Annotated in this window: 38 protein-coding genes and 1 tRNA gene (1 of these 39 running past the window's edge); 14 read left to right on the top strand and 25 right to left on the bottom strand. The window is 38.2% G+C overall.

The window, feature by feature from the left end:
* On the bottom strand, positions 1-365 hold the beginning of the coding sequence (locus J1N10_RS17045) for a CotH family protein (protein WP_262327942.1). It extends 685 nt beyond the left edge of the window; the window shows 365 of its 1,050 coding nt (coding positions 1-365); it begins with the start codon at positions 363-365; its stop codon lies off the left edge, out of view.
* Between the two features lie 13 nt (positions 366-378).
* Positions 379-1,158: a polyphosphate polymerase domain-containing protein gene (locus J1N10_RS17040; protein ID WP_262327941.1), complete on the bottom strand. Its 780-nt coding sequence runs from the start codon at positions 1,156-1,158 to the stop codon at positions 379-381.
* Positions 1,159-1,674: 516 nt separating this feature from the next.
* Between J1N10_RS17040 and J1N10_RS17035 the strand changes: the two genes are divergently transcribed.
* Positions 1,675-3,111, top strand: a complete 1,437-nt coding sequence (locus J1N10_RS17035; RefSeq protein WP_262327940.1) for a glycoside hydrolase family 16 protein — start codon at positions 1,675-1,677, stop codon at positions 3,109-3,111.
* A 78-nt stretch (positions 3,112-3,189) separates the two neighbouring features.
* On the opposite strand, the gene J1N10_RS17030 is transcribed toward J1N10_RS17035, so the two are convergent.
* Positions 3,190-4,329 (bottom strand): carboxypeptidase-like regulatory domain-containing protein, encoded by a 1,140-nt coding sequence (locus J1N10_RS17030; RefSeq protein ID WP_262327939.1) that lies wholly within the window; start codon positions 4,327-4,329, stop codon positions 3,190-3,192.
* 302 nt (positions 4,330-4,631) lie between these two features.
* Here J1N10_RS17030 and J1N10_RS17025 point away from each other — a divergent pair, with 302 nt between their 5' ends.
* Positions 4,632-5,351, top strand: a complete 720-nt coding sequence (locus J1N10_RS17025; protein WP_262327938.1) for a hypothetical protein — start codon at positions 4,632-4,634, stop codon at positions 5,349-5,351.
* Positions 5,352-5,407: 56 nt separating this feature from the next.
* Here the strand turns inward: J1N10_RS17025 and J1N10_RS17020 are convergent, their stop codons facing one another.
* Positions 5,408-7,204, bottom strand: coding sequence for an SLC13 family permease (locus J1N10_RS17020; protein ID WP_262327937.1), 1,797 nt, complete (start codon positions 7,202-7,204; stop codon positions 5,408-5,410).
* 121 nt (positions 7,205-7,325) lie between these two features.
* On the opposite strand from J1N10_RS17020, the gene J1N10_RS17015 reads away from it, so the two are divergent.
* The gene (locus tag J1N10_RS17015) at positions 7,326-9,161 is read left to right on the top strand and encodes a peptidase U32 family protein (protein ID WP_262327936.1); all 1,836 of its coding nucleotides are present in this window, start codon (positions 7,326-7,328) and stop codon (positions 9,159-9,161) included.
* A gap of 63 nt (positions 9,162-9,224) precedes the next feature.
* On the opposite strand, the gene J1N10_RS17010 is transcribed toward J1N10_RS17015, so the two are convergent.
* A complete protein-coding gene (locus J1N10_RS17010) occupies positions 9,225-11,270 on the bottom strand; it encodes a TonB-dependent receptor (RefSeq protein WP_262327935.1) in 2,046 nt (681 codons plus the stop codon).
* Between the two features lie 205 nt (positions 11,271-11,475).
* Between J1N10_RS17010 and J1N10_RS17005 the strand changes: the two genes are divergently transcribed.
* The 5 genes from J1N10_RS17005 to J1N10_RS16985 are packed head-to-tail and all read left to right on the top strand — an operon-like array spanning position 11,476 to position 17,616.
* Complete coding sequence (locus J1N10_RS17005) at positions 11,476-12,543, top strand: hypothetical protein (protein ID WP_262327934.1); 1,068 nt, start codon at positions 11,476-11,478, stop codon at positions 12,541-12,543.
* A 4-nt stretch (positions 12,544-12,547) separates the two neighbouring features.
* Positions 12,548-14,326 (top strand): aminopeptidase P family protein, encoded by a 1,779-nt coding sequence (locus J1N10_RS17000; RefSeq protein WP_262327933.1) that lies wholly within the window; start codon positions 12,548-12,550, stop codon positions 14,324-14,326.
* Positions 14,327-14,331: 5 nt separating this feature from the next.
* Positions 14,332-15,234, top strand: coding sequence for a glycosyltransferase family 2 protein (locus J1N10_RS16995; protein ID WP_262327932.1), 903 nt, complete (start codon positions 14,332-14,334; stop codon positions 15,232-15,234).
* Positions 15,231-16,649, top strand: coding sequence for a TlpA family protein disulfide reductase (locus J1N10_RS16990; protein WP_262327931.1), 1,419 nt, complete (start codon positions 15,231-15,233; stop codon positions 16,647-16,649). The genes J1N10_RS16995 and J1N10_RS16990 overlap by 4 nt, the downstream gene beginning before the upstream one ends.
* A gap of 1 nt (position 16,650) precedes the next feature.
* The gene (locus J1N10_RS16985; protein ID WP_262327930.1) at positions 16,651-17,616 is read left to right on the top strand and encodes a DUF4465 domain-containing protein; all 966 of its coding nucleotides are present in this window, start codon (positions 16,651-16,653) and stop codon (positions 17,614-17,616) included.
* Here the strand turns inward: J1N10_RS16985 and J1N10_RS16980 are convergent, their stop codons facing one another.
* From J1N10_RS16980 to pta, 7 genes are all read right to left on the bottom strand, one after another.
* Positions 17,617-19,788: a trypsin-like peptidase domain-containing protein gene (locus J1N10_RS16980; protein ID WP_262327929.1), complete on the bottom strand. Its 2,172-nt coding sequence runs from the start codon at positions 19,786-19,788 to the stop codon at positions 17,617-17,619.
* Positions 19,789-19,841: 53 nt separating this feature from the next.
* A complete protein-coding gene (locus J1N10_RS16975; RefSeq protein ID WP_262327928.1) occupies positions 19,842-21,110 on the bottom strand; it encodes a cation:proton antiporter in 1,269 nt (422 codons plus the stop codon).
* Between the two features lie 84 nt (positions 21,111-21,194).
* The gene (gene buk / locus J1N10_RS16970) at positions 21,195-22,271 is read right to left on the bottom strand and encodes a butyrate kinase (protein WP_262327927.1); all 1,077 of its coding nucleotides are present in this window, start codon (positions 22,269-22,271) and stop codon (positions 21,195-21,197) included.
* A 108-nt stretch (positions 22,272-22,379) separates the two neighbouring features.
* Positions 22,380-23,276: a bifunctional enoyl-CoA hydratase/phosphate acetyltransferase gene (locus J1N10_RS16965; protein WP_262327926.1), complete on the bottom strand. Its 897-nt coding sequence runs from the start codon at positions 23,274-23,276 to the stop codon at positions 22,380-22,382.
* A gap of 113 nt (positions 23,277-23,389) precedes the next feature.
* On the bottom strand, positions 23,390-24,607 hold the full coding sequence (locus J1N10_RS16960) for an acetate kinase (protein WP_262327925.1): 1,218 nt from the start codon (positions 24,605-24,607) through the stop codon (positions 23,390-23,392).
* A gap of 59 nt (positions 24,608-24,666) precedes the next feature.
* Complete coding sequence (locus tag J1N10_RS16955) at positions 24,667-25,650, bottom strand: 3-hydroxyacyl-CoA dehydrogenase family protein (RefSeq protein ID WP_262327924.1); 984 nt, start codon at positions 25,648-25,650, stop codon at positions 24,667-24,669.
* An 83-nt stretch (positions 25,651-25,733) separates the two neighbouring features.
* Positions 25,734-26,738: a phosphate acetyltransferase gene (pta, locus tag J1N10_RS16950; RefSeq protein ID WP_262327923.1), complete on the bottom strand. Its 1,005-nt coding sequence runs from the start codon at positions 26,736-26,738 to the stop codon at positions 25,734-25,736.
* Positions 26,739-27,021: 283 nt separating this feature from the next.
* On the opposite strand from pta, the gene J1N10_RS16945 reads away from it, so the two are divergent.
* Entirely contained in the window at positions 27,022-27,834 is an 813-nt protein-coding gene (locus J1N10_RS16945; RefSeq protein ID WP_262327922.1) for a DUF1338 domain-containing protein, read from the top strand.
* Here the strand turns inward: J1N10_RS16945 and J1N10_RS16940 are convergent.
* The 3 genes from J1N10_RS16940 to J1N10_RS16930 all read right to left on the bottom strand — a co-directional run bounded on the left by J1N10_RS16940 (position 27,831) and on the right by J1N10_RS16930 (position 29,716).
* Positions 27,831-28,460, bottom strand: a complete 630-nt coding sequence (locus J1N10_RS16940; protein ID WP_262327921.1) for an energy transducer TonB — start codon at positions 28,458-28,460, stop codon at positions 27,831-27,833. The two genes, J1N10_RS16945 and J1N10_RS16940, sit on opposite strands and share 4 nt — an antisense overlap.
* Positions 28,461-28,588: 128 nt before the next feature.
* Entirely contained in the window at positions 28,589-28,822 is a 234-nt protein-coding gene (locus J1N10_RS16935; RefSeq protein WP_262327920.1) for a hypothetical protein, read from the bottom strand.
* 93 nt (positions 28,823-28,915) lie between these two features.
* Positions 28,916-29,716 (bottom strand): amidohydrolase, encoded by an 801-nt coding sequence (locus J1N10_RS16930; RefSeq protein WP_262327919.1) that lies wholly within the window; start codon positions 29,714-29,716, stop codon positions 28,916-28,918.
* Positions 29,717-29,892: 176 nt separating this feature from the next.
* On the opposite strand from J1N10_RS16930, the gene J1N10_RS16925 reads away from it, so the two are divergent.
* Positions 29,893-30,798, top strand: coding sequence for a YitT family protein (locus tag J1N10_RS16925; protein ID WP_262327918.1), 906 nt, complete (start codon positions 29,893-29,895; stop codon positions 30,796-30,798).
* A gap of 99 nt (positions 30,799-30,897) precedes the next feature.
* The gene (locus J1N10_RS16920; protein ID WP_262327917.1) at positions 30,898-32,238 is read left to right on the top strand and encodes an outer membrane protein assembly factor; all 1,341 of its coding nucleotides are present in this window, start codon (positions 30,898-30,900) and stop codon (positions 32,236-32,238) included.
* A gap of 150 nt (positions 32,239-32,388) precedes the next feature.
* Here J1N10_RS16920 and J1N10_RS16915 read toward each other — a convergent pair whose 3' ends face one another.
* The 6 genes from J1N10_RS16915 to J1N10_RS16890 all read right to left on the bottom strand — a co-directional run bounded on the left by J1N10_RS16915 (position 32,389) and on the right by J1N10_RS16890 (position 38,730).
* Positions 32,389-33,531, bottom strand: a complete 1,143-nt coding sequence (locus tag J1N10_RS16915) for a DUF819 family protein (protein ID WP_262327916.1) — start codon at positions 33,529-33,531, stop codon at positions 32,389-32,391.
* Between the two features lie 32 nt (positions 33,532-33,563).
* Positions 33,564-34,982, bottom strand: coding sequence for a D-alanyl-D-alanine carboxypeptidase/D-alanyl-D-alanine endopeptidase (gene dacB, locus J1N10_RS16910; protein ID WP_262327915.1), 1,419 nt, complete (start codon positions 34,980-34,982; stop codon positions 33,564-33,566).
* Between the two features lie 25 nt (positions 34,983-35,007).
* On the bottom strand, positions 35,008-36,045 hold the full coding sequence (locus tag J1N10_RS16905; protein WP_262327914.1) for a DUF6340 family protein: 1,038 nt from the start codon (positions 36,043-36,045) through the stop codon (positions 35,008-35,010).
* A gap of 170 nt (positions 36,046-36,215) precedes the next feature.
* Positions 36,216-36,962, bottom strand: a complete 747-nt coding sequence (gene fabG, locus J1N10_RS16900; protein ID WP_262327913.1) for a 3-oxoacyl-[acyl-carrier-protein] reductase — start codon at positions 36,960-36,962, stop codon at positions 36,216-36,218.
* 573 nt (positions 36,963-37,535) lie between these two features.
* Positions 37,536-38,384: a caspase family protein gene (locus J1N10_RS16895; protein ID WP_262327912.1), complete on the bottom strand. Its 849-nt coding sequence runs from the start codon at positions 38,382-38,384 to the stop codon at positions 37,536-37,538.
* Positions 38,385-38,469: 85 nt separating this feature from the next.
* A complete protein-coding gene (locus tag J1N10_RS16890) occupies positions 38,470-38,730 on the bottom strand; it encodes a helix-turn-helix domain-containing protein (RefSeq protein WP_262327911.1) in 261 nt (86 codons plus the stop codon).
* A gap of 319 nt (positions 38,731-39,049) precedes the next feature.
* On the opposite strand from J1N10_RS16890, the gene J1N10_RS16885 reads away from it, so the two are divergent.
* Positions 39,050-40,927 (top strand): methyl-accepting chemotaxis protein, encoded by a 1,878-nt coding sequence (locus J1N10_RS16885; RefSeq protein WP_262327910.1) that lies wholly within the window; start codon positions 39,050-39,052, stop codon positions 40,925-40,927.
* 78 nt (positions 40,928-41,005) lie between these two features.
* Here the strand turns inward: J1N10_RS16885 and sucD are convergent, their stop codons facing one another.
* A complete protein-coding gene (sucD, locus tag J1N10_RS16880) occupies positions 41,006-41,878 on the bottom strand; it encodes a succinate--CoA ligase subunit alpha (RefSeq protein ID WP_262327909.1) in 873 nt (290 codons plus the stop codon).
* A gap of 397 nt (positions 41,879-42,275) precedes the next feature.
* On the opposite strand from sucD, the gene J1N10_RS16875 reads away from it, so the two are divergent.
* Together J1N10_RS16875 and J1N10_RS16870 are read left to right on the top strand one after the other, a co-directional pair.
* Positions 42,276-44,312, top strand: coding sequence for a methyl-accepting chemotaxis protein (locus J1N10_RS16875; protein ID WP_262327908.1), 2,037 nt, complete (start codon positions 42,276-42,278; stop codon positions 44,310-44,312).
* 101 nt (positions 44,313-44,413) lie between these two features.
* Positions 44,414-45,505 (top strand): gamma-glutamyl-gamma-aminobutyrate hydrolase family protein, encoded by a 1,092-nt coding sequence (locus J1N10_RS16870; protein WP_262327907.1) that lies wholly within the window; start codon positions 44,414-44,416, stop codon positions 45,503-45,505.
* 68 nt (positions 45,506-45,573) lie between these two features.
* On the opposite strand, the gene J1N10_RS16865 is transcribed toward J1N10_RS16870, so the two are convergent.
* The 3 genes from J1N10_RS16865 to J1N10_RS16855 all read right to left on the bottom strand — a co-directional run bounded on the left by J1N10_RS16865 (position 45,574) and on the right by J1N10_RS16855 (position 57,671).
* A complete protein-coding gene (locus J1N10_RS16865; protein WP_262327906.1) occupies positions 45,574-46,506 on the bottom strand; it encodes a PorP/SprF family type IX secretion system membrane protein in 933 nt (310 codons plus the stop codon).
* A gap of 18 nt (positions 46,507-46,524) precedes the next feature.
* A complete protein-coding gene (locus tag J1N10_RS16860) occupies positions 46,525-57,315 on the bottom strand; it encodes a Calx-beta domain-containing protein (protein ID WP_262327905.1) in 10,791 nt (3,596 codons plus the stop codon).
* Between the two features lie 282 nt (positions 57,316-57,597).
* A tRNA-Asp gene (locus tag J1N10_RS16855) sits at positions 57,598-57,671 on the bottom strand.

The following is a 57,671-nucleotide window of genomic DNA, read 5'->3' as shown; positions in this document are numbered from 1 at the left end:
TGGCCTTCAAAAACCGTATTCAGCACTTCCCGGGTTTTAAATTTAAATCTCAATGGTGGAAAATCACAATTCTCAGACTTTAACCTGAAGTTTCCCCGGGTTTTAATTTTTACCGGTATCTGTAACTCATCCCCATCATCAACCATAAAAATAGTTGCCGGATGATACTCATTGTTTGTGCGATCCCTGTCTTCTCTAATACTGGTAAAATCCGCCTTTATTGTTAACTCAATAATTTCGTCATTCTCAAAAAAACTGATGGCAGTTTGCTTGACACGCTCTTTTGTTGCTGCATCTAATTCGTAAGAATTAGCAAAAAGAACGTTTGAAAATAAGAAGCTTAAAAATAATAATGACAGTCTCATCCCTGATAACAATTTAAACAACCATTGCTAGTTGTGAATGTTCTTGAGCAATTAATTTTTCAACTTTCCTCAATCGTGGTTTAAAACGATTGTATTTTACTTCATTATTAAGAGCAATTGTTCCCAAACAATACTTACTGATTGACATTGGTAAAACACCTTTTGATTTCAATGTACGGGCAAATGAAGAGTAAACATTTTCTTTATCGCGTTTAATCTCAATTATTGCACAATTACCTAATGAATAATTACATTGTTTCTCATTGGTAAAACGAATATTCAAATCAATAGTAATTCGCTCGCAAGCCTTTTTATTAATTAATGTAATACGTGTAAAATCTGTTGATAACTTAGGTTCTAAACCACTGGCCTGATAAGGCGTGCAATCATGCACTAAACATTCTAAGCCTTTGGCGATAGGATAAGTAAACTGATCAATTCTTAATCGCTGCTTAACGGTGCGACTTTTAATTTTCTCTTTTACCTCAATAAATTTATCACCTGTTTCTTTATACTGACGGTAACGAACTTTGTAACGATGATTTTTACCATTGTGATGTTCTTTGTACATCGATAGTTCATCGGTATCGAAATATATGGTGTTATAGGACAAATCTACTTTCCCGTTAACAGCCAACACCTCGTAGTCGTTGATATGTTTTGACAGAGCTTTGACTAATACAGCCGGAGACACAATATATTTTGTGTCTAACCTATTTAATAGCTTAACCCTACTCATCTCCTCTAAAGATGTCGTATCGAAAAAACTAACTAACTGTAATAAATCATTCATGGTTCGTAATTAAAACTGTTATATGCTTAACAAGTCATCTCAATTTCGCTGCAAAAAACACACTTTAGATTTTTAAGATATATGACCGAAATCATGTTTTTTATAAGCAGATAAAAATTAACACTATTTTAATGTTATAGAACACAAAATATATCCTATATATCTATGTTACTGATATTTAAAAACACTTACAATTTTCTACAAACAAGACTAAAAATTGTTAATAATCTTAAATAATCCAGCAAATATCATTCATCATGTGTGAATCTGTAACAAAATTCTCATCGTTATAAGTGTTACACATGAAATGATTATTCAACTATCAAACCAAAAAACATTACATCCTCATTTTCTGAACCTTAGTACTTTACCCAACAAATACAAACCGTTCATATCCGTACAATATCATGCTATTTACGAACACCTATTACTTTCTGTAAAAAATATTGAATAAACAGTAAACTTTATTGAATGAAACGCGTATGATACCTACTAAACGCCCAAAACTTAAAATTAATGGCACTTTTTTCTTCAAAATATCCAAAAACGGCTAAATATGAAGCCAGCATTAAACAGCTACATGCCGACTTTGATCGTTTTAATGCCTACATCGAATCGGATGAGTTAAAACGTATTAAAGAACTAGAGCTTCTTATTAATTCAACTGAATTTAAAAAGAAAGTTGACAAGCTAAAAAACGAACGTTTTAAAGATACTGCAGAACACAGGCAATTAGATAAATATAATACCCGCAAAAAATCGAGTGAATTCAAGAGGTATTTTAAATACCAGGCATCTGGAATGCCTGAGAAGATAAATTCAATTAAAGAATCGGCGAAACTAACCGAACTAACCGATTTAAGTGAATATATCAGAAGCAGTGAGTTTTTAAGCGCAAAACAACAAAAAGGTTTCAAAAAGACGGAAGCTTTCCAAAAGTTTAAACGCTACAAAACCCTATCGAAAGACGCAGATATTAAGCTCTACAATAAACAGGTTAAATCGACTAATTATAAGAATTATCTAAACATGCATGATTCTGAGCGATTAAAAACCTATCATGAATTAGAACACGAGGTTACTTCTGAAAAATTTATTCAATTTAAAAATTGGATGGAGGATAAAAAGAAGTTCCAAAAGTCGGAGGAGTTTAGCCTGATTCAGGAGCACTCGAAACTCTTAAAATCACCGGATTACGACTGGTATACGAAAACCGAAAAGAAGAACGCCTTTAATACTATTGACAAATGGGAAATATCATTTGAAGATGAATTCTCAGCCAAACAACTAGACAAAGGAAAATGGATTACAGGCTATTATTGGGGCAAAGCTCTTCTCAATAAAACCTACGTTCTCGAAAATGAAAACCAATTCTTTACTGATAACAATATTAGCATTAATGGAAATGGACTCAACATTAACACTAAAAGTGAAGAAACTGAGGGTTTAGTTTGGGATACTGAAAGAGGATTTATGCCGAAAAAGTTCAATTTCACATCTGGTCTAATTAGCACAGGTCAAAGCCACCGACAAGCATATGGAAAAATTGAAGCTAAAGTAAAAGTCAATCATAACAAAGCCGTTACCCATGCATTTTGGATGGTGGGCGAGAAAATGGCACCGCAGATTGACATCTTCCGCTTTAACAGCAAAAATGCCAAAAGTTTTACTTCCGGCCTTCAATTATTAAATGGAAGTGCGCCACAATTGGTTTCCAAAACTGTTAATGGTGCCAACTTTGAAAGCGATTATTATATTTATTCTATCGAATGGAATAAGGAGAAGATTAGCTGGTTTATTAATGGTGTAAAAGTTAATGAACAAAGCAACAATATTCCTGATTCACCAATGTACCTTGTTTTCAGTTCTCACATTACTGAAGACATTGAGCAATTAAGTTCGGATGCCAACATCCAGGTTGAATGGGTTAAATGTTACCAATCAAAAAATTAAAATACATCTATCAACAACGTAAAAAGGGGATTTAGCCATTGAGCAAATCCCCTTTTTACTTTCCTTAAACATATCCCTTTATTCTGAAGGCAAACTGAAACGACTCCAGAAATCTTTGTTTTCTGCTTTATCGGTATAAAATGTTTTATCAGTTCCCGATTTAAAAGTTGCATAGTCATAAACTACCCAACTCGCTTTTAAAGAAGTTCCATCACCCTCACCTTCGTATCTGATTTTGCTTAAAGCATATTTGTTATTTGCGGTTTTTCTGTAGTTCACGGTTACTTTACAGGTATAATCATCACCGTCAGTATTGCTACGATAGGCGTCACGTCCAGCATGGAAAAAACCCTTCGAGGTATATTCCAGTTCGTTCGTCACAATTGAATAGTCGTTTTGACGAATAACAATAACACCAGCGTACGATTTGCAATAAGCATCACCGGTATTGGCCACATTCGGAGTATTAAGTTTGTAATTGATTACCCAAACCGAATCTCCATTAACAACTGATTCCTCTGCAAGCGTCAATTCATAGTCATTAACAAAAGCAATATCCAAAACATTACCACGCTGACGCACAATATCGAAGGCAAGCAAATCATTGGCGTGAATCATGCCTTTTTTAATAGGCGACACCTCATAATCGCGTCTTACTTCCTTTACTTCAAAACCACGACTTTCATATACCGATGCCAGTGAGCGATTGCCATACCCCTTCTCATCTGAGTAGCGAATAACAGCCTCTGTTTTTTCACCGTTCATAACCTGTTCAAGGTAAACGTTGGCAGAATAGGCATTTTCATACGAATCTTCAATGATATTAGCAGCCGTTTTAACAATGCCATAAAGACGCTTCGAATCGGCTTTTACATCAACAGCCTGAATACCGTATGTCTGGCTGAACAATTTTATTGATTCACCATTCAATACATTCAACTCATCTACCGTAAACTCCTTTACTTTATAGCCAACAGCAGAAATTTGGACCTTAAAATTAGCGAACTCCTCTCCTATACTTAACTGGTAGTATCCATCAAAGTCAGATGCCGTTCCCAGATACGTCCCAACAACTCCAATGTTTGCAAACTCAACCGGATTGTTAGTTTCAGCATCAACGATACGACCTTTAATATCAATATTTTGAGCCAACACACCCGAGCTTACAAATAGCATGGCCATTAGAACTAAACTAGTATTAATCTTTTTTAAAAGCATATTATTAGTTTTTAGTTTATTCCGAATCACGTTAAATTAGTGGTTAAGATACTATTTTTCTTTTGCCCGCGAACATAAACAATAATCGTTCCTAAAATTTAATAACTACATATAATACCAATTCGTCCCTAATCAACCTAACTCATCATTTTAGGCACAGATTTTGATTGTTCACCCCTTGGTATTTTAAATATTAAATTTGAGAAATGATTTTTATTCAACGAAGGATTTCTGTTCTTTTAAGGTATATTTAAAGTCAAATACCTGCTTAAATTATTGAAATTACATTAAAACGATGAAATATGACTAGAGTATTATTTGTGTTAACAGCACTCGTTTTGTCATTGAGTAGCTGCGTTGTATCGAAAAAGAAATACGACGCTCTTTTACTTGAAAACAGCCAGTTAGAAAAGGACCTTGATAAAAAAACAACCGAAAGCCAAAAGTTACAAGTCAATCTTGAAAATGCCATATCTGATTATGAAAGCATGAAAGATGACTTTGGCAAAAGCAATGCTTTAAAAACGGATGAAATTTCGGATTTGATGATAATGGTTACCCAACTTAAGGACGAAAGTGAAGAACTGAGTACTAAGCTGGACCAGACGATGAAGAATTTCAAAGCTAAAGAAGCCGACTCGTATTTAGCCAATGAAGAATTAACTCAAACGATGCGTACCGTTAATATTCTTAAACGTGATACCGCGAGTTTAAACTACTCTTTGCAACTGGCTAAAGAGCGTAATAAAATATTACAGGACGAATTAAGAGAATCGCAGAAAAAAGCCAGTTCTGCCGGGCTTGAGCGCGTTGAAATTCAAAAGCAACTAGACACTCAATCGGCACAACTTAAAGAAATGGAACGTCAATTGGTAAAAAGCCAGCAAAACATGTCAGAAGTTTCAAAAGCCTTTGTCGAATTGCGCAAAGAAATGCTGAAAGCTAAGAGTAGCAACAAACCAATCGATCCTAATAAAAGTAAACAGGTAGATAAAGTGGCCAAGCTATTGGGCCATTATTAACCCGAGTACCACATAAAATTATTAAAGGCTGTTCGATAATACGGGCAGCCTTTTTGCTATGAGAATAATTCATTTGGGAAGTACATATAGCTTAATATTGCTATTGTAACCACCATATAGATAATGGTAAGGGGCAGGCCAATCTTAAAGAAATCCTTAAAGTTATAACCACCAGGACCATACACCATCAGGTTGGTTTGATAACCAATAGGTGTCAGGAAGTTAGCTGCTGCCGCAAAAGACACAACCAAAACAAATGGCATTGGGTCATGGGTCAGGTTTTTGGCAGCTGTAATGGCAATTGGAAACATAATAGCCACCGCTGCTTTATTGGTTATATACGCCGCTAAGAGGGTTGTTATCAGGTATATTCCTACCAATAACCATACGCGCCCGAAAGGTAAAAACACCCGAATAACGGAATTGGCAATCATGTCGGCCACACCAGTTTTAATCATGGCTGTACCAAGCGCCAATGACAACGCAATGATAACACCCAGATTATAATCAATGCTTTTAGGTAAGTCTTTAGAGGAAACCACCTTGAGAATATTAATCATGGCTAAAACAATCAGCAACCCTAGAAACAATGGTACCAACTTAACCGCTGCTAAAAATATTGCCATGAGCGTACCTCCAAACAATGCCCATATTTTGTATTTCTCCGGTTTTCGTAATTCTTTCACACGCGAGATAACATAGAAATCAATCTCGTTTTGGAGATGACTGGTAAAGTTATCACCAGCTAACAATAGCAAAACGTCACCTGCTTTTAGTTTCACATCATCGATGCCTCCTTTTATTCGTTCACCATTACGGTGTATAGCCAACAGCGCTGAATCATATTTTCCTCTAAAATATATATCTTTTACCTGCTTGGTAATAAGCGAACTATTATGGGAGATAACGATCTCAACAATTTGCGAACGCTTTAGCTTTGACATCATGCCCACCGACGGCACCGTTAAATCACTGTTTTCAGATAATAAACCAGCTATATTATTTTGCTCACCTGCAAAACGCAAGACATCGCCTTCACGCAATACAAAATTCCCCTCTCTTATCTGAATAATTTGTTTACCCCGGCATATTTCAACAACTAATAATCCATATTTACCCTTGAAATCCACGTCCTTAACAACTTTCCCAATCAACCCTGAATTACTTCTTATTTCAGCTTCTACCAGATACTTCCGCTCAGAGTCATTAAAATCCTCAAGAGCCGATGCCCTGCTTGGCAACAGCTTATAACTGAAGATATACAGATACAAGAAACCGATGACCAACATAGGTAATCCAACCCAGAGAAAATCAAACATCTCCAGGGGTGCCATGTCCGGAATTATGTCTTGGTCGATAACCATCCCACTAACAATCAGGTTGGTTGATGTACCAATTAGTGTGACACAACCACCTAAAATAGCGGCATATGATAAGGGTATAAGAAGTTTCGACGAAGAAATATTATTGCGCTTACTCCATTGATGCACATAGGGCATCATCACGGCTACAAGTGGTGTATTATTCAGAAATGCTGAGAAACCGCCTACCCATAACATCATGCGCGCCAGAAATCCTTTGTAAGTAGATGATGCTGGAAAAATCTTCGCAAAGAATATTTCAATAACAGATGTTTGCCGAATAGCATCACCAAGCAACAGCAGCATAATTATAACGGCAATCTGCTCATTGGCAAATCCAGCCAATATTTCGCCTGGTGTCAGTATTTTAAAGATACCCAGAACCATTACCGCAATAAAAAATGTAAAAGCAGCACCCATCCACTCGCGATAAAGCGAAAGAAGGATAAAAGCGATTACAACAAAAACAACAATTACGTCTAAACCTGGCATCTGATTCGGGTCAAATAAATATGTTACTTTTGCACACACATGAGCAAATAGTATCAAAGCAAAAATATAAATTATAACGTAAATACCCATTCAGGTCGTATATTAAGCTAAATAAAAATCAATGAACAGCCCACAATACAGAACAATTGAACTACTTTCTCCGGCAAAAAATCTGGAATGTGGAATGGCAGCTATTAAGCATGGTGCAGATGCTGTTTACATTGGAGGTCCAGGCTTTGGCGCTCGCAAAAATGCAGGTAATTCATTGAGCGATATTGAAGAACTCATTAACTATGCGCACTTATTTGGCGTTAAGGTTTACATTACACTTAACACGTTACTATTTGACCACGAAATAGATGAAGCCAATCAACTGATCCATGCTATTTATAAAATAGGAGCTGATGCCGTCATTATTCAAGATATGGGCCTACTGGAAACAAAACTCCCTTCTATTGAAATACATGCCAGCACGCAAACTGATAATCGAACCGTTGAAAAGGTTAAGTTTCTGGAGGACGTCGGTTTTTCGCAAGTAGTATTGGCCCGCGAATTATCAATTGAACAGATAAAAGAAATCAAGCAGGACACCTCTGTTCCCCTTGAATATTTTATTCATGGTGCTTTGTGCGTTTGCTATAGTGGACAATGTTATATGAGTGCTTCCATTAATAAACGCAGTGCCAACCGCGGCGAATGTGCCCAACCATGTCGTTTAAAATACAGCCTGAAAGACAAGAATGGCATCAACATATATAAGGATAAACACTTGCTTTCACTCAAAGACCTTAACCTGACATCACACATTGAAGCACTGATTGATGCAGGCATTACTTCTTTTAAAATTGAAGGGCGACTGAAGGACAAAGATTATGTGGCCAATATCACAGCGCATTACAGACAAATCATCGATTCCATTCTGAAGAAAAGAAATGATATAAAACGAGCATCGTCGGGTTTATCACATACAAGTTTTAAGGCAGATGCCACCAAAAGCTTTAATCGTGGTTTTACCAACTACTTTGTTAATGGCCGCGAAAAAGGCATCTGGTCCATTGATTCTCCTAAAAACATAGGCGAAGAACTGGGTCAAGTGAAATTTGTTGCCAAAGACCATTTTGTAATCAGTTCAAACGAAAAACTGACTAATGGTGATGGACTCACCTACTTCACAAAAAACAAGGAATTAAATGGTGTTTTAATAAATAAGATAGAGGGCAATAAAATTTATCCCAACAACATGAAAGGTATTGCAAAAGGCATGTTACTTTATCGAAACTTCGATAAGGCATTTACTGATGCTGTTGCAAAAAATAACAGTCAACGCACCATTCCCGTCGATATTCTTTTTGTTGAAAAAGACAATCAATTTGAGCTATCAATAAGAGATGCCAACCAACTTGAAACGAGCATTATTTGCGATTTAACTCCGAGCACCGCCAATAATCCTGAACGTGCACTAGACCAGATAAAGATACAAATAAGCAAACTGGGCAATACGGTTTTTCATCCTGACAATGTTCGAATTAACTTAAAAAACGATTGGTTTTTCCAGGCCAAAGAACTGAATGCAGCAAGACGACTTTTAATCGAAAAGCACGAAACCAAACGACGAATGCATTTCAGGCCAAAAGACACCGTGTTCAAGCCTAATTCTGTGCCTTTTCCTAAAATAGAATTAAACTACACGGCTAATATCATCAACGAAAAAGCTCAACATTTTTATGCCCGTCATGGTGTTAAAAAGAGTGATTGGGGCTTTGAGAAACAAACCAATATAAAAGGCGCTGAACTGATGCGCACCAAACATTGCGTGTTATACATGAATAACCAATGCCTTAAGGAACATCCAGAAGTACGTAAGCTCTTACCACTAACGCTTTATAATAAAAAAGATAACTATCGCCTGGAATTCGATTGCAAAAATTGCGAGATGATAGTAAAGCGGGAAAAGTAAATGTCTACAAAAAACCCGTCTGACTATAATCAAACGGGTTAGTACAATTGTCTGCTTCTATTTTTATAGGTTCAAACTAACTCGAACTCCTGCTTTAATCCAGCGCCCTGGCTGCACAACATTACCCAAATCGTAATATTGCTCATCAAACACATTGTTGGCATCTATAAATATTTTATATGTATCTGCCGACCACTGCAGGCGCACATCGGTTAGCCAAAATGGTTGGTAGCTGGTTGGTATTTCATCATAAGTACCATCGGTAAAAGCAATGTACTCTCCTTCTCTATCCTGATACAAAGCATTAACTGATAAGCCTAGACGGTCAATCAATCGGGCATGAAGACCAATATTTAATTTGTGCTTTAAATAATCCTCCACATAGGCCGACTCGTAATTATCGGGCATGGTTTTATCCTGGTCAATATGGGCATAACCTACTTCCAATGTATTGAAAGGGTTTCGCCCAATTAGTTCAAAAATATTAATGCGCCCTTGGACCTGAAACCCAAGCGAATTTACATCAGATAAGTTTCGCGTTGAATATTCGACATCACCAGGTAATCGTCCCCAGTCAATCAGGTTTTCGCCCTGGCGGTAGTAAACGCTGGCCTGACCATTTAACCAATTGTTAACCGTCTTAATACCCGCCTCGTATGTAATCGCCTCTTCAGGCTTTAAGTTTGGGTTTCCGATATTGCTTGGCCCATCGTAAAACAAATCGGTAAACGTAGGCATGCGTAGTGTTTTATTGGCACTACCAAAAACCTTTACTTCATTGCTCACCCAATAACTCACATCAAGTCCCGGAAAGAAATCCGCTTTAAAATCCAAACCTGTGTTATAGTTGATTAATAAACCTCCCGAAATTGAAAATCGCTGGTAAGTATATACATGCTCAATAAAAGTTGATACATTGGTTCGCTGGTACGACTTGGTAAACTGTGCATCTTCACCCGGTACATCTTTAGGCTCATCCATTTCATAGCCTAACACATTACTCCAGACATTTTCGCTACGCACCTCGCCTCCAACAGATGTTTTTCCGGCCTCCCAGGGAATCACCGCATTAAAACTTCCACCAAATACATCGGTTAAATGATAGTTATGACTGGTGTACCACGATGCCGGGTTATTACGAAATAATTCAAATCGATCCTGATGACGACGCCAATACATTGCCGGCGTAATTTTTAATTTATCACCAGCTGTTAACTTTATGGATGCAAAGGTGGTTTTGTTTTGCTCAAACTGATTAGGGTACTTAGGTGTGTAAAAAGCATTGGCCCCAAAAGCCTTATCATTATGCCCTATCTGGACATCTAATTTTTCCTGTCCAAAATTTAATTGCCCTTGGTAGAAAATGCTGTGATTTTTGAAGTCGGTATTATCAATATACCCATCACTTGAGGCGGTGCTGGCAGCTACGTAGTTTTTGAGCTTACCGGTTTTAACTGTAGCATTGACCGAAGCATTATATAAACCATGTTGTCCTGTTAATACATTCGCAGTTATATTATTCTTTGTTTTAGTGCCGGTTACAAAGTTAATGGCGCCACTAAAAGCACCGGGACCATAAACACGGGCTCCTGGCCCTTCTAATATTTCAACGCGTTCAATACTTTGCATGTCAACCGGCAGGTTTAAACTCAAATGGCCGGTTTGCGGGTCGGTAACATTAATACCGTTAAAGAGTATCATCACCTGGTCGAACGAACCACCGCGGATGCTTACATCGGCTTGAATACCTAAAGGGCCTCGTTGCCGCACATCCACATTCATGGCATACCTGAGCAAATCCTGAACGCTATACACCGGCAGTGCTTCTATCTCCTTACGCGGGATAACATGTAACACCCGCCCTACCTCGGAATACACCGATGTTGTTCGGCGAGCGGAGACCTCCACCTCTTCGAGATTTATTTTTTTATTGATTGAAGCTGTATCTGTTTGTGCAAATGTTTGATGAAAGCCAAAAACACTTAGATAAGTAGCTGCCAATGCTCCTATTTTCATTACTTTTTTAAGGCTGTTAAAAACAGCATAATTCTCTCCATTCCAGTGCTTAAAGCAAAGATTACTTCTATTAAACAAATTGATTGTCTTCATAATATGATTAGTAAATTTTAATAAATCGCAAAGGTATAAGATTTATCAGGCTAATAATGTTTACAGAACCCTTTTACAACAATCTTTTCGCAGATTTTTAAAGCAAGGCGATTTTGATTAATTTAGCCACTACTTTAGTTTAAACAAGACAGACAGCATAGCCTTTATTAAAAAGGAAGCAAAATACAATTAACAAAGCCTTGACATGAAACGACTTTTAATTATTTGCATAATAACTCTTTCGATAGTGTCCATAACTGATGCCCAGTATTATAATCGTCATACAAGCGAAAATACGATTGAGCTTAAAAACGGAGAACCCCTCATAAAGGAATATGGAACAAAGCAATTGAATGAGTTAAAACTGAATAACAAGCACGGTTTTGTTAATGTCAGCACCTGGGATAAAGAAATGATTCGACTCGAGGTTATTGTCAACATCGAAACGAGTAACGAATTTGAAGCAGAAGAAATTCTAAAATTAATTGAGTTTAAAGACCGTACTTATTCCCATAAACTCGATTTTAAAACCGTTTTTCTGGATGACTTCTTTTCTAACTATCCGTTTACAATCAATTATACTATCACTGTACCTGCTCGTTTAGATTTAACGATTAACAATTCTATTGGTGATGTGAAGATTGAGAACTCATTGGGTCAGATTAATTTGACCCACAGCTATGGAAACCTTGAACTAAAAAATATAGCAACAGATAAAAAGCACCAAATGAACCTTTCGTTTGTCGAAGGGTTGATTGATTCTTTTGGAACGACCATTGCTGATTTTTCGAACTGCACATTAAACATCAACAATGGACAGAAGGTAGCCGGTAGCACGAGCTATTGTATGGCCTCCTTTAACAACATTATGTCAGCTGATATCAAATCATTTACCGACAGACTAACAATCACCAAATCAGATAGCATTAAGCTGATAGGCTCACAGTTCATTGGCAAAATTGAGCAGGTTAAAACCTCTGTTTTTTGTGAGCTAGATAGAGGTAAACTGTTGGTAGATGCCGATGAAAGCATTAAAAAAATTACGATTTCAAACAAACGAGTAAATACCACATTAATTATCCCACCTACGATTTCTTACCTTATTAATGGTGAGGTTTTTAATGGAACATTCACTCATCCTACGCCTCAAAAACTACAGCTTTTCAAAGAAGATGACAATGTAACCTTTTCAGGACAGATAGGTATTGAAACCAATGAACCTGCCAACATTATCCTTTTTAATAAAGAAGCATCTATTACGATAAAAAACTAAGCATATGTCAACGCCAGATAGATTATTTAAGCTAAGAAGTCACATGGCCACACTTGGTGTGGATGCCTATATTATACCAAGTGCCGACCCGCACCTTAGTGAATACCCTTCTGAACACTGGAAATTCAGAGAGTGGATTTCCGGGTTTACCGGTTCAGCAGGCACAGTGGTTGTCACCAACGAATCTGCTGGCTTATGGACTGATTCACGCTACTTCCTGCAAGCCGAAGAGCAATTGGAAGATTCGGGCATTGACTTATTTAAGATGGGTGAAGCCAATGTTCCTGATTATAAAGAATGGCTAAGTGTCCATTTGAATGCAGGATGCGTGGTTGGCATAAATGGTAAAACCATTACCATTAATGAGTACCGAGAGTTAGCGAAAAAACTGAAGAAGGTTGACATTCGATTAGATGGCAAAGTATCGCTTGATGATGATATTTGGGAAGGTCGTCCTCCTATGCCGGAAGAAGATATTTTTGAGCTGGATACAAAATACTGTGGATTGAGCCGAACAGATAAGATTGCTCTTATCCGAGAGAAAATGAAAGCACAAGGAGCCACACATTATATTATTGCGTCGCTGGATGAAATTGCCTGGGCTTTAAATTTCAGAGGTAAGGATATTCTGTATAATCCATTGTTTCATTCCTATCTCATTATCACTGAGAATCAGGTAAACCTGTTTATCGATCCACACAAGCTAACATCGTCGATTGGCAAACAACTGGCTATTGAAGATATTAAAGTCAACTTATACGATGATTTTTACGAGTTTTTGAAAGACATGCTGCCAGATAGCATTGTCCTTATCGATCCGGATAGAACCAACAGCACCATATTAAGTAATTTACCATCACAGTCGGCTAAGATTGAGCAAGTAAGTTTGATTACCAACTTTAAAGCTCAAAAAAATGAGGTAGAAGTAGAAAACTTCAGAAAAGCCATGGTGAAAGATGGTGTGGCAATGGTGAAATTTCTGCATTGGCTGGATAGTACGATTGGTAAAGAAACCATCACCGAGTTTTCTGCCGCTAAAAAACTAAGCGCCTATAGAGTCGAACAGGAGAATTATCATGGAGATTCGTTTAACACCATCAGCGGATATGCCGGTAATGGTGCAATTGTGCACTATGCAGTGCAAGAAGCAACTGCTGCAGAGCTTGAGCCTAAAGGATTGTATCTAATTGACTCGGGTGGTCAGTACTCCGAGGGCACCACAGATATTACCAGAACCATTGCATTAGGCTCATTAACAGATGAAGAAAAGAAAGATTTCACTTTGGTATTAAAAGGGCATATTGGTCTGGATAATGCTGTATTCCCAACAGGAACCAGAGGTGTTCATATCGACATACTGGCCCGTCAGGCTATGTGGCAACACGGTATCAATTATGGCCACGGAACAGGCCATGGCATTGGTCATTTCCTTTGCGTTCACGAAGGTCCACAAAGCATTCGCCCACAAGACAACGGAGTTGAGATTAAAGAAGGAATGATTTCATCAAATGAACCTGGCATTTACAAGTCTGGTAAACATGGTATCCGCATCGAAAACCTGATATTAACCAGTAAAGCCAAGGAAACAGAATTTGGCTCATTCCTTAAGTTTGAAACCTTAACTCTTTGCCCTATTGACACCAGAGCGATTGATATTTCATTGTTGAATCAAACAGAAATAGATTGGTTAAACAATTATCATCAAAAGGTTTTTAACTTATTAGCTCCATTCTTACCTCAACAGGAAAAAGAATGGTTAGAAAATAGTACTAAGGCTATTTAAAGAGCATGCTGAGCATTTGTATCCCTGTATATAATGTTGATGTTACAAAACTGGTTCATGCACTTATAATGCAATCAAATGAGCATCAATTGGAAGTCGAAATCCTAGTTTTTGATGATGATTCAAATGCTCATTATAAAGCTATTAATAGTCCCATTTCACAACTTAATAATGTTACTTATAAAGAATTAGATAAAAATATTGGACGTGCAGCAATTCGAAACTTAATGGCGAAAAGTTCTGTATATCCCAATTTACTCTTTATTGATAGCGATTCTGAAATCAATAAATATTATCTACTTAATTACAAAAATATTCTTGGTAAATATAATATAGTGTGTGGAGGGAGGGTACATCCAAGCAAATTACCCGTCCCCTCAGTTTCACTCCGCTGGAGTTTTGGAAGAGCTAGAGAAGATTTTGATGCCGATACACGTACTAAAAATTCAAATACCGGGTTTATTTCCAATAACTTTTTAGTAAAAAAAAGCTTGTTCCATCAAATACAATTTAATGAGCAAATTACACAATATGGTCATGAAGACACTATGCTTGGCATTGAAATGGAAAAACTTGGAATTACAATAACACACATTGATAATCCTGTTACCCACATAGGTTTAGAGGAAAACAAAGTTTTTGTTGAAAAAACAAAGGTTAGTATTACGACTCTTTTATTTCTCCTGAAAAATTACCCAAATGAAGCATTATTATTTAAACATATTAAACTTTTAAAATATTTTAATTTCATCAAGTCATTCAGATTGTTAACTGTTTTAAACTATATATATCATACTTTTGAAACCAGAATGGTTAAAAACTTTTATTCCGAACATCCCAATTTAAGGTTATTTGACCTTTATAAACTTTGTTACCTTTCTGTTATATATTTAAAATATCCCAAATGAAATATATCTCAACACTCATAATTTTAGTATCACTACTTTGCGCAACAAGCAATATTAAAGCGCAAAGCCACACTATCAATGTTAAAATTGATGGAGTTAAAGATTCAACCTTGATTCTTGGTTATTATTTTAACAAGAAGATGTTGGTGAAAGACACCACCTATATCCAGCCCAACGGAGGATATACATTTAAAGGCAATGATAAGCTGGAAGAAGGCTTATACATTGTTTACCTTCAAGACCAAAGCTATTTCGATCTATTAATTGGCGCTGATCAACAATTTAGCGTCTCTACATCGAAGGCTGATTTGCTAAATAATATGAAAATTAGTGGGGCTGATGAGAGTGCTGACTTTCTAAATTATCAGCAATATTTAGTGAGTAAACAAAAAGAAGCTGGCCCTATTCAGAATGAAATAAAAAACGCCACAGATGCGGAAACTAAAAAGCAATTACAAGCTAAAATAACAGCACTTACTACCGATGTTAATGCAAAATATAACGAACTCATTAATAAGCATCCTGGCAGTTTTCTGCAAACTTTTTTAAGAGCCACCCAAGAAATTGAAGTCCCCCAAATGGCTGCCCCTGTAGGTTGTTCTAATCCTGACTCCGTTGTTCAGCGTATGCGCTACGACTATTACAAAGCGCATTATTTTGATAATTTTAAAATGGATGATCCAAGGCTGCTTCGCACACCCTTTTTCACCACTAAACTCGACACCTATTTTTCCAATGTATTATTACAAATGCCTGATACGATTATAAAAGAATCGCATCGTGTTATTGCGATGGCCAATGGCAATTACGAAATGGAGAAGTACCTGATTCAACACTTATTTAACCGCGCCAATGAAAGTAAAATAATGGGAATGGACGCTGTAATGGTGAGCTTAGGCGAAGCTTATTACCTGAGCGGTCGTGCAGATTGGGTAGATGACGAGTTTATTAAAAATCTGCAGGAACGTGTTGATAAAATAAGTCCCAACATATTAGGTAAAACGGCTCCGGATTTTAAAATGCAGTCCTATACCGATGAGTATTACAAGTTAAGTGAAATACGCGCCGATATCACCATTCTTGTTTTTTGGGAGCCAGAATGTGGCCACTGCGAGAAGGAAATCCCTAAGCTCAACGAAGAGGTTTGGAAGAAGTATTCTAACCAAAGTATCAAAATGGTGGCCGTATACACACAATGGGAAAAAGAACCATGGGTTGAGTTTATCCACAACCATGAGCTGCATGAATGGATTCACCTTTACGACCCTTACAACCGAAGTAACTTTAGAAATAATTACGACATTTACAGCACGCCTGTAATATACATTTTAGATAAAGACAAGAAAATATTGGCCAAAAGAATTGGAGCTGAGCAAATTCCAGGTTTCTTAGACCATCATTTTAAACTAAAATAGAATGACTAAATACATATACCTACTAGCAACTTTAGCCTTTATTGTTACATCTTGTCAGAACGAGGAAAAAGTTATTCCATCGCCTGAAATTTATTTACAAATACCAGAGGGCGGTTTTGATTTTGATACGGACAGTGCTGAAATTATTGAGCCTAAAATCACCTATGATATCAACTCTGTTTATGCCTGGTTTGAGGATGGCGTTCAGTTTCACGATGAAAAAGATTTGACCATTGAAAAATTACCTCTTGGTACATATAAATACCAATTTACCGTTCTAACTGACTACGGTGACGACACAATGAACATCACGGTACATTCGTTGCACATTAACACCTTTGAAGAGTTTAATAGTTTTAATGATGACGGTTATTTTAACAACCCAGCAGAAGGTTACCATGAGTTTAAAGGCTACGTACAGTACCCTTGCCTCTTTAACGAAGCCACACCTGACGACTGGAGCGGATTTGCGATTAGTGAAAATGCAAGTACAAGCAGTTCAAGTGCTGATAACGAATTTAGTGTATATGGTAAAAGTGCTGCTGATGAATCTGATAACTTCACCATCTTCAAACAAATGGAAGGCATACCTAACAACATAAAGTTTGATGATGAAGGCAAAGCACATGTTGTAAAAAGTATAGCTGTCAACAACTGCACAAACAGCTATTTATATATGCTTAGTAATTTCAATAAAAAGGAAGGCAAAGACTATTTTCTGCTTAGTATTTCAGGATTAGATGAAGCAGGAGCGGTTATCTCCGGTCCTATTGAGCATTTACTGGCGGATTATCGTCCTGAAGCAACAGCTTATAAATACATTCAATCCGAATGGGAGCAAATAGATCTTAAAGAGCTGGGCGCGGTCCATCAATTAGCGTTTCAGCTAACTTCCTCGCGTGATGACGAGGCTGATTTTGAACTACCAATGTATTTCTGTCTGGATAACCTACAGATTATTGAGTAGTTACTTATTAATCACCACTCGCTTTACAATTGATTTATTCTTAGAAGAAAAGCGAATCAAGTATAAACCGGCAGGTAAGCTTCTAACCGAGAACGAACCTTCGGTAACACCTGCCATATTTACTTGTTGCAGTTTGGAGCCGTTGATACTGAAAACTTCAACACGTTCTAAAAAGCCAAGGTTGGTTTTAAAGCTAATCTCTCCCGTTTTAATCGGATTATTAACAATTTTAACATAGCTATCAGAAATCGAAGTCGGCACATCATCAATACCAACAAACACAGCATCAGAAGCCAAAACATCTATCCAATAGGTACTCTTATTACCTGAAGGATGTACTGTATTATATTGTACCCACTCTCCATTAGCTTGCTTGATGAAAGCTCTGTTATTACCTTCTTCAGCTGAGATATCACTCATATATACACTAAACGTATCAACATTTGCCGAATAGGAAAGCTCAAAACCTGCAAAAAACGAATTATTGACTTCTAATGGGCTAGATAATTCAAGTAAAGTCTCTCGGTTTGCTGAAAAATTCATAATGGGAATATTATTTTCGCTCCACAAAACATCTCCTGGTACTCCATTATTATTGTCCCAGATTATAACGTTAACAGTTTGAGATGAATATTCAGCTTTGCTCGGCACAACATAAATTCCACTTATTTTAGCACTTTCAATATCATAGAACGAGCTGGCATAGGCAGTGTAGTTTCTTTCATTGTGACCAGACCAACTACCTGTAAATTCATTATCGTATAACAACTGCGCTGATTTTTCGTCATTCAGGTGAGATATACGTTTAAAATCAGACAACTCACGGCCACTTAATTCATTAACGGTTACATCATCAGGCGACAACCATTGTGACAAGCTCTTATCTTTTTCACTATTATTGGCCCAAGCCTGGTTAAAGCGCACATAGTAATCATCAACGGGATTACCACAGTATGCAGCTCCACCCGACAGATTACCAATTAACAACTGGTCTTCGGTAAACAATCCGGAGCCAGATGAACCACCTTCTGTCACCCCTCGTTCCCAATTTGCAATATGCCAGTGTATATTTTCTAAAAATGATACACCTCCGTATGAATTCGCATTATAGGTTCCATTAACCGGAGCTGTACTTGATATGGCTATTTTCTTAACGTCCCCTTGTGGATGGTGAACTGAGAAAACAGGATTGGTAATTGTTTCATCGCGTGTCCATCCTGCCAGATAAGGTCGGTAACTATCCTTAGGCATTTCAGCCATACGTAACAGTGCAAAATCCATATTTTCGACATAAGCCAACAGCTCTGCTCCTGATACTGTTTGTGCATCCGTACCGTTTATTACCGGATCGCAACTTGGCGATTCATAGTTAAAGTAAAAGATGATGGTTTGAGCTGTGTAATCAACTAATGAACCACTTGGGTAATTCGTTGCGCAATGACCTGCGGTTAAAAACATTGGGTTCCCAGTTTGATCCGAACTATTAACCATCGTTCCAGAGCAGAGCATTGTACCGTCAGTAATAATTTTACAAACTGCACGTCGTACTTCATCAGAACAGATACTCTCACATGATGCATTAATGTTACAATCACCTGAATCGCCAAAATCACTCTGCCTTTTTAAATACTGATGCACCCCAAGGAAATCATGATTAACAGCGCTCACATTCAGTTCGTGCATGTAATCAATTGAAAGCTTTGTTTGCAACTCAATAATAATTTCATCACCAGCAACAGGTGCTACAGCAAATATTTTCGAAGGTTTATTATTTTCTTTTGTAAAAGCGCCTAGAACATGAGTACGTTCCGGGTTATAAACAAATAACTTATCGTCCTCATTAAGGTAAAACTCATCGAATATTAAGTTGAGACTCTTTGCCCCTTCTGACTTAATAGCCAGACGCCACACGTTATAACCGTTTACATTGGTTTCCCAGCTTCCACTATTCTGAGGTGTAAAGTTGGTATAAATAGGATCGGCAAATCGCAATGGCTGAGTTGTTTGTTTACCAACCATTGTACTTCGCACTGCCACAGAGGGCCTTGCTACCTGAACCTGAACTGATTCCAGCCATCCAGATTCCGGCATTGGCTGACCGCCTCGTGATATTTGTCCATAGCTAACAAGGCTAAATGCAAATACTATAATTGTGATAACGTGTTTAACCATACTTCAAAATACTCAATCCAATTAATTTTGTTTCATTTTGCGCAAAGCAAGTTCTACAATTTATTTTTCCGCTTTAACAATCCTTTTCCTCTATCTACAGCACGCTTAAACGAAATGTATCGTTTCATACGCCCAACCTTACCGAAGCTATCTAATACCAAAGCCCATGCCATAAATAAACTTGTAACAACAATTGATAATAACAGTATTCCTAATTCAAAATCATTAATTCGAAATTCTTTAGGAATAGCAAAGAAGAGCAATATAGAAATTAAACCACGAGGAGCAATAAAAACCTGAGGAAAGTAATTGCGTTTAAAGAGAAATTTAAAAACAAAAAAACGGAATGAGAAAAGTCCGAAAATAAAATAAAGCGTTAATAGCAGAATATCAGGTACAAATACACCGGCCAATGTGATGGACATCCCTAATATAAAAAAGAAAAAGGTGCGAACAACAAATGAACTTTCCCGCGTTATCAACTTAAAATCAACTAGTACACGTTTTACATTATCTTCATCTAGATACTTACGTAAAAACCCGCTAAAGAACAGCATGCGGTTTTCAAGCACTAATCCAAACACCAATATCATTAGTAATGATGATAGGTGGAACAACTTACCTATAGCATAAAACAAAACAAGTACCGCAAAAAACAAGAAGAGTTTCACATCGGACTTTATTCGCTGAAAGGCAATTATCATAGCATAAGAAAGCGTAACACTCAACAGCAGGGTTCCACCAATGTTGGAGATTACATTCAATCCAACCATTGTGACTCCGTTGGTATCAAGATTTTCAACCAAAAGGTAGAAAAACATGATTCCTAGAATATCAGAAATTGTACTTTCATATATTAAGAATTCACGTTTAGATTTCTCAAGCCCATTAACACTTGGAATCACAATTGCACTGCTGGTTATGGATAAAGGGATGGCATAAATAACCGAGGTAAGTAAATCGAGATTACCAATAAAATACCGGATACCAAGTGCTAAAAAAAACGTATTAAAAAATAACGACAAACCTGCTACCAATGTCGATTGTAAGATTAGTCGTAATTTATCTCGTTTTAACTCTAAATCCAGTGCTGCTTCCAGAACAATGAGTATTAATCCAACAATACCCAGCACTTCCAACGGCAAGAACCACTCATCTTCATTAAACTCGATTCCTAATAACTCTTTTGCAGCATATCCGGTAACAATCAGCAATATAACACTTGGGATATTTGTCTTTTGTGCCAGTATATTATACAAATATGACACAATAATAATGAGAGCGGCTCCTATAACTAAATAATAAGCACTAATTCCTTCCATAGGTTGTTGTTAAGCTTGGCATAAGATATAAAAAATCCCGCTCGAAGCGAACGGGATATATTTAAAACAGATAATACTGTTAGATTATTCGTAAGTCTTGCACTGTGTTTCGCCATTTAGAACAGCTAAACCATTTTCAGCTAAAGCCCACATTTCATCCTCACCCGGATATACTTTAACCGGAGCAATCCAGCCTACCATATCTTTAAGGTATTCGATTACAATTTTATCGTAAGCTATACCACCGGTAATAATGATTCCATCAACCTTACCTTTCAACACACCAGCACATCCACCAATTGTTTTACCAATTTGGTAGGCCATTGCCGAATGGATTAATTTAAAATGAGGATCGCCTTCTGCTGCTTTTTTCTCAACTTCATGCGCCTGGTTAGTACCAAGGTGAGCCACTAAACCGCCTTTACCATTCACAATCTTACGCATTTCTTCGTAAGTATGTTTTCCGCTAAAGCAAGCATCAATTAAAGCACCCGTTGGCAAAGTACCAGCACGCTCGGGAGAAAATGGACCATATCCGTCTAAAGCATTGTTGACATCAACCACTTTACCTTTAAGGTGAGCTCCAACAGAGATACCACCACCTAAGTGAGCAACGATTACATTGATATCTTCATATTTCTTTTCAATTTCTTTCGCATAACGCTTAGCTACAGCTTTTTGATTTAACGCGTGGAAAATTGAACGACGTGGCATATCAGGATGACCTGTTACACGAGCAACATCCTGTAACTCATCCACAACGACAGGGTCAGCAATAAAAGCACGAGCGCCTTCAATGTTTTTAGCCATATCATCAGCAATTAACCCACCTAGGTTACTGGCATGCTGCCCTAATACACCTTTTCTAAGGTCGGCTTTCAAAGCTTCATTTACTTCGTATACACCTGATGAAATTGGTTTAACCATTCCACCTCGGCCAACAATAGCATCGAAATCATCAATTTCAATATCAGCCTCTAATAGCTCTTTAATAATTGTTTCTTTTCTAAACTCAAACTGAGATGCAATGTTCTCAAACTGTCCAATCTCTTCTGATGAATGTCTCAATGTTTTCAGAAAAACAGACTCTTCTCCACGGTACACAGCAATCTTAGTTGATGTTGAACCAGGATTAATAACAAGGATTTTCTTCTTGTCCATGGTTTGTTCTTAAATTAATCGGGATTTTTCACAAATTATATTCTCATTCGGCCCAATGGGCAAAGCAGAACTGCTAAACATCAGGCCTTCAAAGGCCTGATATTACAATTACCCCATTGCGGCTAATAAAATACTATTGTACTTCGATTCTTCTGAATCGCTGCGTGATGTTAAAACAATTGGTGCCGATGCTCCTAAAATAACTGAAGCCACCTTAGCTTTCGCAAAAAATACCAACGTTTTATACAACACATTACCTACTTCAATATCGGGCATTAACAGAAGATCTGTATCGCCGGCAACTTCACTCTTAATACCTTTGTGTTTAGCACTTTCGAAGCTTACGGCATTATCAAAAGCAAGCGGTCCATCAATGATACAATTCTTGATCTGATCGCGCTGATTCATTTTTGATAGTAATGCCGCATCAAGCGTTGCCTCCATGCTTTCATTTACCATTTCAATGGCACCAAGTACTGCCACTTTGGGCTTAGCAATACCCATTTTGTTCATGTAACCAACTGAATTGTTAACAATGCCAATTTTGTCTTTTAAATTAGGTGCAATATTCATGGCAACATCAGTTACGCCGATCAGTTTATGGTATGTGTCCACTTCGAATAAAGCAAAGTGAGACAGCAAACTACCTGTACGAAGTCCCCATTCTTTATTTAGCACTCCTTTTAATAAAGTTGGAGTGGCTACTTTTCCCTTCATAAGGATGTCTGCTTTATTGTCGTGCACCATGCGCACGGCCAATTCAACCGACTTTACCTCATCAGGTTCGTGAATAAATGTAGCTCCATTAAAATCGAATCCTTTCTCCTCAATGATACGCTCAGTATCTGGACGAGAACCGATTAAAATGGGCTCAATAATACCATTTTTAAAAGCCGTGTGCACAGCCTCTAATGAGTGTGAGTCTTGCGAAACTGCAAGAGCTAGCTTCTTCTTAACCTTATTTTTTTCAATAAGTTTCTGAAGATCAGATAAGGATTTAAACATTTTATATTGAATCTAAAGATTTAGTCAGCTTTTTAGAATCCAATTGGATTTTAATTTCCACGGATACCGCTGACCTTTGCAAAAATCAGCGTCATCCGTGGATTTATTAGTTATTAACGATTTGCTAATTCTTCAACAATTTCTTTGGTATCCTGTGCAATAACTAATTCTTCGTTAGTTGGCACTACCATTACCTTTACTTTGTTTCCTTCGGGGCTAATTACAGCCTCTTCTCCGCGCAAACCTTTGTTCAGCTTAGGATCAATTTCGATACCAATAAATTCAAGCCCTTCACATACTCCAGCACGTGTACTATCGCCATTTTCTCCAATACCTCCTGTGAACACTACGATATCAACACCACCCATTGCAGCAGCATATGAACCAATGTATTTTTTAATGCGGTAATCATAAATTTCAAGACCTAAAACTGCACCATCATGTCCTTCTGCAGCGGCGCTCTCAATCTCGCGCATATCCGATGAAATACCTGTTAAGCCTAGCATTCCACTGTGCTTGTTAAATAACACGCTTGCTGAACGAGTACCGATTAATTCTTTATCCATGATGTAAGTTACAGCACCTAAATCAAGGTCTCCGGCACGTGTCCCCATCACCAAACCTTCTAGTGGCGTGAAGCCCATAGATGTATCAACTGACTCACCATTTTTGATGGCACAGATAGAAGCACCATTACCTAAGTGACAAGAGATGATTTTTTGACTTTTGTAATCGACACCTAAAATATCACAAGCACGTTTTGAAACGTATCGGTGACTAGTACCGTGGAAACCATAACGACGGATACCATACTTTTTATACAACGACTGAGGAATTGCATACATATACGCTTCCTTAGGCATTGTTTGGTGAAATGCAGTATCAAACACCCCACACTGTGGTACGCTCGGTAACAATTGAGTAATGGCCTCAATACCTTTTAAGTTTGGTGGGTTGTGTAGCGGTGCCAGATCGATGCACTCTTCCATTTTACGCACTACATCATTGGTGATAAATACACTTGAATTAAATTCCTCACCACCATGTACCACGCGGTGACCAACAGCATCAATTTCTTCCAATGATTTGATACATCCGTGACGATCGCTTACCAAAACGCCTAGAATATAATCGATACCTGTTTGGTGATCCAGAATTTCTCCTTCCAACAAAACTTTTTCATTACCTTCTTTCTGGTGCTTTAAAAAAGAGCCTTTCAGACCTATTTTTTCAACAACACCGGCTGCCAACACGCCCCAATCATTATCGATCATGTTGAACAGTTGATATTTAATGGATGAACTTCCGCAGTTCAATACTAAAATTTTCATTTTTAATGTCTTTTTGATGATGAGCACATCATCTGGTTCGTTAATGCTTCTAATGTTGATTAGGCTTTTTTACCATGAATCGTTTCATCCTCTAAGATGTTTCCATCCTGATTGTAACGGTAGAAACCAAAACCTACATGGCTACCCAAACGTTTCGCCCTAACTAATCGACGAATCAATGGTGATGGTGCGAATTTTTGGTTGCCAAATTCCTCATGAAGATTTTCCATCCAACGAACCACTTTATCTAAACCGATTACATCGGCCGCTTTAAATGGACCAAGACGCATACCTAAACCAATTTCCATGGTTTTGTCGATATCACGCATAGTTGCAACACCTTCCATCAATGTTGCACACGCCTCATTTAGGAGTGTTACATATAACCGAACACTTACAATACCTGCTGATTCTTCAACCGGAATAACATCGCGATTAATCAATTTAACGAAAGTACATACGCGCTCATAAACTTCGTCAGAAGTATAAAGGCCTTTCACGACTTCTATAATCCGAGCTTCAGGTGATGTTACAAAGAAATGAAGGCTTGCACAACGCTCGCGGAATTGCAGCTCTGAAGCTAATTCTGTAACAACAATAGTCGTCGCATTTGTGGCGATAATGGCATCACGACTTACGACTTCCTCTACTTTTCTGAATACTTCCTTACGCGCATCTATACTACGCAAGCCGGTTTTTTCATCTGCTCTGATTGCTTCAATCACAAAGTCACAATCAGCTAAATCATTATAGCTGGTTGAACCTTTGATACGGCTCATGATAGCACGTTTTTCACTACCGGTCAATCCCCAGTTTTCGATTCTGCTATCTAGTTCTTTTCCGATGTTATCAAGAGCCTGCGCAATTTTTTCTTCGTTAAGCTCAATGAAAACAACTTCCATTCCATGCCAGCTGGCGATGCGAGCAATATTTTGCCCTTCTTTTCCACATCCTACAACACCAACTTTAGAAAACAATGTTTTTCCTTTTTTCTTTTGCCCTAATGAGTATTGTTCAATAGGTTCTACAAGAATTTCAGCCATTTAATCTGTTTTTATTCCTAATGGTTTTTATACTTAGTATTTGCACACAAAACAAAAAGCCGGCATACACCGGCTTAGTTTTTTTACATATTACCTGCTGCCTGATTTGCAGTGATAGCAACCAGATTAACAATATCGCTAACTGAACAACCGCGTGACAAATCGTTGATTGGTGCCGCCATACCCTGCAATACAGGGCCAATAGCTTCGGCATGCGCCATACGTTGAACTAATTTATAAGCAATATTACCTGTTTCTAATGTTGGGAAAACCAACACGTTTGCTTGTCCTGCAATTTCTGAACCTGGTGCCTTTTTCTGACCAATTTCAGGAATAATAGCAGCATCAGACTGAATTTCACCTTCAATTTTTAAATCTGGTGCCATTTCTTTAGCCAACTTGGTTGCATTTGCTACTTTATCAACCATTTCATGCTTAGCAGAACCTTTTGTTGAGAAGCTCAACATGGCAATTTTAGGTTCGAAACCTGCAATAGCTCTGGTCGTACGTCCTGTTGCAACCGCAATTTCTGCTAATTCTTCAGCTGTTGGGTTTGGGTGAACAGCACAATCGGCAAATACCATCATACCATCTTCTCCAAAGTGCTTATCTTTTAAAATCATGATAAATGCACCAGAAACAACACTAATACCAGGAGCTGTTTTTACATACTGAAAAGCAGGGCGCAACACATCACCTGTTGCATTATCAGCACCTGCCACTTCGCCATCAGCATCGCCGGCTTTAATCATCATAACAGCCAAAAACAATGGATTCTTAATCAACTTAAGTGCTTCTTCTTTTGTAAGCCCTTTGTTTTTTCTGATTTCAACCATCATGTCAGCGTAAGCATTCATCTTTTCATGGTTTTCCGGGTCAACAACTGTGGCTTTACTAATATTATCCAAACCAAAGTTTGTTGCAGCATCTTTCACTTTATCAGGGTTCCCGATAAGAATAACTTCTGCAAAACCTTCAGTTAAAATAGTGTTAGCCGCACGAAGTGTACGTTCTTCTAAACCTTCAGGCAATACGATACGTTTTTTGTTTTCGCTAGCCCTCTGCTTAAGTTGTTCAATAAATTCCATATTTGTCTTTAAAAGTTATAATTAACAAATTGCTGCAAATCTACGGTGAAATTCGCATTATTTACATGTCTTTTATCATTTATTTAAGATGTTTAAAAACAGAAAACAGCGTCAAATTATCACTGTTTTTTTCATTGCTTTCAAATTAATATTTAACACCTTATTTAACCGCTAAACATCAGCACAAAAGCACACTTTGAGGCCACATAAAATCACACTTACTTACAAATAGTAAGCAATTGCACAATGCATTATTCTTTCTTAACTTAATAAGAAAACAGTTATGCGACATTATAAACATCTTTTCGAACAGTTGTATTCTGATTATTCACGGCTTAATCCATCAGTTAAAAAAATCAATGAACTCTTTAAAAGTTGCGGCGAAACGATTGTAAACGATCATATTGCACTACGCACCTTTAGTTTTTCATCATTTAATTTGGACTCATTAGCTAAACCATTTCTTGAAGGAGGCTACAAAGTAAAGGGTTTTTATCGTTTTAATGAAAAAAAACTAACAGCAAAACACTACGAACATGAAAAAGATGCATTAGCTCCAAAAGTTTTCATCAGTCAACTGGAAATTAAAGAACTGCCGAAAGAAATTCAAGTAATAATATATAATGAGATACTTAACCGCATTAAGCAAGTTCCAGCTGCCCATAATTTAATACATGCAGGACCTCTTTGGGGCACACCTGATTACAATGTTTATTTAAAGCTCTTAGCAATTTCGGAATATGCTGCCTGGCTCTATGTGTTTGGATTCAGGGCTAACCATTTCACCATACTGATTAATCACCTCAGGCATTTCACTGACATTACCATGGTCAATCAATTTTTAAAACAGAATGGATATGTTCTCAATACTATTGGTGGAGAAATTAAAGGATCAAAAGAAACCTATCTGGAGCAATCAAGCACCTTAGCAGATAAGATAGAGGTAGAATTTAAAGACAGGAAACACTTAGTTCCTTGTTGTTATTATGAATTTGCCATGCGACATGTGATGCCTAATGGCAAACTTTACACTGGATTCAACACCGATTCGGCCAACAAAATATTTGAGAGTACTAACACCAATCAAACCGACTAGTAAAGCGGAGGCGTTCCATTCTTAGAAGTAATGACAACCACACCATTTTCAGCTCTATCACCATATAGTTTAATTGCTTTATCGCCCTTGAGAATCCTGATTGATTCAACATTGTAGTCATTAATCTGTACCAAACCATCGATTAGCTTGTTATCAAGTACAAACAGAGGCCTTTTCCCTTGCTCATCCAGCGACTTAATTTGCTGAGCCAAACGTCGTTCAGTATTGGACAAAGTAAATTGAACAGGAACACGCATTTGGGTATTAACCGGCTTTCTATTGACCTCTCCTGGCTTCCACTTCCTCGTTCCTTGAACAGCTTTAATCACCTCGGCGTCTAATGCGGCATCAACCCCCTTCTCCACTTCAACTTGAGTTACTTCTCCTTGCGCGGTAACAACAAAACTTACCCAAACATCGCCTTCAATACCCTGCAATTTGTATGCATCATCATAGCTGATTTTCTTACGCACATACTCACCAACATCTTTACCGGCACCTTTTAGTCGCGGCATTTTATCTACTGTAGTATAAATATTTAAATCTGAAACTTCATCCTGAGCAACAATTGAAGTTCCAATAAAGGTGAAGATTAAAAATAAAGTTGAAATAACTGAAGCTTTCATGTCTGTATGTTTTTAGGTTTGACAATCCACCTTGTTTAATAAATATCTCTAATAAACCAACCTGATGGAAGACATGACAAATGAAACAATAATTATACCACAAAATCAAATGGATTTATAAAATCCATTTATTTTTTTCGCAACGCTTCAATTTTGCTAATGACATCTTTCAAGCTTTCTTCTCGTACCTTAGCTGCTTTCTTCCTCGACTCTTCATCTACTTCATATGTTTTAGGAGGTTCTGTAAGAGATGGTTCCTCTCCATGCCCAGGCGACATACTCCAACTTAAGCATAGGTTATCCAACAGTTCTGCCATAAACTTAACTTTATCTTCGGGTACTGAAACGGTAAACATCTTCATATAAAATATATTTATTTGTTATCTATAATTGTATTCTAAAGTTACAATAAAAACCTTCGTCTAACAAGCCTTCGCACCAATAGAATACACTACTCACCTACCGCCCTTTATCTCAAACAAATCACCATCGTTTAAAACAGGAAACTTAGCCCTGAACTGCATTAACTCAACCTTCTTCAAAACAACATAAGCAATAGCATTATTATCTCCCATATCCAGTTGAATACTACCCTTAGCGTCGATAACCTGGCTATGCCCATTGTATGTTAGCGATTTATCATTTCCTATTCTATTGACACCGATTACATATGACTGATTTTCTATCGCCCTGGCTTTTAGTAAAATATCCCAAACACCAATCCTACTTTCGGGCCAATTAGCTACATAGATCAATAGATGATATTCATCTTCTCCCTTGTTTCTGCTCCAAACCGGAAACCTTAAATCATAACAAATTAAAGGACATATTTTCCACCCTTTTACATTCACAATTAATCTATTCTGGCCTTTTTTATAATGCAAATGCTCTCCTCCCATGGTAAATAAGTGTCGTTTATCGTACCACGATACCTTCTCTCCATCAACCACATACAAACGATTAACAACTCCATTACCTTTATCAACCACTACACTTCCCATTATAGTAACATCATGCAGTTGTGCCACAGATTGCATCCATTGCAAAACCTGTCCTCTTTCTTTTTGTGCCGTATTCTGTGTCGACATACTAAAACCACAATGAAACATTTCGGGCAAAACCACTAAATCCGTATCTGACGACAAATCTTTAAGGCAATTTGTAAGATACTTTATATTACCTTCCGTATCCTCCCATTTTATATCAAACTGAACTACAGCTACTTTTAAATCCATATAATTATCAAACTTAATCATAAAACACAATGATAAGTTTTCATGCTTAAATATTCAATGGTTCTTTTGTTATTATTTTAACACAATTAGCATCTTTTGTTATTTTTAATTTTTCATTATCGTGAAAGTGTTTAAATTTGCGCCCGCAAAAAATTGAACAAACAACCATATTAATCACTTAAAAATTAATTCTCCCAATGATTAAAATTGCCACTCAACTTTATGGTGAAAGTATAAAACGAACAATTTTAGACTATGTGCTTATCATTACAGGTGCATTTATTCTTGCCGCAGGTTTCGTTTTCTTTATCAACCCATATAATATCGTTCCGGGCGGCGTATATGGAATTGGTATTGTTGTTCACCACCTCATTCCGGCTATTCCAGTCGGTACATTTGGTTTAGCTCTTAATGTGCCGTTGACCATTTTAGGAATAAGAATCCTGGGAGCTCGCTTTGGCCTTAAAACAGTTATTGGGATGGTATTAACGACCGTTTTTATGGACAGCCTCACCTATATTATTGGGGAAAACGATCCTTTAGGTTTAGCTGATGATTTATTACTTTCCAGTGTATTTGGTGGCATTGTCATAGGCTTTGGTTTAGGCTTAATCTTTAAAGCAAAAGCCACTTCAGGCGGTTCTGATATTGTCGCCATGATTTTTGCCAAGCTGACAAAAATATCCGTTGGACAACTGTTGATTATAGTTGATTCAATCATTGTGCTTCTGGGACTTATCATTTTTAAAGACTGGAAAATTCCATTGTACTCATGGATTGTCATTTTTATAACCGGCAAAGTAATTGACATTACAATTGATGGCTTAAACTACGAAAGGGCGCTTGTTATCGTTTCGGACAAACATGCCCTGATTAAAGAAAAAATACTGAACACACTTGAACGTGGAGGCACCTACCTAAATGGCGAGGGCATGTATAGCGGCAACGAAAAACGCGTAATTTTCACAGTGGTAACCCGACGCGAAGTTTCGGCTCTGCAAGCCATGATAAAAAACATTGACCCCAAAGCTTTTATGGCCGTAATGGAAACATCTGAAATTATTGGCGAAGGATTTAAATCACTTGAAGAAAAAAGTGCATAAAAAATAAGTTTCCGGCAAATAATATGAAGCTCATCCATATAAGGGTGGGCTTTTTATTTCTCAAAATTTGAAATTATCTTTGACAGCACAAAATCGCCAATGATGAATAAAAAAACCATCTACACCACAATATTACTTTGTGTTCTGTTTCTTAATGCCTTTTCTCAAAAAGACTCTACCTACCGGAAAGAAGGCTTTACCTTGGGTTTGTTACCAGCAATATCGTATAGTGCCGACCTCGGCTTTCAATACGGAGGCTTGACAAACCTATATTGGTATGGCGATGGCACTAATTATCCTAACTATAATCACTCACTTTACCTGGAATACTCAGAGTATACGGCAGGTTCAACCTTGATGCGACTATATTATGACTCACCCGTTATTATTCCGGGCATCAGAACTACAGCTGATTTTACTTACTTTCGAGATTTAGCCATGGATTTTTATGGTTTTAATGGCAGAGATGCCGTTTACAACAAAAACTGGGAAGACGATTCATCGGCGGAATATAAATCACGCGTTTTTTATCGACACCACCGCGAAATGTTTCGGGTTATGACCAATTTCAAAGGTTATATTGACGTTGAGAAACCAGAGTGGCAATGGATGGCGGGTTTAGTTTATTTCAATTTCAACATTGGCCCGGTAAAAATTGACCGTTTAAACAAACGTAAAGACGATGACGATAAACTACCGCCGATTGACGGCATTTACGATAAATACCTCGATTGGAATATTATTAGTGAGGAAGAAGCCCAAGGTGGCCAGCATGCTTATTTAAAGGCAGGATTATCATACGACACACGAGATATAATTGCCAACCCAACCAAAGGAATGTGGACTGAAGTTTTTTTGGCGCATATGCCGTCTTTTCTATCGAGTCACTCAGGCAGCTACACCCGCCTTAACCTCTTTCATCGACAATACTTTGCACTCACCAACAGCAGAAATCTAACCTTCGCCTATCGTATTGGTTACCAACATAAACTAGGCGGCACCATTCCATTTTACTTATTGCCGCACATGTCAACAAGCATATTAACATCGGCCACATCACAAGGCCTTGGTGGTTCAAAAACATTACGAGGCATCAGTCGAAATCGCGTTGTTGGCGAAGGAAGCCTGCTTAGTAATATTGAGTTACGCTGGAAGATATGGCGCACCAAACTATTCAAGCAAGATTTCTATTTGGGCACCAACTATTTTGTTGATATGGGGCTAATAACGCAAAATTATAAAATAGACAAATCTCAGGTTCCGGCAGATGAATATGATTGGTACTTTAATGACAGCAGTGACAAACCACATATTAGCTATGGACTTGGACTGAAAGCAGCGCTAAACGAGAACTTTATTGTATCGGCCGATTATGGTATTGCTACAAGTGAACAAGATGGCACATCGGGTCTTTACATTACACTAAACTACTTGTTTTAATAATAAAGTCATCTATCTCCCAGGCAAGCCTGCAGAGTATTTCGCCAACTTTATTAACCCCTCTGACCGATATAAAACAGTCATCTCCCCCAGAATTTAACAGCGAAAGAAAAGCTGGTCCCAGAGGCAAGCCTAAGGGAATCATATTGATTAAAAATGGCTTAGCAACAAAGCCATTAGAAAGCCCAGGTAATTTCCGAGGGCATAACCTATTAACCCTATAGTCAATCCGGGAACGATAACAGAGCGATTGCGCAAAGCACCGGCCACAACTGGCACAAATGGAGGGCTGCAAATTAATGCAGCAGATGTAACAATAACGGTATCTGCATCTATTTTCCGAAAGCGCGCCAAAAACACATGAAGCATTAAGCTGACAAAAACAACAAAGGTGATGTATCCGAAAATAGACGGATTTATATTACTCAGGCCCTCTATCTGCACTTTTGAAGCCACGACGATACTAAAAACCAATATCAGGTACATACCCAAATCAAAGGAGCCTCTGGTTTTATTAATCCATTTTAAAGAAGAACCCCAAATACCTCCGGCTGTAATCAAAAAAATAAAAGTAACCATTTGTATACTTTGCGGTACCAGCATCATAATGCCTCCAGCAGCAGCAACCATCGCAAGTGTAACCAGAAAAACCTTAACTAAGCTCAAGCACAATACACCTGACTTAACAATGCCTGACAAACCTTCATCAGTATAAGTGTCTATCGCAACATCATCATTTGATTTAAATTTTGGCAAAACAAACTGAAACACCCTTTGTCCCAATCCCATCAGGAAAAACAAATACAATGCACCAATGGCCATATCGTAGGAATGTACGGCCAAGTATATTTCTTCATCAACATCAAGCATCATCTTCAATGAAGCCAGGTTAGGTGTGCCACCCGAATAGATGCCGACCAACAAACCTCCCACCTTATTGAAGTCTGCAATATTGTGCCCGTTAAAAAGAGTAAATCCGGCAATGACTGCAATAAAAACGGCAAGCAGGGCAAATAACAACGAATAAAAGGGTTGCACAGCCAGTTTTCTCCACTCGCGCACATTAGACGAAAACAACAACAATGGAATGGCTAACGGCACAGTGACAGACATCAACACTTCTTGCACCATATAAAACCGCTCATCAGACAATCCTGAAAAACCTAACAGTAAACCAATTGCATACGCCAACACAATTGCCCCAATACGATTTAAAAACTGGTATTTATGACACAAAAAAAGCACCATTGCCGGCAATCCGACATATAATAAGGCAACAACACTATTAATCATCACTAATTATTTAAATCAGTAAACAGCTCCAGTTAATTTTGAAGGATTACCTCTTTCATCAACCGTTCCATGTTTGCTCTAATTGTTTTATAAGGTTCCGTAAAACGATTGGCCATCATACAAAAAGCAACAGTCTTGCCTTGCTTAGTTGTGATGTAACCACAATAACCCAGCACCCCATTTAATGAACCACTTTTACCGATAACTTTACCTTTAAATTCGTTCTCTCTCAAAATACTTTTCAAAGTACCATCCACACCAGCAACTGACAACGATTGCTTAAACACTTCTGATTTCTCAGAAGCATCCAGATAGCGAAGCACCTCCACCATATCGCGTGCACTAAACGCATTAAACGGCGATAGCCCACTACCATCAAAAAACAGTCCTGAGAATTCAGGAATTGCTTCGCTCCAAAACTCATGAAGACTTTGTACTCCCATGTCCCAATCAGCTCGTTTATATTGCTCATAGGCGAGTTGAAACATCAGATGATCTGCCCAAAGGTTATGACTTACCTTATTAACAACCGTTGCAATTTCTTTTAATTCAGGTGAATAATGAATGTAAAAAGGCTTCTTTTCGATTACATCCTCTATAGCACCAACTTCAAACCCATTCACTTTAACACCATTGTTATTTAAGTAGTTATAAAGTTCTTTGGCAAACGTATTTTCCGGATGTGGCAATGCTCCCTTAATAGTAAAAGCATCGCGATTTTGCGGAATAGATCCACTTACATACCACTGGTTAGCATCAGAATAGCCATAAATATAAGCACTATCCTTATTATTATCTGCGGTTTTCACCAGGCAGTTTAGTTCAACATCTACATTGGGCTCAGTCTTTATAATTTCTGCTGGCTGACCAACTCCCGAAGGTGATTTCATGGTCAGGTAAAACGTATTCTCCCGATAGGTTAACGCATTTGGAACGGCTCCATAATAATTACCAATATCTTCCCACAGGCGCTTTGATGGCAATTTAATACCAGAAATAAAAGTGTTATCTACGATAATACTATTAATAGATGTGATACCAGTTTTTTGCAGTTTCAACAATAATTGATGGAAGACAAATTCAGGCTTTGTTTCATCGAATCTGTCGGAACCTAATGTTGGATCACCCTTACCTTTAACAATTAAGCTCCTACGTCCATCTTTTTCCCGGATATAGAATTGTGTTTCGAATTTAAAATCAGGTTTAATAACACTTAAAGCAGCACCAGTGGTTATCACTTTAGTTAATGAAGCAGGTGTCATGCGTTGCAATGGATTATGCTCAACAATAATTTCACCACTTTCCACATCAACAGCCAAAAGCGAAATGGCACCATATTGTGTTATATCTAATGAATACGAACTTTTTTTACTATTAAAATTTGAAAATTGCGAGAACGAGTAAAAGTGGTTAACTAAAACAATTAGTAATGCTAAATAGACTTGCTTCATTATTAGTATATATTAGTTGGTTATTTTATTGAGGCCCCAATTGTTCATCTAACTTCTTCTGATCGCGATACCGCCTGACTAAATCAACATACAGCTCTCTGGATGTACGGCGTTCTTCTGCATTACCAACTACCCCATGCGTTTGAAAAGCCTGATAGCTTTTATAGGCCCATTCCATGGCCAGGAAAAACTCCCCTCTGGCCTCCATTGATAAGGCAATATTATTAGCTGCTTTACCTTTTTCGCGCGAATTACCATGTTCATATACAAACCCCCATAATTTTTCAGCTTCGTAACGCTCGTCTTTACTCAACCACTCAGCAGCATTAACAAATTGCGGATTTCCTGAGATGTACAACTTTCGTGTTACAGGCTCCCAATAAGGCACCAGTTTATCAACAAAGGTTGCACCAAGATAATGCCCTACCTCCACTGTCGCCTCCTTTAACGATGGAAAAGAAGACACTGAGGACTGAACATCAACTCCTACCCCATTCCAATATAGGGTGTCTTGCTGCGAAGTTTGATATAATGCCTCACTTGAATATCCGTCAAATAAGTGCCAGTTAACAGCACTGTAAACATCCATGGTAGCGTAATACTCTACTTCCATATCATGCACCTCTATTTTTGTCCCGTAAACGGCAGCATCAAGCGACAAAAGAGCATCAGCATTGTGTTTATTACAAATATCGATGATCTGCCCCTGACTTAACTGTTGCATAGGTTTACCAAATTCTTCTGTATTGTATTTAAGTGTATCTACATACACCGTATCGAAAAAGCGACGCAAGTTTAAATCTTCATACAATTGATTAATTATAACGGTTGTAATTGTATCAACACGTACTGTATCCAACCGTACGTCCTCGCCCATAACCTGTGCAATATGTGCATTATCAGGATTAAAAGGATAGGCATTATCTACAATTACTATGGATTTTATTTGAGGAGGAACTGAATAATTCGCCGGCCGAAGTACATCGTAATGCATTAACTCGTAAGATTTGCACGACACTAATACCAGTAAAAACAATAAATAAATGGAGCACTTTTTAATCATATTGCGTATAGAGTCTTAGGTTAAAAGGGCAATCTTTCTTTTTGTCTAGAACAAAGACGCCCACAACTTAACCTTTCTTAACAAATTTAATGCCAATTGTATTTTTTTATAAAAATAAAAAAGGGTGGTTAAAAAACCACCCTTTTCAAAATATTCTGCAATAATTTTTTTTACATATTCATACCACCACAAACATGGATAGTCTGACCACTTACATAAGCAGAAAGGTCTGAACCTAAGAATACACAGATGTTAGCCACATCTTCTGGCGTACCACCACGCTTCAAAGGAATCTTCTGTTCCCAGTCTTTCTTCACGTCTTCTGGCAATTTACCAGTCATCTCAGTAATGATAAAACCCGGAGCAATAGCATTACTGCGAATACCACGCGAACCTAACTCTTTAGCGATTGATTTAGTGAAACCAATCATACCTGCTTTAGAAGCCGAATAGTTAGCCTGCCCCGCATTACCGCTTACACCCACAACCGAACTCATGTTTACAATAGAACCTGAGCGCTGACGCAACATAGTTGGCTGAACAGCTTTCGTGAAGTTAAATACCGATTTCAGGTTAACATTGATAACAGCATCCCACTGGTCTTCTGTCATACGCATTAACAAAGTATCTTTAGTGATACCGGCGTTATTAATCAAAATATCGATAGAGTCGAAATCTTTAGCAATCTCAGCCACTACCTTCTGAGTATCTTCAAAATTACTCGCATCAGAAGCATATCCTTTAGCCTTCACTCCTAAAGCTTCAAGCTCTTTTTGAGTTTCTTCTGCTGCTTCGTTAATTACTAAGTCAGTAAATGCAACATTACAACCTTCTTGTGCAAAACGCATAGCAATAGCCTTACCAATGCCTCGTGCAGCACCAGTTACAATGGCTGTTTTTCCTTCTAGTAACTTCATATTGTTTTATTTATAAGTTTTGATGAACATTTTTCAATGACCGGCTCATCATTACAATAAATTAATGTGTTAAAACTGATAGCGAAGTCTCCACTTCAACTATCTATTTTAAACTTAACCGGACAAAAATAGAACAATTCTTAGCTTTTCGCTATTTTTTTTGTTGAAATACAAAAATGTATATGTCCACGATGGCGATATAACTGGTTTACAAATTATTCATCAATACTTGGCTTGCCTATCATCAATTAAGCACAAAGAATGTACTGTCATCGGTTCAACCTCGATTCCTAAAGCAGACTCAGAGAAATCAGCAACTCAACTTAAACTGACTAAACACCGGTCAAACTCCTTTTTTTGTACAGAGAGAATCCAGCATTACAATTCGATTACCTATTAATAACATATTAAGCACAGTCTCTAAAATTTAATAATCACCACGCAATATTATTAACATTTATATAATATGTATCAATTTATTAATATCATATATATTTTTTTTAATAATAAAAGGCTGCCATCAACCTAATGATAACAGCCCATTATTAAACCAAACCTTAGCTACCAAGTTTGCTATAAATCAAAATCTCCCGAATAAGAATCTACATACGAAGGTGCCACATTTAAACCTTTGTAATAGGCCCAATCTTCCATATTATCGATTGCATATTCGCAATCAGGTTCTAAATAAATATATCCAACCTGGTCAAAGCCTTGCATCATATAATAGGTAAAAACACCATTCTGCATATAATAGTCACCATCGTAGGCATACAAACTTCGGTTAGAAGCCACAGCTACAACACGACCTGTTGCATTTAAATAAGAAGCCATAGCCCCAATCTGACAGGCATCAAAACAAAACATCATTTTTGTGCTTGTTGCATTAGAAAAAGTTGTTCTGAACCATCGTGCACTGATGTAATATAAATCTGCAGAAATAATATTACCTCTACTACCGTGACCGGAGTAACAGAAGGCAATTTCATTACCAGCCGAAGATAAGCCAGCCAGGTTATTCACAGCATTTTGAATGGCGGAGTATGTCGCATTTTGATCCAACAGTAAAATCACATTGTAACCTTCTGCTTCCAATCTATTTTTCCAATCAATTGCATCGTCATCGCAATAATTTAAATCATTCGATGTGCCGTAGTAGTCTGAAATACCAATGACTAAAGCATATTTACCGCCTGTTGACTTAAGCGTTTTAAGCGGTACTTCTGTTGCTTGCTCTTCAGTAATCTTGTGCTCTGCAATAACCTCTGCTGGTCGCATATCAATTGTCGCAAAATCAGGGCGTACAGCAAATTCTACATCCTGAACTTCTTGAATAGGCATATCATCGTTCTGACAACTTTGCAAGGCAAGCACACCAACTAAAAGAAACATAGGGGCTTTAAACATCCAATTTGTTTTCATAGCATTTTGTAATAAATAGGTTAATAATGATGATTTATTAACGCAAACATAAAACCTGCTACTCTAATTTTTTTGGAGTGTGTAATTAATAAGTATTTTTTTTTGAATCGCAAGCTCCTATCATTGGTCCGAAAACAATTTCAAATGGTTCGGCCAGGACATAACTTTGCTTATAAGAACAATATTCTATCCGAGCTCCACACTCCTTTAGAACTTTCATAAGTTCATATAACATGCTCTCCGAAACCATTAGCTTTTCGGCAAATTCTTTTGGCGTTCCTGTCGCCTCTCGTTTTATCATTTCGAGGATACGTTCATAACGCTCCACCTGCTCAATAAACTTCATAATAAGGTTAAGTAAGGACCGTAATTAATAACTAATACGCCCACAAAACACCTATTATCCCTTTTCAAAAAGTCGATTCCTAAATGGCGATGTGCTAATGTAATAATTTAACAAATAATATTCAATACATAAGCAATAATATATCTCTACGTCAAGTTCACTAATACACAAACGATATTTTACATCTTTACCAAACCATATCACATGCAATTCTTCTATCACTTATTGAACTGCATTCGTCAAAGAATACATGGATAGTATGGACGGAATTATATTTTTGTATTGGAATCAAAATCTATGACAAAATACCTAATTAACAATGAAGCTTAATCTTAAGAAAAAGCTGGCTAGCTTTACTATAGTGACCGTTGGTGCTGTTTTCTGCATCTTTTTAACCGTGTCATTATTATTTATCCAGCGCTCGTTTACTGAATCAAATGAACACGTACTGATTGAAGAAACAAAAAAATCTGCTGAAGAAATAAACAAGCAGTTATCGACCCACATGGGCCTTGCACGAGGTCTTGCAAAGACCTTTCAATCGAGTTATGCCGCTAATTGGAATTTTATGGCTCCCTTGTTCAACGAGTCGATGCGCAAAGTGGCAGAACAAGAACCATCGTTTCTGGCTGTTTGGAATTGTTTTCAATACGAGGCAATTGATAAAAATTGGGGCAAAGAACCCGGTCGATTAACTTCTACACTATCCAGAGAGGAAGGAATATTAAAACATAAAGAAATCATTCGCGATGTGGATGGCATAAAACCTTCGGTATATTACGACATCCTGAAAAGTCAACAAGAAACGTTGGTAGAACCATATTGGTACCAGTATGGCGATCATGAAGATGATAAAGTATTGGAAACAACATTGATTGTTCCAATGATGGACAAAAACATTGGAATTGGAGTGGTGGGCATCGACATGTCGTTAGAAGCATTCCCTGAATATGTCGCTAATATCAAACCATTTGAAAGCTCAAAAGCCTATCTATTATCGAATCAAGGAATTATTTTAGGCAGTGAAGAAAGTAACTTACTTGGAAAACCTTTAAGCGACCTTTTTACCACCATTGATGCAACAAAACTAAGTAAAGCCAATACGACCGACCTTTTATTTGAGCATCTGTATGATGGAACAAAGTATGTATTTACAGTTGCCCCAATCTATGCAGGCAAAAGCAAAACCCCATGGTATGTACTTGTTCAAACGCCTAAAAAAATTCTTACCGCAAAAGCCAACTGGATTATTTTCATAATGCTAATGATTGGTTCGTCTGCCATTATTATTATTGCAATACTGATGTATATTGTGTCGGGTAAAATAACAAATCCAATTGTGCAGTCAACAAAAATAACGTCTAAGATTTCATCAGGTGATTTAACAGGTGAGATGATATATAAAAAAGAAAAAGATGAATTAGACATTCTTAATAATTCGTTACTGGACATGCAAGAAAAGCTGTCAGTAGTGGTGAAAATGATTCGCGAAAACTCAACACAAATCCAAGAAGCATCCACACGATTAGAATCCGATTCAAGCACATTATCTAACGCAGCCACCACAATGGCATCATCATCTGAAGAAGTTTCTTCAGCTATAGAAGAAATGACCGCCAATATCGAGCAAAATACTGAAAATGCACGAATGACATCAGAGCTTTCTCATTCGGCACTAAAAAGTGTTCAAAACAGTAATTCTTCTACGCAACGTATGCGTGAGGCAATGGGCTCTGTAGCCGAGCGTATCTCAATTATCCAGGATATTGCGGCACAAACCAACATATTATCACTTAATGCAGCCGTTGAAGCAGCACGTGCCGGCGAATCTGGTCGTGGTTTCTCAGTGGTTGCTGCCGAAGTAAAAAAACTGGCTGAGCGCAGTCAGAATGCAGCTTCTGACATTGAGAAACTGTCGCGCCGCGCCTTAATGATTTCAGAACGCGCCGGTAACGATATGGAAGAATTGGTACCAGAAATTGAAAAGACCTCATCTTTAGTCGACGAAATAACAGCGGCCAGCATGGAGCAGAACATGGGCATACAGCAAATATCAAGTGCCTTGCAGCAACTCAACAATGGCACGCAACAAAATGCCTCTTTAGCCGACACATTAGCCCAAAGTGCTGATGAATTAAATGCTTTTGCCAATGAGCTTCAACGACAGGTGGCTTATTTTAAAGTTGGAAGAAATTAAATTGTAAGTGATTTACAAGCACAAGAAGACCTTAAGGTTTTGAAAACCTTAAGGTCACATTTATTTAAACAAATCAACTTACTTTACTAAGGCTTTAACTACTGTTTCGCCTAAATCGGCGGGTGAATCAACTACATGAATTCCACATTCACGCATTATGGCCATTTTAGCAGCGGCCGTATCTTCTTTACCTCCAACAATTGCACCAGCATGTCCCATTCTGCGCCCCTTAGGAGCTGTTTGTCCGGCAATAAATCCAACAACCGGTTTAGTTCCATTCTCTTTAATCCACCTAGCTGCATCGGCTTCCATTGTTCCACCTATCTCTCCAATCATAATAATAGCATCCGTTTCCGGGTCATTCATAAACAATTCAACGGCTTCTTTGGTTGTTGTTCCAATTATCGGATCACCGCCAATTCCAATAGCTGTTGAAATACCCAGCCCGGCTTTAACAATTTGATCAGCTGCTTCATAAGTTAATGTTCCAGATTTCGACACAACACCAACTCGTCCTTTTTTAAACACAAAACCAGGCATAATTCCTACTTTGCATTCGTCGGCAGTGATAACTCCCGGACAGTTAGGGCCGACCAATCTAACGTTACGCCCGGCAATGAAGTCTTTAACTTTCACCATGTCGGCCGTTGGTATACCTTCGGTGATTGTTACAATGACTTTAACACCAGCATCGGCGGCTTCCATAATAGCGTCGGCAGCCAATGGCGGTGGAACAAAAATAGCTGCAACATCAGCGCCTACCTTATCTACAGCATCGGCAACAGTATTAAATACCGGTAAATCTAAGTGCTTTGAACCACCTTTTCCTGGCGTTACACCGCCTACTACATTGGTACCATATTCTATCATCTGAGAAGCATGAAATGTACCTTCACTTCCGGTAAATCCTTGTATAATAACTTTTGATTTTTTGTTAACTAATACGCTCATAGGGTATAATGATTTTAATTAGCGATAATGAGTATTGTTTATTTCTTAATGTAAATAACCGATAGCTTGGCTATTTGTTTTGAAAGCACAAAATGATTGTTTGTTTAAATTGGTTTAGAGACTTTTGAAACCATATATCATGACATTTATTCGATATTTACATGATGATAATCATTTCGTTATTACCTCTACTGTTAATTATAAAAATTTATTACAAAACACACCACTACACTGTATTTCAGTATCATAAAGACTCAATACTCTAAAGTCATTTATACACCATTTAAACTGCATTTAACAATGGCAAAATAGATGTAACAATCTGCAATGGCATTTCGTTTGACCCAAACACATATATAGGGAATTCATCAGGCTAAGCCTGAAAACTATTTGGGAAATGGGAAACATTACAATTCGGCAAAAGCTAATAGGACTTATTGTAGCTATTGGTATGGTACTTTTGATTATTGGCTCAATGACATACCTGTCATTTAAAAAGGTAGATAATCTGCACCTTCATTCTACTCATGCTAAACAAATGCACGAAAACATGCTAACCATGCGTAAAGCTGAAAAGGACTTTATGCTAAGGGACCTTGTTGATTACGAGTATTTTGAAACTGAGCAGAGTAAATACGTGGATGCTTTTAATGAGGTAATGAAAAGTAATCAAAAAACCTTGGAAACCTTATTAGAAAGTAGCTTTATTGAAGAATTTGAGCTCAAAAACAACATGCTGACGTTAAAAGCTGATTTTGAAGAATATGGCAAACACTTCGAAAGCTTAGTTCAACTCCTAACCGAAAGAGGCTTAAAGGACTATGGACGTATTGGAGAAATGAGAGCTGCTGTTAAAGCTATGGAAGAAAACTACAACGATGCCTCTTTCATTGCTGCACAACAATTACTATTGCGTAAGCATGAGAAGGACTATTTACTTAGAAATGATATTTCGTATCAGAAAAAATTAAATGATGCTGTAAATGCCTTTAGTCAACAGATTAGAAAGAGCAAGCAACTATCAGAAAGTAAAAAAGACATACTGATTATGCGCCTGAAAAATTATCAACAGGCCTTTAATAATATAATCAGCATCGATGAAAGAATCGGCTTAACCGAAACCGAAGGAATTAAAGGTCAATTGCGCTCAACTATTTACAAAACAGAGCCAGAAATTGATAATCTAGTCAATACCATTAAGAAGGAAAGTGAAAAATCAATTAAAACCACCATCCGCAACATTATCATTCTTATTGTTTTCTTTTTAATTGTAACAATAGCGATACTAATGGTTATTCTTTCAACCATCCAAAATGGCTTAAAAGCCGCCCAATCGGCTGTAAACGCTGTGGCGCATGGTGACTTTTCGAAAAATGTGGAGGTTAAAAATGAAGATGAAATTGGAAAGCTGCTTCAAGATGTACAACTTATGATTACTAAATTGCGAAAAAGCGTAACGGTTGCATCTGAGGTATCGAAAGGTAACCTCCTCGTTTTGAACTCGATGAATAAGGATGAGTTTGAAGGCGAATTGGATGAAGCACTTATCCAGATGGTTAATCGACTAAAAATCATTATGGAAGAAATAATGATGGCATCAGATAGTTTTGCCACTGTAAGTAACCAACTAAGCACGTCATCTGAACAGTTGTCAGCCGGTTCAACCGAACAAGCTGCTTCAAGTGAAGAAATTTCATCATCAATAGAAGAGATGACAAGTAGCATCTCTCAGAATGCTGAAAATGCAAGACGCACAGAGTTGATTGCCAACAAAACTGCCAAAGAAATGAATGAGGGACAAGAGGCGGTGGAAGAGTCAAATAAAGCAATCAAACAGATAGCAGAGAAGATATTTATCATTAACGACATCTCACATAAAACAGACTTACTGGCCATTAATGCTGCTGTGGAAGCAGCAAGAGCAGGAGAAAACGGGAAAGGGTTTGCTGTGGTTGCCAGCGAAGTCAGAAAACTGGCTGAGCAAACACAACGCGCGGCTCGTGAAATTACCGAATTGGCAACTACGAGTGTTAATATTGCCGAAAAATCAGGCAATATGTTAAGAACATTAGTCCCTGAAATCCAAAAAACAACACAGCTGGTTGAAGAAATTAATATTTCGAGCAAAGAGCAAAGTGCAGGTGTAACGCAAATTAACACCGGCGTGCAACAGCTGGCCAACATCACGCAAGAAAACGCTGCATCGTCAGAAGAACTGGCTTCTACAGCTGAAGAGCTTTCATCACAGGCTGCACAAATGAAAGAAACGATATCGTTCTTTAAAATTAAAGATACGCCAACAATTCATTCTTCAGTTAAACCAGCTCCTTCAATAAAAACAGACAATAGTTCAACCAATAAAACAGAAAAAGGGATTCAGATTGACATTGAAGATAATATGAAATCATTAACTGACGATTATGAATCAATCTAAAAAGTAAACCTTTGTAAAAGCACGTTATAATCTAAGTGGCTGTTGTATTGATGAACAACAGTCGCTTTTTTTTGTATTTTAGATGCTCAAAAATGTGAATCATGAGAATCTACACCCTTCTGTTACTATTTTGTTGCTTTAATTTACATGCTCAATATATTTGTTCACTGCCCGACCAGTTCAATAAACGTATTTTACTGGCCCACCCCACTACTTCAACCATTGAGGTGATTGAAACCTTGTACCAACAAAAGTTACTAAATACTTCATCTATTGAGCTAGTGGGCATCTACCATAAAGATGAAAACTATGATTATTCAAAATCAGCATCGATGCTGGATACCTTAGCGCATCTGAATTTTAGCCTGGTAGAATTACAAGATACGCTTTATGCCGATAGTTTATTTTGCCATAATGCCAATAGCCAGGCATTTCAGCAGCTTTTTAACGAGAGTGAAGGAATTATCTTCTTCGGCGGCCCTGATATCCCACCTGCTATCTATGGCGAAAAAGCTCATCCGGCAACTAAAGTAACCGACCCATACCGACATTATTTTGAAGCCTCTCTTCTCTACCATCTGCTTGGTGGCTATCAGAACAATGAATATACGCCTTTACTTGAAGAAAACCCCAACTATCTGATATTTGGCATTTGCCTGGGCATGCAAACCATGAATGTTGCAAGTGGAGGAACACTTATCCAAGATATACCAACTGAACTGTTTGATAGCGAAGAGACCAAAGGGCTTAGTCATTTAGATGGCGAAGAAGTGCATCGTAACTTCTATGCAAAAATGAGAAAATATGAAAAAAAAGGACTAGCAGGTTCTCATTTTCATCGTGTTAGATTTAAAGACTATTTCTTCCCAAGCCTGACCAAATCAGATGCTGAATTGATGCCTTTAATCAACAGTTATCATCACCAGGCTGTGGAAAATTTGGGCAAAGGCTTTGTAGTTGGTGCCACATCAAGTGATGACAAAGTTATTGAGGCCATGTTTCATGCGCATTACCCTAATGTTTTTGGCGTTCAGTTTCATCCTGAGCGTTCTCAATTCTTTCATCAAACACGAAAATATCAATTTGCACCTGATACTGAAGGGAAGTTCTTAAATGAATACCTGGATGAGGAAAGTATGGCTTTCCATGTTCGATTCTGGCAGGCTGTTAATAATATTATTCAGGAGTTATAATAAAAATGCCGGTTAAGAACTATTTCTCAACCGGCTCTTTGCTACATTCCCCAATGTAACAGGTTTCCCTAATTCAGTCTTCTCGATTTTTTGCGTTTCAAAAAACCATCGTAATTAAAGCTTATCATTAGTTCGTGGCTTCCACTATTGTAATTGCCAAGATTAGACATTGAGAAATCGTAGGAATAACCTATCATCAATTGCTCACTTACCTGTACGTTGGCCATAAATGCTAAAGCATCGCCCAATCGATAGGTAGCACCCAACCAATACATCTCCTGGTATATAACCTGCGTAGAGATATCGGTTGAAGGCGGTGCACCATCCACAAACTTATTAATGAATGATGGGCGTATTTTAAAATCATCATTAATATCGAACAGATAACCTGCCATAATAAAATAATGTCGTTTTAAAACAGCCAAAGCATCCTCCTGTGATTCTTCTGTATTAATCTCTGATTGAAACAGCTTCGGAACCGATATTCCTGCATATAGGCGGTCATCATACACATAAACGCCTGCCCCTAAATTAGGCTGAAATTTTCGTTCTATCTGCCCCTGAAACGAAGGATCCATCTGGTTACCATCCAACAATAAGCCATCCAGGCCAACATGGTAATTATAAAAACCACCTTTAATCCCCATCGACAACCTCATATCATCTGTTAATTTAACCTGGTAAGCATAATTAACATTGAAATAGAAGTTATTAACCGGGCCTAACTTATCGGCCACCAGAGCCACACCAATACCCATATCGTATTGGGTAAAAGGCGTGTGAGCTGCAAAGGAATATGTACGTGGAGCTCCCTCGAAACCCGTCCATTGCAGGCGCGATAAAAAAACAGCTTCCAACCCATCCTGCGTTCCCGTATAAGCTGGATTGACAGACATGGCGTTAAACATATACTGCGTATAAAGTGGCTCTTGCTGTGCTTTAATCTTAGTTGTTAATACAGCAAGCAACACAACTATTATAACTTTATATAAATTATTCATCTTCATATCTTTTGCTGATTAACGATTTAAGTAAATGTATCCTTTAAGCGTTTGCTTGGTATCATGGATGGTTATGATGTAGTAATACGTACCAACCGGCAATTCGTCACCAATACTAAAACCGGCATTGGACTTGCCATCCCAATCATTGAGATACTTATCAGCTTCATAAACCACATTACCCCATCGGTTAAATATTTCGATGCTGACATGTGTAAACTGGTTTAACCATGGTATGACGTATAAATCGTTTATGCCATCACCATTAGGTGAGAATCCCTTTGACAGCGGATAATCTTCATAGCACAAGTCTGTGTCCAGATAGTTTGGCACCTCATCGTTATCGCAATCACCAAGACCTTCGTCTTTATCTAATTCACCGTCACCATCCGAATCTTCATCCAAATAGTTAGGCACACCATCGTTATCCGGGTCACCATCGCCTTCTACATCATCTGGAATCACATCATTGTCAGAATCTTTCACTACTATAGCGATTTCAACTGTAGCCGTTGTGCATTCACTTGGATCGCCATCGTCACATACCTGATATACAAATGAATCTGTACCGGTATAATCAGCATTTGGCGTATAAACAAAAGTACCATCGGCTTCCAGTACTACCGTTCCATTTGAAGGCCCCGAAATAGGTGTAGCGCTCACATATAAAGTATTTCCATCTTCGTCGCTATCATTTTCTAATACTGACGGAGCCGTAAGCACTTCGTTACGCCCTGTTTCATAGACATCATCTTGTGCAACAGGTGGCTTATTGGCAATTTTCTTTTCAATAACAACAATGGTCACCTGAGCCGATGCGCACATTGAAGGCGTTCCATTGTCGCACACTTCATAAGTAAACTCATCTGTTCCATGGAAGTCAGCATCTGGCGTATACACATATGTTCCATCGGTATTAATGACTAAGGTACCATTGGTAACATCTGCTACTGGTGTGGTTTTAATGGTTAATGCATCATCTTCCGGATCTGAATCATTGACTAGTAAATTATCACCATTAAGCACTTCGCCCTGATTAATTGTTGCAGCATCTTCGCGTAAAACAGGTGCATCATTGACTGCATTAATGGTGACGCTAACACTTGCTGTTGCACAATCGCTATCGCCATCGCAAACCTGATACGTGAACGCTACAACACCATTATAATTCGCTTCAGGCACCAGTTTAATCGTGTTATCCGCATTAACAGTTACAAACGCATTGGTTGGCTGTGTGCTAACACTTACCACGATGTTTCCATCCTCTAAACCAGTATCATTAGCCAATACATTCATGGCGTCTATCGTTATGTCTTCATCAGTTGTAAAGCTATCGTCATTAGCTAGCGGAATACGATTTGCCACCTCATCGTCAATAATAGTAGCCGTTGCTGTGGCTGATGCATCAACCAGTGCATTAACTGCAGAAAGCGTAAGCGTGAATGTTTCATTAGGATCAAGCTCTGCATCATCAATAGCATCCACTTTTATAATTTGCTCTTCTCCTGCCGTTCCTGAGAAGGTTATAATACCAGTGATATCTTTATAATCGACATCTGCTGTTGCTGTCACCGCACTCAATGCATAATTCAACTGAAAACCGCCTTCAATGGCCTTATCGGCCTTAACAACAAACTCTCCAGAACCAGCCTCTTGAATAGATATACCATCAACACCTACTGTTACAACGCCATCATTGTCGGTAATAGTTGCCTCAACAGTTACTGGGGCTTCAACCAGCACATGAGATTCTGACAGTTGTAAGCTGAATGATTCACTTGTTTCAACGAGTTCATCATCTTTAAGAACAATTGTTACAGTTTGTGATTCTCCACTCGCTCCTACAAAATTCACAGTTCCTGAGGCTTCCGTAAAGTCATCAACTCCTGCAGTTCCTGTATTTGTCTGGTAATTAACAGCCACTCCACCTGGCACCGCTTTATCCAATGTTAGAGTAAAGACAGCTTGCTGCGCTTCATCAATTGTAATTTCGCTGACCGAAATGATTGCTAAGCCTTCATCATCAACAATGGTTGCTGTAGCTGTTGCCGAAGCTTCAACCAGTGCATTAGCAGTAGTAAAAGCAACACTGAAAGTTTCATCGTCTTCAACAATCGCATCGTTTATAGCATCAACTTTAATACGCTGCTCCTCACCTGCAGTTCCGGCAAATGAGATGGTTCCACTAATATCAGTATAATCCACATCGGCAACAGCAGTTATTGCACTTAATGCATAATCAAGCTGGAAACCTCCTTCAACAGCTTTGTCAGCCTTGATGACAAATTCACCTGAACCAATTTCATCGAATGAAATATCATCAACACTAATGGTCACCACACCATCGTTATCGGTGATATTGGCCAGTGCAGATGCAGGCACATCAACAAGCGCATGCGATTCTGACAGTTCAATTGTGAATGATTCGCTGACTTCAACTATTGCATCATCATTTAATTCTACCGTCACTGTTTGTGATTCTCCAATAGTTCCGGCAAAATTCAACGTACCAGAAACAGTTGTAAAATCATCAACTCCTGCTGTTCCTGAATTTGTTTGATAATTCACTACAACACCACCCTGAACTGCTTTATCAAGTGTTAAAGTAAATATAGCTTGTTGTGATTCGTCAATGGTAATTTCACTCACTGCTATGCTTGCCTGACCATCATTATCTACGATGGTACCAATGGCTGTATCGTCATCTCCAACCAAGGCATCGTGACTGCTAAGATCAATTCTTAACTGCTCGCTTGATTCAATAACAAGATCGTCTTCAATTGTGATTGTGAATGACTGTGTCTCATTAGCTGTACCGGCAAAATTCAACTGTCCATTTGTAATTTCAACATAATCATCCACAGCTGTTGTACTTAGGTCGGTAATTGCATAATCAACAACAACACCTCCGGACACCGCCTTATTAAGCGTAACAGTAAAGGTCATTGATTCATTCTCATTTACCGTTACATCTTCAATGGTTAAGTTAGCACTGTCTTCGTCGATAATTGTTACAGTAGCATCAGCTGGCTTTTCAACCAATGCAATCGACGGTGTAAACTCAAGCGTAAAGGTTTCGTTACCTTCAACCAAATCATCGTTTTTAGCCGTAACAGTAACCTTTACTTCTTCATTAATTGTTCCATCGAAATGAAGCGGTGTACCAGCCGGCTCATAATCATCTGTTCCGTTCGTAGTTATGTCAGCAAAGACATAGCTCAAATCAAAACCACCTTGAACAGCTTTATCTAATGTTAAAGTAATATTGGCAGTACCGCCCTCGTTAACCGTTATGTTACTTACCGACACTGATGCTACTCCGTCATTATCTGTGATTTCTACAGAACTAAAAGCTGCAATTTGCACCAATACATTGTTAGATGCATAATTGACCACATATGATTCAGGTGTCTCGACAACTAAATCATCAATTGTATTGATTTCAATTGTTTTCGATTGACCTGCCGCCCCGTCAAAAGCAACAGAACCAACACTTGCACTCAAATCACTGTCAACTATAGCCGTTCCGCTGGCAGCTGAATAAGTAATTTCAAAACCATCCTGAACTGCTTTATCTACAGTAAGCGTAACAATAGCTTTTTCCTCCTCGGAAATAGTTATATCCGAAACACTAACTGTTGCAACCCCATCATTATTAGTAATGGTTCCAATAGCCGTGGCTGCATCATCAACCAATGCATTACTACTTGATAAAGTCACTGTAAATGTTTCATCATTTTCAACCACATCATCATTGGTAACGGGAATTGTTAATGTATGCTTTTCACCTGCAGTGCCAAGGAAGTTCAGCACCTGTTCACTATTGTCAAAATCAACACCTCCAGTAGCTGTTCCATCAACAAAGTTACATGTTACATTTGTTCCTCCTGCTACCGCCTGACTTAGGGTAATGTCAAATGAAATACTACCTCCTTCGGATGCCGACACATTTGAAATTAACAAGGCTGAATTATCATTATCTAAAATAGTTGCAATCGCTTTATCAGCGGTGTTAATCAACAAGTTATCTGAACTAAATGAAATTTGAAATTCTTCCGACAGTTCTACAATATCGTCGTCTTCAACAGGAATAACAATATCAATAACCTCATTAACAGCACCGCTAAAAGTTATGCTATTTGGTGTATTCTGATAATCTTCCACTCCTGTAGCCGTAATATCATTCAACACATAATCCAGTGTAAATCCGCCCTGTACAGCCTTATCTACAACCACTTTAAATGTTGCCGGACTGTTTTCATTAAATGAAATATCATCTACACTAATTGTAGCCTCACCATCATCGTCATTAACTGTAACTTGTGACGATGCCTGAACATCAACCAATAAATGACTTGTACTGAAATCGATTGTATAAGTCTCATCACTTTCTACTACATTGTCTAAAGCACCATCAATAAAAATTGATTGCTGCTCATTTAGCGTTCCAAGGAAAGTAACTATTGACGTTTTAGCTACATAATCCTCTCCCGCAATGGCACTTCCATCAACCGTTGAATAGTCAACTGTGAAGCCCCCCTGAACAGCTTTATCGACTTTCAGGATAACCTCAGCCTGTGCTCCTTCTGTTACAACCACATCGGCAATAGTAAGCAATGCCGGACCGTCGTTATCAATAATATTACCTGTTGCCTCATCCGAATCGTCGACCAAATCATTACTACTTGTTAACGAAACAGTGAAATTTTCGGTACTTTCAACTATAGCATCGTTGCTAATAGTAACATTAATTGTTTTCGATTCATCTTTTGTTCCTGTAAAAGTCAATGGCGTTGAAAGTGTTGTAAAATCTACTCCACCAATAGCCGTTCCATTGGTAAATGAATAATCAACCGTAAAGCCACCCGCTACGTTATTATCTAAAGTAACGATAAACTGAGCTGTTTGGTCTTCATTAACCGACACATCGTCAATAGTGATAACGGCAACATCGTTATCATTAATGGTTCCTGTGGCAGTGCCTGTTGCCATAACTAACGGACTCGCTGATGATAAACGAATGGTAAACGTCTCGCTTCCTTCAACTATTGAATCTTCTTTTCCATCAACCGATATGGTTTGTGACTCATTTTCATCGCCTAAGAAATTGATTGGCGTAATGGTATTGTCGAAGTCAACACCCACTTCGGCTGTTCCGTCCTCCAGGCTATAATTAATTGTATAACCGCCTTGTACTGCTTTATCGCTTCTTACAACAAACAGCCCTGTTCCATTTTCATCAAATGTGGCATTATCGATTGAAATCGTTGCTGTACCATCATCATTGGTAATGGTTGCTGTTGCGCTTGGTGTAACATCGACCAGGGCGTGTGACTCATTAAAACTGATGGTAAATGTTTCATCCGTTTCAACAACCAAGTCTTCGCTTGTTGATATGATTATATCTTGCGTTTCAAGCGCATTACCTGTAAAAACAACTGTTGTACTCTGAGCAGTATAATCCTCACCTGCCGAAGCTGTTCCATTAGCTGTTGAATAATTAATGGTGATTCCGCCCTGGACTGCTTTGTCTAGCAAAAGCGTAAATGTGGCATTGTCACCTTCATTTGTACTGGTATTGGTAACTGAAACTGTTGCACTACCATCATTATCATTGATAGTACCAGTAGCTTTATCATCAACACCAACCAATGGGTTGCTCGAAGCAAGAGTTACTAAGAAATCCTCGCTTGATTCAACTACATTATCATTCTGTGTATCAACCGTAAAATCATGATTTTCACCAGCTGTACCGGTAAAGGTAATCGTCCGATCAATGGCTTCTGTATAATCAACACCTTTAGTTGCACCACTATCCGCCAGGTTATATGTAATAACCACACCGCCTGCCACAGCTTTGTTTAAAGTTGCCGTGAACACAGCTCCCTCTCCTTCGTTAACCGTTACGTCTTCAATTGTTACAACAGCTGCATCATTATCAATGATGGTTCCTGTCGCAGAGTCATCTGTATTAACCAATGCACTTGGCGATGACAGATTAATTGCGAATGTTTCAGAACCTTCAACAATGGCATCATCTATACCATTAACCGTTATGGATTGCGTCTTGCTTTCATCGCCATCAAATGCGAGGCTTGAACCAACTACCGTATAATCCGTTCCCTCGGCAGCAGTTATATCATTGGCACTATAATTAATGGTGAAACCTCCTTGTACTGGTTTATCAAACTGAACAGTAAAGGTAGCTGAACCGTTTTCGTCAACTGTTTCGTCTCCTATAGTTACGGTTGCCTGACCGTCATTATTAGTGATTGAGCCCGTTGCTTTATCTGTTGCATCAATAGCCAAAACTGTTGTACTTAAATTTAAAATAAAGTCTTCTGTTTCTTCAACAACATCATCATCCAAAACAGGCACAGTAATATTTTGTGATTCACCATCAGTTCCGATAAACACAATTGAACCACTGGCATTGTTATAATCGCTACCACCGGTGGCTGAGCCATCGCTCATACTATAATTAACTGTTATGCCTCCTTGTACATTTCCGCTTAAAGCAACACTAAAAACAATCTGTCCGTCGCCTTCCGAAACAGAGGCATCACCAACAGTTAAGCTGGCATTATCATTATCTGTAATGGTTCCTGTAGCTGATGAAGGCGCAGAACCTGATGACAATCCATTTAGTGAAACGGTGAATGTCTCATTTTCTTCAACCACCACATCACCTGCAATCGGTACAACAAAAGTTGTTGTGTTATTTCCTGCCAATATACTTGCCGAACCCGATTCAACAGAATAATCTTCAGGGAATGTCGCTTCATTTTCGGCAACAGCGAAGTTAAAATTCAGTTCGTTAGCAACATTACTTGAAGCCGTTACTGTAAAGGTCATGTTTGAACTACCGGCATCTCCTTCTGTTATGCTGGCATTTGCAATGGTTAGTACTACATCCGAATCTGAATTTTGAACATCGATAGTAATTGTTACATCTGCAAATGAGCCAATAGCGTCTGTTGCTCTGACAACAACAGAATAACTATCTAATACTTCAAAATCAATTGCTGAACTAGTGTTGACCGCTATTTCACCTGTATTAATATCGACCTTAAAGGCATTGGATGTATTACCTGATAGTATTGAATACGTAATTTTCTCACCATCAATATCGTTGTCTGTACCCGTTAACTGATCGTTAAGGTCATGTACAACAAAATTATTGGCAGCATCTTCCAGAACAGACACAGTGACATTGGCAAAAGATGGCGAATCATCCTGAGCTGTAACCGTCATATTTACATTGGCACTAGCCGATGAGTAGGTAACACCATCACTCGCTTTCCACTGGAAAGAGGCAGCTCCATTCCAATTGCTTGCAGGCACAAAACGTAAGTTGCTTATATCTGCCGCAGCAATTTCCTGATTCAGCAATACCGGAGCTCCAGACAATTGTAGTTCACCACTGGCAGCATTTGGTATGCTTACAATCTGAATTTTCACCAAAGCTTGCCCTTCTTCATCTGTATAGGCTGATGTAAAATCAGATGATGCAAATACTAAGTCGTTATCTTCATCAACACTTAAAGTGACTGTAGATAAAACCGGCGCATCATTTATGGCATTAACAGTAATTGTTACATCAGCCGTTACACATCCATTAGGTGTTTGGTCGTCACATACTCTGAATGTAAAACTGTCAGAACCATTAAAATTAGCATCGGGCGTATAAGTAAAGTCGCCATTTGAAGCAATCGTAACAGAACCATTGACTGGTGGAGTCACAGGACTCGTTTCTGCTGAAAGAATACCTCCATCATCATCTGTAGCACCTGTTAAGAGGTTGCCTGAGTAGGCTACATCCTCATCGGTACTGATAACCTGAGAAGATACTGTTGGCAGGCTATTAACCGAAATGGTTGCCGAGTTAAGTAAATCAACTGTACAATTACCATTGTCACCACTTATTGTAAAGGTATTGCTACCAACCGATAAATCTGTCTCATTAACTGTCAGTATTAAATCTGCATCGGCACCTGTTCCGCTAACAATCGAATTGTTGCTTGCATCATAGGCGGTATAAACCACATCCTGCTCGGCTCCCACAATAGTAATGGTGCCTGAGCCTCCTTCAACAATTTGCGAACCTGAAACCGTTAGGTTCTCATCCAACACATTGATAACCGAAATAGTAAATGGGGCTGAAGCATTTGAACACCCTTCTTTCGAAACTTCCAGGGTATAATCTGATCCATTATCGGACAGGGTTACATCATCTTTAGTCAGCACTTTAGTCGACCCAATAGTTGTAGAACCTTTCTTCCAAATGTAACTCGTTGCCACTGTTTCATCAGCGCTTAATGAGAGCGTTTCACCCACACATAAATTAACATCGCCCGTGAAAGAAACTATTGGAGCGATTGAAACCTCAAACTCTTTGGTGATAGCACAACCGCCTTTTGACACTGATAAAGAATAGGTACCAGCATCAGCCAGCGTTAAATTTGAAATGGACAATTGTTGTGTTGTACTTAATACTGTTGTTCCTTTTTTCCAAATGTAGGCAGCGCCAACCTCTTCGGCAGTTAACGACAGTGCTCCGCCCACACAAACGGACACATCGCCAGTAAATAAAACCGATGGTCCAATGTGCAATGCAAATTCTTCGATGGCTTGAGAATAGCCATCATCAACCAATACATAAATAATGGCGTATCCCGACTGATCGGCAATTGGCACTACATTTAAAAAGCGATTAGCTCCTGTACCTGAAATTGTAATTCCTGAATTCTCAACTGCCAGCTGATCATGTGAATAAGCAATTACAGATAAATCATCAGCTGCTGTTTCAGCATCGCCGATGGTAATAGGAAAACTTATCAATCCTTCATTTGTACAAATGGTTTGGTCGCCAATGGCTGCAATTGTTGGAGCCGAGTTACTAACCAAATTAACAACATTTGACTGTAGGGCATAATTTGTCCCATTGGAAGCTGTAAAATCAAACGTATATTTTCCTCCAATCCCTGATGGTGGCGTATAACTTATATTATTGATATTAGCCGCACTAATAACTTGTCCTGCTGTAATCGTTACTCCTGAAAGCTCCAGAGAACCAGATGACGGCAAGTTTATAATTTGAATTTCAGTTAATGGCAAATCATTCGGATCGTAATACTTGTCCGTGAAATCGCTTAATTGAAAGTTTATCACTTCATCAATACCGGCCACTAAATGAATATCCCCTAAAACAGGAGCTTCGCCATTGACACATTTATCAGTACCCGTTGTCACCTCAAAATTTATGACTGGCATACCCAAATCAATAGCATTAAACCAGGAGTTCATTGTAGTACCTTCACCATTATAGGCATTATAATTATAGGTCCACACACGAGGTTTATGATTCTCGATTGTAAGTTGAGTTCGAACTGTTTCATCCATTGCACCCGAACCACTTGAATCACCCCAATAATCGATTTGTGAATCATCCCAATATAAGGTTGGCCCTAGTTTATTAAACGGACGAATAGAATAGGTAGAAATACCACTTAACGACTCCACATCATACAATGGGAAATGAGCAGGCCCGCGACCTAAGAAAGTTGCCGATGCTGAATATATTCCATCTTCTACTTCATCTCCATCATCCGTTGTAAAATCCCATAATACGTAGTTATCGCCTTGCTTTAAATCAATCTGCAACGCTTTATCATTTCCATCTGTAGAATAACCTCCCCCATCTAAATCCAATAACACCGTTGCAAAACCATCAATATTAGATTCAATCTTAAACATGGTGATACTTTCGAATGGGCATGATGCATTGTTTTTCTCCAACACGATTGACGGAGCTGCCAATGATAATTGCTGAGGCTCGCGATCATAGTCATAATCAAAAATCAGGTTATCGTCGAACCAAACTTTAACGGCCGGAGGTGGCAGGGCGGTATTTTGCCACACAGCACGATCTGGGTCATTTAAAAAAATACGATATTCAGAAATATCACTGGTATTGGTTAAATCACCATCCTGACTTTGTGCCGCCTCAATAACATTATCATCTGTACTTAGCGATACGCCATATGAATTAGCCACAAAATTAAATGAATAAGGCTTCATCTCGTATTGCACCTTATTTACAAACTCATCGGCTGTAAACACATAAAAATCGGCTTTCACAGGATAATCGGTGTAACTGGTAGTTGTAAAAGCCCAACCTTTCGACCAAAGGCGACCAGCTGACACATTAGGTTCGCCCGGGTTGGTAATAACATTATTACTGGCATCGGTTACTGTAACATCAAAAAAATCCATAGCAAACCTGCGTTTGCGCCTATAGTTACCACTTGTCCCATAATCATAACGCCAAGTTTCAAACTCGATATAATGATTACCTGTTGAAGTTGCTTCATAAACATATGGTGTATACCCGTCTGCATTAGAAATTGTCGAGCCATTTAAGATAACTCCCTCCGGGCCTTTAACAGCCTCGTTGTACGACGAAATATAACCAGTTCCTGATGAAGGAAAGCGTCTTTCTGAAAAAACAACGTTACCATTTTCATCCTTAATCCGAATAGATGTACGAGCGGAATTGCCTTCTGAGTAACTAGCCATCTTCATACCAAAATGCATTTTTTCACCTGCATTCAGATATATGTAAAGCTTTTCTTTGTCACTTGCACTTTGGGTCGCGAAATACTTATTATCACTCCGGTAAATTTCCAACCAAAGGCGGTCGGTTGAGTTAGGCATAAATTGCTTCGTTCCTTCTTGAGCGGCCCCCATCAATGGTAGAAAGAGCACCAACAAAAGCAGAGTTCTCTGCAATAATTTAATTTTCCTCATGTATGTAGGTTTATTATCACTTTAAGTCGTTTTTTACGGCTAACGTGAATAATAGTTGTAGACAGAATGGGGCTTTTAGATGAATCCCACAATCATTTAGACAAAAGAATTAAATTGCTTGACTAACGTATCAGCAAATAAAGCGTATTAGTTAATATTGAAGTTCTAATGACAGTTGAGAACCGTCTCATAAATGATTCAGAGGTATCTTCGAATCATGACATTAATGAGGCATCTATGTAAAACAAAAAAAGGAACACTGTAGCAGCATCCCTTTTTAAGCGGTCTGGACGGGACTCGAACCCGCGACCTCCGGCGTGACAGGCCGGCATTCTAACCAGCTGAACTACCAGACC

The organism is Carboxylicivirga litoralis (assembly GCF_025499605.1).
In the GTDB taxonomy this organism is placed as follows: domain Bacteria; phylum Bacteroidota; class Bacteroidia; order Bacteroidales; family Marinilabiliaceae; genus Carboxylicivirga; species Carboxylicivirga litoralis.
This window is presented reverse-complemented; position numbering and strand designations above follow the sequence as displayed.

Excerpts from the sequence above, each read along its gene's own strand:
- buk (WP_262327927.1), bottom strand. The coding sequence starts at position 22,271 with ATGGACAAGAAGAAAATCCTTGTTATTAATCCTGGTTCAACATCAACT.
- J1N10_RS16875 (WP_262327908.1), top strand. The coding sequence starts at position 42,276 with ATGGGAAACATTACAATTCGGCAAAAGCTAATAGGACTTATTGTAGCT.
- J1N10_RS16930 (WP_262327919.1), bottom strand. The coding sequence starts at position 29,716 with ATGATTAAGTTTGATAATTATATGGATTTAAAAGTAGCTGTAGTTCAG.
- J1N10_RS17040 (WP_262327941.1), bottom strand. The coding sequence starts at position 1,158 with ATGAATGATTTATTACAGTTAGTTAGTTTTTTCGATACGACATCTTTA.
- J1N10_RS16870 (WP_262327907.1), top strand. The coding sequence starts at position 44,414 with ATGAGAATCTACACCCTTCTGTTACTATTTTGTTGCTTTAATTTACAT.
- J1N10_RS17015 (WP_262327936.1), top strand. The coding sequence starts at position 7,326 with ATGAACAGCCCACAATACAGAACAATTGAACTACTTTCTCCGGCAAAA.
- J1N10_RS16865 (WP_262327906.1), bottom strand. The coding sequence starts at position 46,506 with ATGAATAATTTATATAAAGTTATAATAGTTGTGTTGCTTGCTGTATTA.
- J1N10_RS17025 (WP_262327938.1), top strand. The coding sequence starts at position 4,632 with ATGACTAGAGTATTATTTGTGTTAACAGCACTCGTTTTGTCATTGAGT.
- J1N10_RS16925 (WP_262327918.1), top strand. The coding sequence starts at position 29,893 with ATGATTAAAATTGCCACTCAACTTTATGGTGAAAGTATAAAACGAACA.
- J1N10_RS16945 (WP_262327922.1), top strand. The coding sequence starts at position 27,022 with ATGCGACATTATAAACATCTTTTCGAACAGTTGTATTCTGATTATTCA.
- J1N10_RS16915 (WP_262327916.1), bottom strand. The coding sequence starts at position 33,531 with ATGATTAATAGTGTTGTTGCCTTATTATATGTCGGATTGCCGGCAATG.
- J1N10_RS17000 (WP_262327933.1), top strand. The coding sequence starts at position 12,548 with ATGTCAACGCCAGATAGATTATTTAAGCTAAGAAGTCACATGGCCACA.
- fabG (WP_262327913.1), bottom strand. The coding sequence starts at position 36,962 with ATGAAGTTACTAGAAGGAAAAACAGCCATTGTAACTGGTGCTGCACGA.
- J1N10_RS16955 (WP_262327924.1), bottom strand. The coding sequence starts at position 25,650 with ATGGCTGAAATTCTTGTAGAACCTATTGAACAATACTCATTAGGGCAA.
- sucD (WP_262327909.1), bottom strand. The coding sequence starts at position 41,878 with ATGAGCGTATTAGTTAACAAAAAATCAAAAGTTATTATACAAGGATTT.
- J1N10_RS16890 (WP_262327911.1), bottom strand. The coding sequence starts at position 38,730 with ATGAAGTTTATTGAGCAGGTGGAGCGTTATGAACGTATCCTCGAAATG.
- J1N10_RS16975 (WP_262327928.1), bottom strand. The coding sequence starts at position 21,110 with ATGGAAGGAATTAGTGCTTATTATTTAGTTATAGGAGCCGCTCTCATT.
- J1N10_RS16940 (WP_262327921.1), bottom strand. The coding sequence starts at position 28,460 with ATGAAAGCTTCAGTTATTTCAACTTTATTTTTAATCTTCACCTTTATT.
- J1N10_RS16990 (WP_262327931.1), top strand. The coding sequence starts at position 15,231 with ATGAAATATATCTCAACACTCATAATTTTAGTATCACTACTTTGCGCA.
- J1N10_RS16995 (WP_262327932.1), top strand. The coding sequence starts at position 14,332 with ATGCTGAGCATTTGTATCCCTGTATATAATGTTGATGTTACAAAACTG.
- J1N10_RS16905 (WP_262327914.1), bottom strand. The coding sequence starts at position 36,045 with ATGATTAAAAAGTGCTCCATTTATTTATTGTTTTTACTGGTATTAGTG.
- J1N10_RS17020 (WP_262327937.1), bottom strand. The coding sequence starts at position 7,204 with ATGCCAGGTTTAGACGTAATTGTTGTTTTTGTTGTAATCGCTTTTATC.
- J1N10_RS16895 (WP_262327912.1), bottom strand. The coding sequence starts at position 38,384 with ATGAAAACAAATTGGATGTTTAAAGCCCCTATGTTTCTTTTAGTTGGT.
- J1N10_RS17035 (WP_262327940.1), top strand. The coding sequence starts at position 1,675 with ATGGCACTTTTTTCTTCAAAATATCCAAAAACGGCTAAATATGAAGCC.
- J1N10_RS17030 (WP_262327939.1), bottom strand. The coding sequence starts at position 4,329 with ATGCTTTTAAAAAAGATTAATACTAGTTTAGTTCTAATGGCCATGCTA.
- J1N10_RS17010 (WP_262327935.1), bottom strand. The coding sequence starts at position 11,270 with ATGAAGACAATCAATTTGTTTAATAGAAGTAATCTTTGCTTTAAGCAC.
- J1N10_RS16965 (WP_262327926.1), bottom strand. The coding sequence starts at position 23,276 with ATGTTTAAATCCTTATCTGATCTTCAGAAACTTATTGAAAAAAATAAG.
- J1N10_RS16885 (WP_262327910.1), top strand. The coding sequence starts at position 39,050 with ATGAAGCTTAATCTTAAGAAAAAGCTGGCTAGCTTTACTATAGTGACC.
- J1N10_RS16985 (WP_262327930.1), top strand. The coding sequence starts at position 16,651 with ATGACTAAATACATATACCTACTAGCAACTTTAGCCTTTATTGTTACA.
- J1N10_RS17005 (WP_262327934.1), top strand. The coding sequence starts at position 11,476 with ATGAAACGACTTTTAATTATTTGCATAATAACTCTTTCGATAGTGTCC.
- J1N10_RS16980 (WP_262327929.1), bottom strand. The coding sequence starts at position 19,788 with ATGGTTAAACACGTTATCACAATTATAGTATTTGCATTTAGCCTTGTT.
- J1N10_RS16920 (WP_262327917.1), top strand. The coding sequence starts at position 30,898 with ATGATGAATAAAAAAACCATCTACACCACAATATTACTTTGTGTTCTG.
- J1N10_RS16960 (WP_262327925.1), bottom strand. The coding sequence starts at position 24,607 with ATGAAAATTTTAGTATTGAACTGCGGAAGTTCATCCATTAAATATCAA.
- J1N10_RS16935 (WP_262327920.1), bottom strand. The coding sequence starts at position 28,822 with ATGAAGATGTTTACCGTTTCAGTACCCGAAGATAAAGTTAAGTTTATG.
- dacB (WP_262327915.1), bottom strand. The coding sequence starts at position 34,982 with ATGAAGCAAGTCTATTTAGCATTACTAATTGTTTTAGTTAACCACTTT.
- pta (WP_262327923.1), bottom strand. The coding sequence starts at position 26,738 with ATGGAATTTATTGAACAACTTAAGCAGAGGGCTAGCGAAAACAAAAAA.
- J1N10_RS16860 (WP_262327905.1), bottom strand. The coding sequence starts at position 57,315 with ATGAGGAAAATTAAATTATTGCAGAGAACTCTGCTTTTGTTGGTGCTC.